This is a genomic window from Phormidium sp. CCY1219 (assembly GCF_055795085.1).
This window is the reverse complement of record NZ_JAYFEQ010000825.1, coordinates 1-57,671: the sequence shown is the minus strand read 5'-3', so window position 1 is coordinate 57,671 and position 57,671 is coordinate 1. Positions and strand designations below refer to the sequence as shown.

The window sequence follows — 57,671 nt, the reverse complement described above, 5'->3', positions numbered from 1 at the left end:
GCCAACTGATATTGGTTGTTTTCTGTCAGTTGCGGTAAAATATCTTCGCGTTCTTTTAAATAAGCGAGCGCTAGTCGCAGAGAAAACGAGTGCAGGGTAGCATTATCTTTGACATCAAACATTAGATTTCGGCGCACGATCCCATCAGCATCTGTGAGCAAATCGTTAAAGCCAATTTGTTCCGGGGGCAAATTCTTCGGTGGAGGAATGCTTTCGGCATCCGATGCGCCAATATAAGTAATGCCAAATACATTGGGTTGGTCAAATTGTTCGATTAATTCCTCATAGCCCGGTTGGTTGGGGACATCGCGAAAAATATCTAAGCCGATCGCGCTCGGTTGATGTTGCTGCAAATTCGCCAACGCCTGCGCCACCACGCGATCGCGAAGGGGCCACTGTCCCAGGGCGCGGATATCAGATTCCGTCACTGCAACCACCAGGATCCGAGGGTCTGCACCTTCATCGCCGCGCAGGCGCATCATCCCATCGAAAACCGCCAGTTCCAAGGGTTGCAACGTGCCCAACTCTCGCACCCCCAGCAGCACGCCAGTGACGGTAACGGTGGCGATCGCCATTGTAGAAAGGTCCGCAGAACCAATCCGCCGTGCCAGAGTGCGCCACGGCAGGGAAACTTTCGCGAGAACGTTAGAAATCAGAACGTTATTTTTGAGGGTTTCGATAATCACGGGATTAAAATTTAGCCACAATTTATTGCCATCGCGGGGGTTTCCCACCGCACTCACCCGCAAAATGCACCTGGAAATCAAAACGGGAGGAGACCCCGGCGCGAGCAGAGGGCGTTGGTTCTGCATCGCCTATTATTATTGTGCCTCAGTCAATGCCTCGGTGAAACCCCAATATCATAGCTCTGGCCGAGAAATGAGGGCGATCGTAAAGCGCAAAATGCGACGCGGGAGGGATAACGCTTTTGATGTCCTCACCCAACCTGCCACAGAATTGTGTTATATCCTGGATGGGGAAAAATCCTTTATTATTCACTTTCACAACAACGGGTTAGATAATGAGCAATTCTTGGATTTACATGGCCGGTCCTTTATTTACAAAAGCCGAGGTCAACTTTAACCAAAACCTGGCCGATACTTTAACCGAAAATGGCTATCGGATTTACCTCCCACAGCAGGAATGCGCCGGGGTTAAGGCACCAGAAGAACAATTCGCTATTTGCATTCGCGGTATCGATAAAGCCCGGATTATTCTCGCCATTTTAGACGGCACCGATGCCGATTCTGGCACTTGTTTTGAAATGGGATACGCCCATGCCAAAAATATCCCGATTGTCGGACTTCGCACCGACTTTCGTGGCAGTGGAGAACACCTGGGAATCAACCTGATGTTGAGCAACAGTTGCGCCCATTTGCTGTTAACCGCCCTGAATCCGCCTCCTTCCAGCGATCGCGTCACCTATCTGCAACCCGGTGAAGATTTTATCCCGCCATTGTTGCAGGTTTTACGCCGATATGCCGCATAATTTTTCCGAAGGTGGGCATTGCCCACCTGACGGTTATCGGCTTTTTTGAAATATTTTAATTTCCGGATTGATTTTATCAAAATTGGAATACACCCGCATTTTTTCTAACTTGCGATATTCCACTTCCTCGCGATTAAACAAATACCAATTTGGGGTAGACTTGTACTGAAACGCTAACTGATAGCCGAGGTTTTCCGCAAGCAGTTGCGACAAAAATTCATGTTCTGGGGTATTGGGCCGGAAGCGGCGGATATCGTAACCACTGCTGAGGATAATGTAGTCCGGATCCAGGGTGGGTAAATCGGCGAGGGTGGGTTTGCGGAGGGTTTGGGAATTAAACGCTTCTAACCGAGGGAAATATTTGTCGTCCCCGCTTCCGAGGATAAAAGCAGTGGGGGGAATATGCTGTTTCATCCAAGCTTCTACGGTGTAGCGCGAGTCTTGCACCATTAAAACGTTTAGGGTAAAAGAATACGCGAAGGTGTAAATTAAAATGGCACCGATGAAGATAAGTTTTGCTTTAAAAAACTTCTTCGCGGGGGTTAAAAAATTGGCGAGAAACTGCCCGCCGAAAAAGGACAAGACAATGGCAATGGGGATTAAATAGCGAATGTTGCTGTACCAGACGACGCAGATATAAAACAGGTAGTAGGAGAGAATGGGCACGAAAAAAGCGTTGAGCAAGGGCTTTTTTTGCGGGTGTCGCAAGTGGTTTGCCAATCCAATTAAACAGATGCCATATAAAGGCCATCCCATTGCAAATCTGAGATTGGTGAGACTATCGCGAAACATTTTAAGCTGACCCCAGAGGTTTTGCGAGTAGCGCGGATCGATGCTTCCTTTGCCCAAGGTAATCACTTGCACATGTTTGATAAATCCTTCTAGGTTAAACAACAAATTGTGCAGCAGGGCAAACACCGTCAGTCCGATAATTAAAGAGCCGATAATTTTGGGATGCAGGAGAGTGTTTTTGAGGGTGATGGTTTGATTTTGCTGTTTGAGAAGGCGGTGATGTTGCCAAATGAGAAACAGGGGAGTGAGGAGATAGAAACCATAAGCTTGGTCTTTGGTGCAGACGGCGATCGCCGCTACAATAGAAAACAGCCAATAATCTTGCAGGCGTTGAAATTTGAGGATTCTGAGATAAAACAGGAAAGAAAGCACCACCCAGAATAAATAAGGGGCTTCTAAGTTGGTGAGTTTGGCGTAATAGAAAAAGGTGCAGTTTAAAGCAGCGATCGCCGTAGCAAATAAAGCGGCTTTTTTGGAATAGAGTTCTTGTCCGCAGCGATAAATCAGAAACAGCAAACCCAGGGCAAAGATGAGGCTGAGAACCCTGCCGATGTAGAATAAAACCGTATAAGTTTCCAAGTGATTTACATCTACCAAGTTCACGGAATCGAGGAGCAAAATCGGCGAATACAATAACGCCAATAGATAAAAGTGAAACGGGGGATATTTATAATGCCATCCCTGGGAAAAGCGAGCGGCGATCGCTTCTAAGACTTTGGCGGGGACGATTTCATCCGCCGCCCATCCGTCAAAACTGGGCAAACCCCACCAAATCCCGTAAGTGTAGGCAAACAAACAGAGGATGAGAATCAAAACAAAAGCGCGATCGCAACTGTCGAGCTTTTTCCCGGGCATCCAATTAACTTTCCTTACCATTTTTGGGCGATAAATTCTCCCGATCGCGAACATTACTGACTGGCAATTTGGCCACCTGCAGACAATAATAAGCCAAGCTGAGCAGCAAGCCAACCGCAATCAATTTTAAACTATCTTCCAGGGCGTTGAGCCATTCATAAAGCACTGGACTGGTAATAATATCCGTGGTATGACTGAGGGCATCAAAAAAAATCATCGCCCCAGTTAAGGCAATGCCAGATTGGAATAAAGGCAAAAGTTGGCGATAACATTTTAATTCTTTCCGTCCCCAGTAAACGGCGAGGAAAAAAACAGCCAGATAAGCAACCAAGATTAAATCATCGAGCCGATCCGTCAAATCCGTGCGATCGATGTCTAGTTGATAGTGAATGGTGCGGTCTAATCCTTCGTGAATGCTAAACAGTTCGTCGCAGGCTAGAAATAAAAAACCCACCGACAACAGCACCCAGATAAAAGCGGGAGACCGCCAGAAGGATTTCGCGCGGTATTGTGCCTTGCGACGGGCAAAAATCATCCCACACAGCAGGGAAATGAACAGCAGTTCGGCGGTGGAAAGGAAGGTGAGGGGTTGTCCCTCGTCCATAAAATGTTTGGGATAGTATCCCAACAGTAAAGCGGCGACAATCGCAATGAAAATCGCCAGGATATTGATAGCATTAATCAGGAAAAAAGGCCATTTGGGTAAGGGGTTGGGCAAGAGGCGATTCAGCACGAGAATACAGGCTCCTGGGTGGCGATCGGGGTGGGAGGAGGTTGGCGCGATCGCGGAATTTTCCGGCAATTGAAATATTCCGCAAACCGTAGCTTCTCCTACTTTTCACAGTTGCACCAACCTAGTATAACTGCTTTTGGTCAGATTTGAAGGTGGTGTTGTCCTGCCGCGATCGCGCCCTAATTTGGGTTAGGAATCGGACGAGGCGTTGAGGATGCAGTCTGCTTTAAGAATCACAAATCCTTCATGTTCTAACGCCGAACAGGAATCCATAAAATTTGCGATCGCCGGAAGGGTACCGGTGGCGAGGGTGGCTTTCGCTTGTTCTGCGGCGGCAAATAGGGGTTGAGTTTCCGTATGGCGAAACTTTTCCAGCCAATAACTGTTCGCAATATAGACGGGAGTAAATGCCGATCGCTCTACTAGCAAAAAATCTACGCCATACTTTTGAATAAATTGCTGCAATTGATTCAAATCGGGACTGTAGTGAGCGGTAAATAAATCCACAGCGCGCTGGGTTAGCTCGAAGTAATAGGCTTTATGGTAGCCTAGCACATAGCTGGGACTGGCCACAATAGAACGGCGGGAAAAGTAAGGCAAATTATCCGTATCTTTGGTTATCGAAGCGATGAGCGTGTCTTTGGGTTGTTGGGCAAAAAACTCATACACGGGGGGAACTTTACCGACTTTATAATCCACATCGGGAAAGTCGCGGATGAGAACCGGATAAATTAGCATCAGGACGAAGAGGACAAAGGCAAAAGGGAAGAGAGTTCCGCCCCAGATGGGATGGCGATCGCGGCGGACTTTTTGCACTATTGCATCCACAATCAAGGTAAAGGCGATCGCGGCGACAATTGGCATTAAAACGCGCAGGCTGTGTTCGGTGTAGCGATTGGGCAGGTGCAGCTTAAATAACAGCAGGTGAGCGGCGAAAAACATCCCGGTAGAAACCAGCAGTAATTGTCCCAAAACCTGGATGCCCGGACGGATTTTTTCCGTTAGGGGAAAAGCGGAGCGAAAGAGCATCAAGATGGGAAAAGTGACGCCTAAAATGACTTGCGGTAAGGTAAAAGATAACTTACACCATTCACTGGGAAAAAAGCCGGTGCGCCGCCAACAGAGCCAATATTCCCAGGTGTTATCGATATAAAAACTCGGCCATAAGGTGCGCGCTTCTTCCGCTGTCATCACCGGACCGAATTCGGAAGATTTGAAAGCGTAAGGAAGCATAACGAAAAAGGCAACGGCTAGCCCAATCCCGCTAAAGCGATAAACCGCCGGATCTTGGGTGAAATGCAAGCGCCGATTTTCCCAGCGAAACAGTTGCAAGACTAAAATTCCGGAGGCGAGGAAAACGCATTGGGGATAAAACAGTCCGAGAAGGGCGATCGCGGCGGCGGTGAGGAGTAGTTTTCGCTGCAGTAAATAGTACAAAAATGCAAAAAACAGGGGATAGACAAATGCCACCGGGCTTCCCGAAGGCACATCATCTTGCATCCACAAGTTTTGATTGACCAGCAAACTGGCGACAAAGCCGGCAAAGGGAACGGGCAAGATTTGCAACGTCACCCCAAAACAATAAAGGGTGGTAATAATGACCAGAATTAGCGGCAAAATTTGGTTAAATGCAAAGGGGTCGATGCCGAGTTTTGCCACGATATCGTATAGTGTGGTATAGCCTGTGGGGGCGACGGATTGAAAGTAATCTGCCATCAAATCTTGCGGAAACATTTCCGCATCGAGCAATCGCTGCGTCCAAAAAACATGCTGTCGCGCATCGTCTTGTACCACGTAGGGATGTTTGAAGACTTGTTGCAGTCCTAAGCCAACAAACAGGATGGCAAATGTCAAGCTCAGGGTCAACCAAAATATCTGCGAAGAACGCGATGCTTTGGGCAAGGGAGTGGTGAAAAAGGTTTGCAGGTAGGAGGTTAGCATGAGTGGTTGAAGTCGATTAAACGGCGCTGCATTGCAGGGATTGAAAAGGGTGAGTGAGTCAGGGGGGTTCCTCGGGGGAATTAGCTGGGCGGATTTAAAATACAAGCAGAATCTAACACAAAAAATCCCTCGGTTTGAAAGACGGTACAGCGATCGCGCAGGGTTGCCAGTGCGGGGGTCATTCCTTGCTGCATTTGCGCGATCGCCTGCTTGGCATGAGGTTGATATTGCATCATCCAGCGATCGCGACTCACGTAGTTGGGCGTAAACGCACCCGCTTCGACTAACCAAAAGTCGATTTCATAGGTGGAAATAAACTCCCGCACGGCTGACAAATTTGGGCTGTAATGAGCATCAATTAAGTCTATCGTGCGCTGTCGAATTTCGCCATAATATCCTTTATGATAGGGAACCGGATATCCTTCGCCGCCCACCAATATCGAGCGCCGCGCGAAGGATGGTAGATTGTTGGCTTCTTCGGAAACTGAGGCAATCAAGATGTCTTTCGGTTGGGTGGCGAAAAATTCATAAAGGGTCGGCACTTCCCCCACGATGTAATCGGTTCTAGGAAAGCGTTTTAACCAGGTGGGTTCCAGGATAATGCCGGCGACAATTAACACCGCCAACATGCCGGCAATGATGGGTTTTCCCTTGTTTTCGCCCCAGGATAACAGGGCATCCACAATCACGGCGATCGCAATTCCAGCGGCGATCGCTGTCACCATTCTCAAGCTATGTTCCGTGTAGCGACTGGGCAAATGCAGGCGAAATAACAAGGCATGCGATATCAAAAACATCGCCAAAGATGCCACAATGATTTCCAGAAACAATCGGCCATTTTGCAAGCGCTTGAGTAACGGAAATACTCCGGGAACTTCATTGAACTCGGAACCGCTTTTTTCCCCTTGGCTTTTTTTACGATTGGCTATGATATCTAACCACAACAAAATCGGCAATAATCCCCCGGTAACGATGGGTAAAATTGTGCCAAATCGCGGCATAATGCCACTGCGCTGACCGCTAACCCAAAAATCCCCCACATCTTCGGTAAAAAATTCGCTTTTGCCATCAGATAAAAATTCCGGCAAGGTTTTTGCTTCTGTGGCACTAATTACCGGCCCGTAGTCATTGGATTTTACGGCATAAAATGCCATGACTGCCATTGCTACGGCAAGGGCAATCCCGGAAAACACATAATCCTGTGGGTGGCGAGAAAGAGAAGGACGCCATTGAGAAAGCTGGATTCGCTGCAATATTAAAATGCCGGCAGCGATTAAAACGCATTGCGGATAAAATAATCCCATCAGGGCGATGGTGATGCAAGTGGCGATGAGTTGGCGCTGCAATAAATAATACAGAAATGCCATAAAAATGGGATAGACAAATGCGGTTGCTGTTGCCGACACCACGTCATCGCGCATCCAAATATAATGATTGAGCAATAAAGCGCTGAGAAACCCCGCTAACGGGACGGGCAAGATTTGCAAGGTGACGGCAAAACAATAACCGGTGGTGATTAAACCCAGAATTGGCGGTAGGAGTTTGTGCAATAACATGGGGGAAATTCCCAGTTTTGCCACTATCCAATACAGTGCGGTATAGCCGGCGGGGGCGACGGTTTGAAAGTAATCGGCAATCCAATCGCCGGGAAACAATTCTGGGTCGATAAACCGCTGCATCCAAAACACATGTTGCCGCGCATCGTCTTGCACCACATATTCGGCGCTGAAGGCCACGTTTAAGACCATTAAACCATAAATTGTGGCAAAAGTTAAGGTGAATATCGGCCAAAATATTCGCGCCGTTTGCGGGCTTTTCTCCAGGGTTGCGGTGAGGAACCGATGCAATTTTGTTAGGCTCATAAGCAAGGGGGCAAATTATGCGATCGCATTGATTGGGGGGGGAGGCGGAGGGGTGGGATGTTCCCAGGCAGGAGCCTGGGAACGAGTTAAGCCTGGGAACGAGTTAAGTCCGCGCAGGCGAACTTTTTTTAACTGGTTCCCTGCTGGGGGGAACGCCCCTTCTGAGCTACCGCCTCCCCACAGGAATTCTGGAAAATAATGTGCATGTTTTGTTATTTTGTCACAATACAATCGGCGTCTAAAACCACAAAATCGCCGAGTTGGAAAGTGGTACAACGGTCGATCGCGGTGGCAACAATGGGGAGAGTACCCGAGTTCAACTGAGCGATCGCGCGTTGGGCTTCGGGTTGATACTGTTGCAACCAGCTATCTTGGGCAATGTATTCCGGGGTAAATGCCGATCGCTCGACTAACCAAAAATCAATCCCATAGCGATGGATAAATTGTTGCACCTGAGTCGGATCCGAACTATACTGAGCGCGCAGCAAGTCCGTGACTCGTTGGTTAAATTGACGATAGTATCCCAAATGAACGGGAATGGCATATTCCCTGGCGACTAAAACGGAACGGTGGGAAAAGGTGGGCAGATTATTGGCTTCGGAGGCTAAAGAAGCGATGAGAATATCTTGCGGTTGCTGTTGGAAAAATTCATATAATTGCGGCAATCTGCCGGGACGATAGTTGGTGCGCGGGAAGCTGCGATCGTAGAGGGGATAAAGCACTAATGCAATGGCAAGCAGCAGGCTAGAAGCGAGGGCGATCGCTTTTTTACCATTCGATTGTCTTGCTGCTGGGGTGACAATGTTTAAAGCCCAATCCAAAATCAAGGTGAGCAAAATTGCCGTGGCGATCGCTCCTCCGATGCGGGCGCTATGTTCGATGTAGCGACTGGGCAAATAGAGGCGAAACACCACCGCATGAGCGGCAAAAAATAGCGCCAGAGAAGTCAGCGCTAAATCGAGCAATACTTTCTGATTTTGTACCCTTCTAGCCAAGGGAAATATCTGCGGTTTTTGTAAGGCAAAGGGCAAGAAAAGTCCCAGCCAAATCAACGGGGGCAACAGGGGAGGAAGAATGCCCGATCGCTCGCCAATCAACCAAAAGTAAAGCGGATTGTCGCTAAAAAAAGATTGCCGTCCTTCCGGATGAAAAATTGGGTAGGCGATCGCTTCGCTTCTGGTTATCGTCGGACCAAATTCAGTGGAGTGCAAGGCATAGGGCAACATCATCACAAAAGCAACTAGAATTGCCAGGGCAGAAAACCAATAGTCGCGACGATTTTGGCAGAGCTTTATTCCGGGATTTTTCCACTTCACCAATCGCGCGACTAGCATCCCACAAGCAATCAAAACATAGGGAGGATAAGAGAGAGCCAAAAGAACGAGAGACAGACAGACGCCGAGTAAATTTTTTCGCAGGAGATAATACAAAAAACCTAAGAAGAAGGGATAGACAAAGGCGCGGGGAGTGGCGGACACCACGTCAAATTTCATCCACAAACTTTGCTGGAGCAAAAGGGTACTGATAAAGCCGGCGATCGGGACGGGGAACAGTTGCATCGTACAGCCAAAACAGTACAAAGCGCTGATGAGTGCTAGCACCGGGGGCAGTAATTTACTCAGCATTAATGGCTCGATGCCCAAGGTGGCGAAAAATTGGTAAAGTGTCGTATATCCTAAAGGGGCGACCGATTGAAAATAATCGGCAATTAAATCGTTGGGAAATAACTGGGAATTTACAAAGCGCTGCATCCAAAACACATGCTGCCTTGCGTCATCTTGCACCACATAGTTGCCGTTAAATGCTTCTGACAGCGCCATGTAGCTATAAATGAGGGTAAACGTCAGGCTTAAACTCAACCAAAAAATAATCTCCCGGCGGGAATTTTTCCGGGGAGGCGCAGTGAGAAATGTCTGTAATTTTTTCATTTGGGATGGGCGATCGCTCATAGTTCGGAGGAATCTAGGAGGTCGGGATTAAATGGGTTTGCGTTGTGATGTTAGCGCGGGGAAAGCGGGTATTTCAGGAAAAGGGAAAGGCGAAGCACCTCGTGGGTCTTTTCCGGGAAGAGAGGAAGGGTGCAGGGGTGCTGTCGGTATTTTCCATGACATCCGCCGAGAGAACAATTGGATAATTCTGCCATTCTCGAAAGGGGTAGCACTGGATTATAACCAAATTGTTTGAACCATTCATCTACTGATAGAATAAAACTATGCTCGGGCTTAAACTGACCAAAACATTCACCAGGGTGCTAAACCCGTCCGTGCAGGCTAACAAACCCGTAACCTACGAGATTCCCCACTCTGCAAGCTTTTCAGAGCGATCGCAAGCACCAGTCATGTCCGATTCCGTTGAATTACTGCGCCAATTTGTGGCTCAGACGCCCACCGCCATTGCCATGCTCGATCGCCAGATGCGCTACCTTCTGGTGAGCGATCGCTGGGCGATCGACCTAAAATTGGGCGATCGACCCCTGCAAGGGCGATCGCACCCTGAGATTTTCCCCGAAACGGGGGGTCAATTGCAAGAGATTTTCCAGCGGTGTTTAACCGGAGAAATCGAGGTCGGGAAACAGCGCACCCGGGAAAAAAACGGCCAGTGGGTGAAGTGGGAAATGCGTCCCTGGCGCAACAACCAAGGTGATATTGCCGGGGTGATGCTGTGGGCACAAATCGACCCGAAATCCGAGGCAGCCGAAAGCTGGACAAACCGCACGCCACTGCTGGAAACCCACAGCGATTCCCGGACCAACGGCATATTGGTGGTGGACGATCGCGCAGGAGTAATTTCCTATAATTCCCACTTTGTCCAACTGTGGCAAATTCCCGAATCGGTACTACAAACCCAAGGCGATCGGGTGTTGCGCGAGTGGATGTTGGCGGGGCTAAAAAATCCGCAAGAATTTCTGACAAAGGTAGAATATTTTGATGGGCATCCGTGGGAAATCAGCCACGATGAAATCGAACTGAAAGATGGGCGAATTTGCGATCGCTACACGGCTCCACTGATTTCCCTGGATGGAAATACCTATGGGCGGATTTGGGTTTTCCGCGATATTACGCAAGCCAAATCCAGCCAAAACAAACTGCGCCACAGCGAACAACTCTACCGCACCTTAGCCCAGAATTTTCCTCAAGGAGCGGTGATTTTGTTCGATCGTAACCTGCGCTACACGATCGCCGATGGCAAAGGATTAGCCGATGTGGGTATCGAGGCGAATCGCATCATCGGAAAAACCATTTGGGAAATCTTCGATCGCGCCACTTGTGAAGCCCTCGAACCGGTTTATCGCGCCGCACTGGCGGGAGAAACCCATCAATTTGAAATGCCTTATGAAGACCGGGTGTATGAAGTGCAAGTATTGCCGGTGAAAAACGATCGCGCAGAGATTTTTGCCGGGATGGTTGTCACCCACGAGATTACCGAACGCAAAAAAGCCGAATCCGCCTTACGGCAAGGGCGAGACAAGCTCGAAGAATTGGTTAAAGAACGCACTGCAAAACTAGAAGAAACCAACGAACGATTGAAGGGCGAAATCATCGAGCGAGTTCGCACCCAAGCCGAATTCGATCGCATCTTTAATCTCTCCTTAGATATGCTGATCGTAGCCGACACTGACGGCTACTTCAAACAGGTAAATCCCGCCGTGGAAAAAATCCTCGGCTACAGTCGAGAAGAAGTCCTCTCCATTCCGTTTATCGAGTTAATTCATCCCGACGATCGCGCCGCCACCGAAGCCGAATTTCGCCAGCAAATTGAACAAGGTTCTCCAGCGATTAAATTCGAGAATCGCTATCGCTGTAAAGATGGTTCCTATCGCTGGTTAGCCTGGAATTCCGTCCCGCTTGTTTCCGAAGGGTTACTCTATGGTGTAGCCCGCGATATTACCGAGAATAAAGCCGCCGAGGTAGCCCTGCGAAATTCCGAAGCGCGAGAACGAGAAAAAGCCGAGCGACTGGCACAAATCTTGCTCGAACTCAAGCAAACCCAAGCGCAACTGCTGCATAGCGAAAAACTCTCCAGTTTGGGGCAGATGGTGGCCGGCATCGCGCACGAAATTAATAACCCGGTGAATTTTATTTATGGCAATCTTTCTCATATCCGCGAATACATTCAAGATTTACTCGGTCTGCTCGAACTTTATTTAGAAGAATACCCTTCACCCGCCCCATCGATTCGCGAGGCAATGGAAGCGATGGATTTCGAGTTTATGATGGAGGACTTGCCGAACCTCTTAGAATCGATGAAAATGGGGAGCGATCGCATCCGCGAAATCGTCTTTAACTTACGGAATTTTTCCCGCATGGACGAAGCCGAAATGAAGCCCACGGATATTCATAAAGGCATCGAATCCACCCTGATGATTTTGCAAAATCGCCTGAAAGCAAGACCCGATAGTCCCGGAATTCAAGTGGTTAAAGAATTCGGCGAGTTGCCGATGGTAAGTTGCTATTCCGGACAGCTCAATCAGGTATTTATGAATATTCTGGCCAATGCGATCGATGCGCTAGATGAGTACAACCGCCATCGTTCTCGCGATGAAATCAACGCCAATCCCTCGATAATCAAGATTCGTACCACTGTCACCTGTTCCCGGTGGGAAAAAAGGGAAGCCCCGGGAGAAGTCAGTTTCCGGGACGAAGATCCGCACGAGTTTTATGCGGTGATTTCTATTGCGGATAATGGCCCGGGAATTGTGCCGGAAATTGGCGATAAACTATTCGAGCCATTCTTTACCACCAAACCGGTGGGGAAAGGCACCGGTTTGGGATTGGCCATTAGCTATAAAATTATTGTTGATAAACATGGCGGGCATTTGTGGTGCAAATCCGAACCGGGTAAAGGTGTGGAATTTTGCATCGAAATTCCCATTCGCCAATTGAATGAAAAGGGATGAAAAAGGGCCAAGCGGGAGGGAGTTTGCTGTGGGGACGCTTTATTTCCAACTGCGAATCGTGGCGAGGTATTTTTGGAGAAAAGGCAAGCCGGCGATCGCGGGAATTAAATATCGCGAAGTACAGAGCAATCCCAATGCGGCACCGGTTGCTTCGTTAAAATAGGGTTGATAAAATACAATCAAGGCCGCATCTCGGGTGCCAACCCCAGCAAAGGTTAAAGGCAGCAATCCGGCTAAAATGGCCAAGGGGGAAAGGGCTAAATTCGCCAGAAACGGAGTCCAAGCATTCAGGGCAAGGATAAAGAACCAAATTTGCAATAAATGACAAAACCAGAGAAAAATTGAGGTGAGGGTAATTTTGGCAAGCTGACGGCGATCGCTCCAGAAATATTGGTGCATTTCCCCCCAGGAAAAGCGCAATTTGTCAAGCTTGAGTTGTACTTTTTTCGGGGCGACCCGCGCGCCGGCGGCAAAAAATACCTTGGCAAACCGACGCGAACTCAGCAGCAGCACGCCAGCGATTAATCCCCCAGCCACGCCCGCCGTCATCAGCCAAAATAATACATCTTTTTCGGGGTATAATAGCAAGCCAAAGGCACACCACAACAGGAGAGAAAGCAAATCGCAGGCTTTTTCAAACACCACCAGAGACAGGGCTAAAGAACCGCTCAAATGCCCGCGATCGCGCATGAAATATGCTTTAGCAATATCGCCCATTTTCGACGGAAGCACCATATTTAACACGCTAGAGGCGAGAATCAATCGATTGGCCTCCGGAAAATCCAGGCGCGTGGTGGGCGGCGCGAGTTGTTGCAATCGCCAACTGGTGATAGCGATTAATGGGAAGACCATTGCGAGGCTAACGCTCATCCAGAGGCGATCGCAATTCTCGAAGACTTTTATCAGTCCGGAAAAGTCAATTTTCCAATAAATGGCCGCGAGAATCAGCAAGCTAACAGCTAAAGAAATCAGTCGTTTCATGGGTTAGGAATGTAGGCGTCAGATCCGGTCATGCACTCATCAATCCCCCAAGGGCACGGCAATACCTTGCCCCTAGCGATCGCGGGTCATGTCTACTATATCTCCAAACCCATCCCTATTCCCCCAATGTTGTCGTCTCGATAGCGCAAATCGCGTCAGCAGTGCCATCGATAGGCGCAGGAGGTGTCTGGGTACCTGAAAAATTACCGTGGAAAAAATAGCGATGGCGAGTATCCGGCGGGGCAAAAGTTAGGCACTTTTGAAAAAACGTATAATTTCGCGAACCTGTTCTAAAACTTGCGAGTCTTCGCTGAGTTGAGCGATCGCATTGCGGGCGTCTTTTGCCAGTTTATCGTGTTCGGCTTGATTGTGCGATCGCAACTCTTCCACCGAGGCAGCAAGACGGGTTAAATCATTGCGATTGGCAGAGAGTTGTCGCTGTACCATTGCCACCATAGAATCGGGATTGTTTTGGTCTAGGTTTTCTTGGATTGCCTCGAGTTGTGCTTCTAAATTGGCTACGCGATCGCGCAGTTCTACCACATCTTCGCGCGGGTAGGTAAATGCTTTGCGAATCATCATCAACCGGGCGGCAATATATTCATAAGCGCGCACCACGGGACGCAAGGCAGTTAACAATAATGCCGCCCCAGAACCGATATATCCTACCGCACTAATGCCGGTGATGGCTAAGGCATACAAAACGATGGCAGAAAGCAAATGCAGCCCTAGGGCAATGCCGAGCGATCGCTTCGCCACGCCTTGCACGTAATTCAGTTGTTTGTCATCGACTGGAATATTTTTTTCTCGGGATTGTTCTGCCTCGAGTACCACTTCTTTCGATTGAAAATAAATATTCCACGGCACGGTAACAATGACCAACAACCACCAAAAACTCGCCCCGCCGATTACCCAATCCAAAAAACTTCCCGTGGGAATGTTCAACCATTGTAAAATGCCAAATGCCAGGAGGAGAACCAGCACCCAAATGATGGTAAATCCACCAAAAAAGTTGATAGACATTGAAGTATTGCCAAATATTTGCTAAACTGTTGCTTCGATTATGGCGATCGCCCCTAGGAATGACCGGGAAATATTGTGACAGTTTTTGCAGTGGCATAGTTACGGGATGGGGGAGCGATCGCCGAAGGGTTGGAAAGATTGGAATTAAAACTGACGTTCTACTTTTAACGGTTGACCGTCTGAGAGGCTATTAATTTCATCGGTGAGGTCGAGCCAAGGCTGCAATTGACCGCGTTGAAACGTGCGACTCATTACCACATAAATCGAGGTTTGGTCGCCACCGATGCCCAAGGAACCGACTTTTTTCCAAGATTGCGCCACTAATTCATCATTAACCTGCCAATGTCCGTTTTCCCAACGCAGGCGGCGGATAAAATAAAACGGAGCACCTTGCTTGCCGGTAATTAGCATTTTTTGCAGGAGTTTGCGGATGAGGTTGGGGAAAAAACGGCCACCGGTGAGCATGACGACTCGCAGGATGAGTAAATTGAGGGGAGTCATTTGTTTTTGTTTTGCCCATCCGAGTTGTCCTTGGATGATAATTTCATCGTCATCGAGTTGGTAGTCATAGCGATCGATTAAATGACCCACGGCATTTTTGAGTTGATTTCCGACGAGGACTTGCAGGGAAAAGTGGGTATCCGAGACGACGAGTTTTCCGTTGCGAAACAGTTTGAAAACGCCGCCTTTGTTGAGGGCGAGATAGAGTTCGGTGGTGGCTTCTGGGGAGTAACCGTTGCTGGTTTCGGAACGGCGATCGATGAGCAATTGGGCGTTGGGGAGGAAAACGCGCCCGGGGGGGCGCGGTGCTTTTGCGGGGCGATCGCGAACGAAATCGCGCCATGCCAGCAAGTAATTCCAGGTATGATGTCCGATAATATGGTCGTCGGCGTAGCAGGGCACCAAACCATTTTCAATCCCTTGTAAAAATAAATCGTTGATGCGAAGGGCTTGCGGCATCCACTGGCCGACTAATTCAAAGCCATGCGGGAAAAAATTATAGGTATTGCGACTGGCATATTCGCCGCCAAAAGAGCCATCGGGGTGAATAAATTCCGCCGCCAATTCCACTGCTTTTTCTAATGCTTGTTTAATTCGTTCATCGGGGGAGAGGCGATAAATGCTGGCCAAACAAGAAATGGTGAGGGTATGATAGCCCGGATCGCAGCCTTCGTATTCCTGAAACCATCCTTCGGAATTTTGCCAAGATAAAACGCGATCGAGACGCTGAGCTTTAGCCCAGTCCCAGGTGGAGGTTTCTAACAGTTTCGAGAGGCGTTCCAAACACAGAACGATTAGGGCTTGGTGGTTGGTTAATTGTCCGCTTTCGTGGTGATGCGCCAACCAGTGGGCGCGGTGTTCGAAAAATTTTAGCGCTTCAAAGTTATTCAGGTTGAGGAGGGTGTAACTTTCGATGCAGGCCAGCAGGGAAAATGCGGCGGCACCTGCGGCGCGTTCGAAGGGGAAATAATCATCGCAAGAAGCGTCGGGATGGGCGCTGCGGGCGGCATAGAGGATACCGGCTTCTACCCAATCGCGAATGGCGCTTTGATGATAGAATGGATTATCCGGCAGGTCAGTTTCATGGGCCAAGGCAAGCGGCCATACAAACTCCTGCGCCATGCCACTGGGGAAGTCTACGATTTTGTAATGCCAGAAGTTACGGTCAAAGCAACCGTAAGTTGGGCTATGGGGGTTGCGATCGCATAAGGTCAAGATTTTCGGAATTTGCGCGATCGCCACAGAGGCAAACAGATTTCTACTCATCGCCTAAAATTATCGATTGATTGAGATAGGATAAAAATTCCCACTACTCGTTCCAGAGGTCAAGATGCAACAGCAAAACGTTCCCCACCGAGTTTTGGCAATTAAGCACGCTGAGTGCGAAAACCTCGGCCATTTTGAAACGGTTCTGCGCGACAGAAACATTCCCTATGAATACTTAGATATGGCAACCGAGGCGACGTTCCCGATGCCGGTAAACGAGTTTTACACCCACCTGATCGTGCTCGGTGGATTTATGAGCGTTTATCAACAAAAAGAATATCCTTGGTTACGTTACGAGTGCAAGTTAATCGAAGATGCTTTACATCGCGAAGTTCCGATTCTGGGGATTTGTTTGGGGGCGCAGCTGGTTGCCAAGGTATTGGGGGCTACGGTGTCGAAAGGCGATCGCGGTCCGGAATTGGGGTGGTACGATCTTTCTGTAACTGCAGCCGGTGAAAACGATCCGTTGTTCAAACACTTTCCCCGCAAGTTTAAGGCGTTGGAGTGGCATGGAGATTGCTTTGAAATGCCGCCAGATTGCGTTCGTCTGGCGGCTTCCCAACAGTACCCAAATCAAGCTTTTCGCTATGGCGATCGCGTTTGGGGGTTGCAATTTCATCTGGAAGCCACGGAAGAAATTGTCGAGAAATGGGTGCAAAATCACAACGAGAATAAACCGCCCGGGGAAAAACTGCCACCTACCCTGATCCGCCAAGCAAATCGCTTGTATTTTCCCAATTTCCAAGCCCTCAGCAGCACCTTCCTGCACCAGTTTTTTGACTATACCACAGGAATGGCTTCATAAACTCGAGTTTAAACCGATTCCTCCACTTTATGCTGAAGCAGAAAAATGTTGCCACGGGCGGTCTTTCTGAGTTATAATCTAGGAAAAAATCCGGGAGAGTCGGCCATATCCGGGGCGATCGCGCTGTGGTTAGGTTAGCCGACACCCCCCATCGTTCATCCTGGCGGTTTCCCTTCTGCCGCCAGGATGTGTTCTGAGTCGCAGACTGGGGATATAGATAAACGGATTCACCTCCTATCCTGTGGATTCGCTGTTTTTTTAAAGCTTAACCTTTCAATTATAGCTCGAAGCGAAAACAGTTTGTTGGATCGCGAGAGGGAAATATTTCGGAGAGTGTTTGCCGTGGGAATCTGTCTGAAGAGCGATGAATTTCCAGGGAATTTTCAGCTACTCTAGAAATAGAGTCTAAAAAATCAGCTAAACCCAAAAAATTACAAAAATGACTACACCGATGGCGCTCGTTTGTGGAACAGAAGCGAACGAGGGTAACTGCTATTGGTTCGCAGATGCCATTGATGTCAAAAAGGTTAAAGAAGCGCTTTCCTGATGCCAATCAAGGAATAATATATCTGCCTGAAACTCTAAGCGCAAGAGCAAGGGTTAATAATTTTCAGCAATTATGCAGTCTGGAGGATGACAAATATGCTATTTCGAGATCGAATGCACGCCGGTCAAGTGCTGGCCCGAAAACTTCGCCAATACGCCAATCGTTCCGACGTACTGGTGCTCGGATTGCCGCGCGGTGGGGTACCGGTGGCGTATGAAGTGGCTAGAGAAATCGATGCGCCACTCGATGTGTTTCTGGTGCGAAAATTAGGCGTACCCCATCATCGGGAATTGGCGATGGGGGCGATCGCCAGTGGTGGCGTCCGGGTTCTGAATGAAGATGTGGTCAACTCCTTGCGCGTCAAGCAGAAAGCCATCGATCGCGTCGCCGCCGAGGAAGACAAAGAGTTAAAACGCCGGGAACAAGCCTATCGCGGCAATCTTCCCCCCTTAGACCTGCGCGATCGCACGGTGATTCTCGTGGATGACGGATTAGCCACCGGCGCTTCCATGCATGTGGCAGCGATCGCCGCGCGACAGCAACACCCTGCCAAACTAATCGCGGCGGTTCCGGTTGGTGCGCCAGAAACCTGCGATCGATTCCGAATGGAAGTAGACGAAATTATCTGCGCCGAAACGCCCGATCCGTTCCTCGCCGTGGGGGTTTGGTATGACAACTTCTCCCAAACCACCGACGCAGAAGTGCGAAAACTGCTCGATCGCGCTTCGCATCAGCAACCGGCTACTTCCCGTCGGTAACTTTCAAAAAAATTAAAAATTTGGTATTGAGAATTGAGAATTTTATTAAGTAGTTCTCACCCCTGTGACTCGTTTGTTTTTCCCCTTTTGCCTTGATAAAAAGAGCGGTTTATAGGGATTTTTTCCGATAGTTTAATTCTTAATTCTTGATTCCTTGCCGAAGCCAAAAGAGGAAACAAGGAGGAAAACAACAATGGTCATTACCCGATTAAAGATTACCGATGCGATTCGCCAAGACGCCCACCGACTGACTGGTGAGACGAGGGACTACGATCCGTTAATGGATATGGTGGGTGACGCGCGCTTCGTCCTCATCGGCGAAGCGACTCACGGCACCCATGAATTTTATCAGCAACGAGCCGAAATTACCAAGCGACTGATTCGGGAAAAAGGCTTTAGGGCGATCGCGGTAGAGGCAGATTGGCCCGATGCCTATCGCATCAACCGCTATGTCCGCAATGTCAGCGACGATCGCGAGGCGATCGACTCGTTGGGGAACTTCGAGCGATTCCCCACCTGGATGTGGCGCAATACCGACGTGCTAGATTTTATCGGCTGGTTGCGCCAATTTAACGATCGCCTGCCCAGCAACGCGGTAAAAGTCGGGTTCTATGGGTTAGATCTCTACAGTTTATACAGCTCCATCGAAGCCGTACTGAAGTATCTCGACCTCATCGATCCGGAAGCGGCTGCCCGTGCCCGTCAGCGCTATGGCTGTTTTGAACATTTCGGCGAAAACGTGCAAGAATATGGCTATGCCACCAGCTTCGGGTTGAGCGAACCATGCGAAAATGAAGTTATCAATCAGCTTGTAGACATGCAGCGTCGTGCCGCAGACTACGCCGGACGCGACGGACGAGTGCCCGAGGACGAGTTCTTTTTTGCCGAACAGAATGCGCGGTTAGTGCGAAATGCGGAGGAATACTATCGCTCTATGTTCCGGGGGCGGATTTCTTCGTGGAACTTGCGCGATCGCCACATGACGGAAACCCTGGAGAATCTGGCTCAGCACTTGAGCGATCGCCAAGGTTCTCTGGCCAAAATCGTCGTCTGGGAGCACAACTCTCACCTTGGCGATGCCCGGGCCACAGACATGGGTGCTGCAGGAGAACTGAATGTGGGTCAACTGATGCGCCAGCGCTATAATGACGATGCGGTACTGGTGGGATTGACCACCAATACCGGCACCGTTACCGCCGCTTCCAGTTGGGGCGAAACCGCCGAACGCAAGCGCGTCCGTCCCGCCCTGCCAAACAGTTATGAAGGGCTGTTTCGCGATAGCGGACTGTCTCGTTTCTTGCTCGACCTGCGCCAAGATTCCGACGCCGTAAGCGAACTGCGCGCGCCGCGACTCGAACGGGCGATCGGGGTGATTTATCTTCCTCAAACCGAACGGGCAAGCCACTATTTTAACACAAAGTTACCGAATCAGTTCGATGCGGTTATCCACTTTGACGAGACCCGCGCCCTCGAACCCCTGGAGCGCACCCCTATCTGGGAGCGCGGCGAAGTCCCCGAAACTTTTCCCTATGGCGTCTAGTCTTCACACAAAACAACTATGCTGGTTCCCAGGCTCAGCCTGGGAACCTCCAATCGGCGGCTCTGCCGCCTTTTAACTCACATAAAGAAACGCAAAACGGATAAAAATGGTAAAAACACAGAATTTAGAAGAACGACTGGTACGCCTGCCCGTAGGTCCGGTCAATTTAGAAGGCAATCTCAGCATTCCCGTGAATGCCAAAGGGATTGTGTTGTTCGCGCATGGCAGCGGGAGCAGCCGCCACAGTCCGCGAAATCGTTACGTGGCGAGTGTCTTGCAGGATGCGGGACTGGCCACCTTACTCATGGATCTGCTGACCACCGAAGAAGAAATCGTGGATATGCGAACCCGTCACCTGCGCTTTGATATCGGCATGTTAGGCGATCGCGTTGTGGGTGCCACCGACTGGCTCACTCACAACCGGGACACTCGTCACCTGAAAATCGGTTACTTTGGAGCCAGTACCGGGGGCGGTGCTGCCTTAGTTGCGGCTTCCAAACGTCCCACACTGGTGGGTGCGGTGGTGTCTCGCGGAGGTCGCCCGGATCTGGCCGGTCCGGCGTTACCCTTAGTTCAAGCGCCAACCTTGCTGTTGGTGGGAGGTCGCGATCTTACCGTCATTGACATGAATCAAGAAGCAATGGCGCAAATGCAGGCCAAAACCAAACTGCAAATCATTACCGGTGCTACCCACCTGTTTGAAGAACCCGGAAAACTGGAAAAAGTCGCCCACCACGCCAGCGAGTGGTTCCGGCAGCACTTTGTCTAAATTTCCGTTATATCGCCAGATGAATCTCTGCCGCGATCGCCGATCCAGCGCGCGCTGGATCGGCGATCGGGGTTTGTGCAAATTTTATACCCGGATTTGAAAGCGAACCATGCAGCACCGATGCCTGGGTGGTAAAATTGCTTGGTGGGGAGGCAGAGCCTCTAGGGAGGTTGCCCAGGCAGAGCCTAAAAACGAGTCGAAGGAAGGATCGTTACAAAAAAAATTAGTCCGCGTCGGCGGACGCAAGAAAAGCTCAGACGCGATTTCAATCGCCCGCTTTTTATTCGATTCAACTCACCACCGGATGCCAGATTTCCAGAAATAAATCCCTCCCGGGATGGATGTTACAACACTTGATAAACCCTAAACTGATACCATTTTAATTTAGGTCTGCAACAGATAACTGATAAGAATCTCTGAGACCCCACGATGCGGCGAGGATTAAAATCCCCGCCCGTGGAGCTGAAGTCGGTTAAAAACCGACTAGGAAACTTACGGTAAAAGTATTTCAGTCGGTTTCAACCGACCCCACGCTATTATTAGCAGGGGTTTTAAAGCACCTGCGGGTGTTGCCACTGATGCAAGATATCAGTTCAAATCGATTTACGACACATTAACCACTGCATTTTTTTCCTCGGGAATTCCGTACATGCGAGAGCGATCCCAGACTAATTTACCCGTGAGCAATTCGGTCACATCAATCCCGTTGCCAATCACGCCGGGAACGCTGGGATAACCGGCACTCGCGCCGACAAAAAATAGATTCGGCAGTTCGGTTTGATATCCGATGCGATTCAATCCCACTTGATTGGGAATCAATTTTGCGCCGTAAATGTTGCCCTGCGGTTGACCTAAATAATGCTCGGTAGTGGTGGGGGTACCGGAGACTTTGAGCTGGATGTACTCGTCAATATCGGGGATGATATCGCGGACGCTTTCCATCAAATTCTCGTAAAATTCTTCCTTTTTGGCTTTATAGGCTTTTAAGTCGGTTTCGTGCAGTTTTTTGAACGGTTCGTAGGGACAAATGGTGCTAATTTCCAAGACGTGATGTCCTGGGGGAGCCATTCCCGGTGCGCCGGATTTCAGGGTGGGACAGGAGAGGAAAATCCAGGGGCGATCGAAAGAGCCTTCGAGTTGTTGTTGATAGGAGCGATTCAGGTTTCCGTGGGGATAATACCACAGATTCCAGTTACCGATTCCGTACTTTTGCGGATCGAATCGTTCGTCTACACCGAGGTAAATGTTAAAAGCGCTGCTGGAATATTCGTAATCGGTGAGGCGATCGCGTTCCGACTGACTTAATGCGCGATCGTCGTGCATCAGTGCCACGGTTAATTTCGGGTCTAAATCGCTGATATAGGCTTGGGTGGCTTGATAGGTTTCTCCCCCAGCTTTCACGGCTTCCACCGTGCCATTTTTCACCTGAATATGTTCCACGGGCGTGGAGTATTGCACTACCCCGCCGTGGGATTGAATCGCTTCTACAATCGTGTCCACGAAGTGCTTGAAGTGATGTTTGGGATAATATGCGCCGGCGGCATAATCTCGCACGAGAGAGGTATGAGGAAGCAGTGAAATTTGGTTGGGAGGCAATCCATAGTCACCACTTTGACCCGCCAAGAGGTCTTGCAACTTTGGCGATAAACCGACTTTATCGTAAAGGTCTTGCAAGGTCCAGTGGCGTTTGGAAAATACATCTAAGTATTTGGGCAATTTCAACCAATCGGACCACTTGCGATTGTACCAGTTGAAATCGCGCACTAAGCCCCGCATTTGTTTGTGCAGGTGCTTGATTTCGTCGCAATAGCGGTTAATGGCGGTGGATTCTTCGGGAAAGGTGGCGAGGAGGCGATCGCGAAAGGTTTCCCATCCCAAGGGAATGTTAAAATCCACGTCTGGGGTAATGACGCGATCGATGCAGTCGGGATCGAGTAAATTGAACTCTACGTCTCGTTCGATAAAGCTCAAAAACCGCCCGATGGTGCGATCGCGCGTGCATTGAGAAATGTAGTGAACGTCGGCACAAAAACTGTACTGTCCGATATCAAAGGTGTGACAGCAACCGCCCGGTAAATAATGCTTTTCTAACACCGCCACGCGATGTCCTTGCTTGCTCAAACAAGCGGCGGCAGAAAGTCCACCCAGTCCGGCTCCGAGTATCACATAATCAAAGCTTTTCATCGCATTTACCCCTCTTTAATTCTGCAAGTGTTGTGTTAAAATATATTGGAGAGATTGCTTCGAGTCTTTGTGGCAGCGGTATAGCAAAACGGGGGACTATGCCCCCGAATTACAGGCTCGGATTTCTCTGCGGGTACGGGTCATAGATGACTCGAACTCAGGGCAGCAAAACCGGGGTTAAGGCGATCGCTTACACCGGTTTTTTGCGCGGATCCACTGCAGCGATCAGATCGGCCAAGTCGCTGGCGTGGTCTTCTTCATCGGCGAGAAGTTGTTCGATTAAGCGCCGGGTGGTGGGGTCGGCATTGCCAAAATAGTTAACTAACTTGCGGTAAATTTCGATAACCACCCGTTCGGCGACTAAATCTTCTTTAATCAGTTCCACAAGTTCCACATTCGGACCGCTAGAACCGTATTCCGTGGAAGAACGCTGGACAATTGTTGCCGGATTGAAATCGGGATCGCCGCCGAGTTGATCGATGCGTTCGGCGAGGACCATCATGTGTTCGTGTTCGCTGGCGGCATGTTCGGCAAATTCCGCTGCCACTTGGGGATAATTAATCCCTTTGGCAATCACTTCGTGGTGGCGATAGCGCAAAACGCACAAAATTTCCGATGCCAGGGCTTCGTTGAGCAGCTTGTAGGTTTGCTCTAAGTCGAGGGGATAATCTTCCGTGATTGCCCCTTCTTCAATGGATTGACGCGCCTCTTGACGCACTTTTTCCACATCATAAAGTTCGGTTTTTTGCGGTTGTGTTGCAGTCATATTGTTCGTTCCTCTTCGCTTTTTCTTAACTGACAATTAATTTGCCGTTGGGGTATCTTATTTAAAGTCGCCTTTCAGTTCAACCGGAAACGAGCATTTTTTGTAAAACTCTCGGTTTCCCTTTTTATGGATCGGCTGGTTCTAGAGTGGCATACCCTAGGTTAGCCTACCTATTTCCCCCCCGAGATCGCTTCTATCTAAAGGCTGAATTTTCTGTGAATCTTGCTGGTGGCGATCGCCACCAGAGAGCATCCGAGGTGCGGTCAATTTGAAAAGCATTTTTGAGCCATTGCCATCTATCGCAAGGGAGATTTTTTCACCGGGATGGAAAGCGGGAACCCACTGCAAATTCGCCGATGCTTCGCCGCCACCGAATGGTAATGCAGGCAACAAATCTGGCAAACATTCGCCCCGGGTTGCAGTTTTCAGGCCGATAAATGCTGCTGATTGCCGCTCGATGTGGTATAATGAAGTGTTAGCAAAATCGGGGGGCGATCGCCAATCTGATTTAAAGACTACAATATATTTAGGAGCACTTAACGGAAACCAATACCATGAACGAACCAACCGACCCACCTACCAATGCATTTAACTCTCACGAACCCCCACCCCCCCACACCCAAGAGTTAGAAATTCCCGAGCAATCACCGGGAAGTCCGCACGAACAAGCGGAAGATGTGCCAAACGCTCACCCGTCTCAAACGCGCAAAGCGTTTAAGCAGCTCTACATCATTTTAGTGGCGATCGGCGCAATTATCGGCATATTTGCCGCAATCGGGGTGGTGAAACTACTCGGGGAATGGGGACTCACCGATCCCCCGGTGCGGGTGGAGGAACGGCAAAATGAAGTGCCCTAGGCGCGATCGCGGCTAACGGCTTAACGTCATCAGCCGTTAGTGATGTTGTCACCCCCCGAAAATGGTCGGGTAGAAACCGAAATATAACCCGGTTTCCACCCGACCATACAAATGTCAGGTTTTGGCTAGGTACAATCCGATGATTAAGCGTTGACCCTGCACCCTTGGGGGTAATAGCTAGAGATCGTCCATCATTGATTGTAACTGTTGCAATTCAGCTAGGCGGGATTTTAAATCCTGGATTTCGGGGTTTTCCGGTTTGTTGTGTTCCCACATGTTTAGCCAATATTGTGCGGCTTCAACCTCTTCTTTGTAAAAAGCGAGATAGACTTGCGAGCGACAAAACAACCCATATTCTGTAAAGTATAAGTGCTTTTGTGACAACAGGGGTTTGAGCAATTCTTCAGCGCGAGGGATTTTATGTTCCTCTAACATTCGGAAGGCGAGGGAGATACGAGCTATACTATAATCCGGAAATCGCTCGTGAATTTCTTTGATGAGGGCATAGGCTTTTTCCTCCTGCCCTTGTTGGTTGTAAGCTACTGCTAGATTATTTAACAAATCCGGGGCGTCGGGTTCGATTTCCAGCGCTTGAAGGAAAGCCAGCGAACCCGCACCGACTGTAGGTGTAAGCGAGAGTGCAACGGTTTGATTCTCACCTAAACTGGGATTGTCGCTGGAAAATTCGCGGCGATCGCCCCCTCAAAGAAAGATTGACGGCTGCTTTTCTTTCTAGGGACAGAGCCAATTGCTCATCCTTAAGAGTGATGCGTATTGCCTCGGGATTCGCCTATGATAATGATTATAAGGGTCAACCGATTTTCACAAAATTATAATTCAGCTAACGGGTAAAAATGCCCATCCAAAGGGAAGTAGACCAATAAAAAATGGCAAAATAAAAGCAAACTAATCCCCGGAAATAATCGCTTAGCAGAGAAAAATATGAGGAAAGAAAGATGAAAAAAATACCTAGATTTATTTTCACTGCCGTGGTGCTGTTTGCGGCAGCGGGTTGCCAAGTGGCGAAAACGAGCGCCAGCGCTCCAAATACCACGCAAATCGATAGCAAACCCCCGGATGCGGACACCGCTTGGGAAACCTATAACGATGGCACTCGATCCCTGCGAAGACGACAAGCAAATGCAGACATTCGTGCCAGGGAGCAGCGGAATAATTGGTGGGGCAATCCCGAACGACGCGCCGATCGCGATCTCGAAAGCGAAGTTAGAAGTAAATTAGAGGTAAATTTACCGGCGAGTTTGCTCACCGTTGATGCAGAAGCGGGAGTGGTGACAATCGCCGGCACAGTTCCCACATCAGAGCAATTCGAGCGCATCGAACCCTTAGCCAAGGAGATTAAAGGGGTAAAACGGGTAAAAGTCAACGCGATTGTCGCGCCGGCAGTTTCCGAACAGAACTCGTGAAGCCAAGGGTGTGAAAGCGGCAAGCTGAAGGAGTCGCGATCGCGTAAATTTCCCTCCCAAGACAGAGGAATTTCCCGAGCAAAAGGGATAAGCTAAAGAGGAGTGCAGGAGAGCCTACCTTGGCAAAACCTGCGCCATATATTTGATGATAAACGGGAGGAAAAATGGCTTTTTTAAAAGATAAACGAGCCGTGGGTGTCTTTTCTCGCTACGAAGACGCCGAAGCCGCGTTCAATGAACTGCGACGGGCTGGATTTAGTATCGACAATATTTCGATAATTGCCCCAGATATTCACCGACGGGAGAATGTGACGGGAGTAGACGTGAATCATCATCGCACGATGGGAGATGCTGCCTCTGCCCCTGCCACGCGCACCTATACGGAACCCGCCGGCGATCGCGCAGGGGAAGGTGCGGCCACTGGTGCGATCGCCGGGGGCACCGTGGGCGGTTTTATCGGCTTGCTGGAAGGCTTGACCGCACTGACCATTCCCGGTATCGGTCCGGTGCTGTTTGGTGGCGCGATCGCCAATATCCTGGCCAATACTTTGGCAGGAGGCGCGATCGGTGCGGCAGCCGGCGGTTTAGTCGGAGCGTTGGTCGGATTGGGCATTCCGGAAGAGCGCGCCCGCGTGTATAACGAGCGGGTGTCCAGAGGCGACTACTTGTTAATCGTGGAAGGCACGGAAGACGAAATCCGTCGCGCCGAACGAATTCTCAGCCGCCTCGGCATTGAAGAGTGGGGCATCTATGACATTCCCGGCGAGAGTCGCCACAGTCCCTCTGCCTCTATGAGTGAGACGACCCCCAACTCGGCACGTCCGGTGAGGATGGAACAACACCAACGCGCGGTGGGTCTGTTTTCCACTTCTAGAGCGGCGGAAGAAGCGCTGCAAGAACTGAGGGACGAAGGGTTTCCGATGGAAAAGGTGTCAGTAATCGCCCGCGATCGCGACCGTCAGGGGAACTTAGCGAGCATTGAGGTGGAACCTGCCGGGGGTAACAAAGCCGATGAAGGTGCGGCAGCCGGTGCGATTACAGGCGGTGCCGTCGGTGGCTTGACCGGCTTGCTCGTCGGACTCGGTGCCTTGGCAGTTCCCGGCGTTGGACCGTTGCTGCTCGTCGGTGCGGAAGCCACTGCCCTCGCCAGTACCGTGGCAGGAGGCGCGATCGGTGCAGCTGCAGGCGGTTTAGTCGGCGCACTCATCGGGCTGGGCATTCCGGAAGAACGCGCCAAACTATACAGCGATCGCGTCGCACAGGGCGATTATTTGGTCCTCGTGACCGCCACTGAAGGAGAAATTCGCTTCGCTGACTCGATTCTCAATGCCCGAGGCATTCGCGAATGGGGCATCTACGAGCTTCCCGGGGAACCCTTTCCCGAAAGCAGCACTCCCTATCGCGATCGCTCTCACCATTATACTCAACCCCGCGCGGGAACGTCTAATTATCATCCCACCGGACGAGTATAATCCCGTTGCGAAATGAGAAGATCTCTCTCGTAGAGGCCCGAGCGATCGGGTCTCTCCCCTAACGCAATTTCCTCCCTTTTTCACTGAATTTCAAACAGTTTTATAGAAACCAATTGACTCGCTATGCTACTATTAACTCACCCCAGAAAACTTAAAAAATTTATTCCGATGTTACTCACCAGTGCGATTGTATTGGGTGCAGGTGCTTGCAGCGTAGACCGCACCAGCGCCGACGCTCCCAATAGCGTTTACGCCCCCGGTGAAGTGCCCGATATTGAAGACGTGCAAGAAACGGTAGAAGACGCGAAAAGTGACCTGCGTCAAGCGCAAATTGCCTCGGACGAACGGGCAAGGGAACAACGAGCAGCCACATTCGGCGACCCGTTAGAAATCGACGAAGACAACATCGAAAGTCTGGTTCGCAATCGCTTAGAAACGCAATTGCCGGCCAGTATTCTTGCAGTTGATGCCGATGAAAATGGATTGGTGACCATATCCGGAACGGTGCAAACCATCAACGAACTAAATGCGATCGCCCCGGTGGCAATGGAGATTCCCGGGGTACAGGTGGTAGAATTAAATGTCCAAGTCGCGCCCGCTATTCCGGAAGAAATTGAGTAACCGTTGGCCGAGGGAACCGATTTCTCTGAAGTAGGGTGGTTTAATCCACCCTACTTTTATTTTTCCCCTCCGACTCCCTTGTAAATTGCTTGGCAATGGGGTAAACTATTCTACATCAGTCAAACTCATGGCTAAATTATCCTCTAATTCCCCCGTTCCCCATGCGAATCATTCATACTGCCGACTGGCATCTCGGACGACGATTAAAAGGCGTCGATCGCACCCGCGAAATTGCAGGCGCGTTGGAGCAAATTCTCCACCATGCCAAAGAATTGGACGTGGATGCGATGCTAATTGCCGGGGATATTTTCGACATTCCCAACCCGCCCGCCTACGCCGAAAAAGTGGCCTATCAATTTTTTTATCAGTTACAAGAAGCGGGCATTCCCGCTGTGGCGATCGCGGGAAATCACGACTCCGCTACCCGCATCGATGGACTGGCGCACCTGCTCTCTCTGGCGGGAGTTCGTGCCTTGGGAAAACCCCGTTTGGCGGATGACGGAGGCGCGGTCATTCTGAATACGAAAAGCGGCAAACTCTGCGTTGGTGCCTTACCCTTTGCGTCGGAACGGCGGATGTTGAACGCTCATGCATTGTGGCATCAAAATGACGAACAGCAACGGCAAAGTTATCGGGAAGTAGTTGGCGAAGTTTTTGCCGATTTAACGAGCTGGTTTAAAGAAAAGCAAGTCAATATTTTGATGGGTCATATGGCAATGGATGGCGCAAAATTGGCGCAATCGGAAGTCGCTTACTACACCCGCGACACCTACGCCATTTCTCGCCAAACTTTACCCCCAGAAGCGCAATATATCGCCCTCGGGCATATCCACGTTCCTCAGCAAATTCGCACCAGTCCGCCCACCTATTATTCCGGTTCGTTAATTCAAATTGATTTTGGAGAAGCGGAACAAGAAAAAGGCTTTTATTTGATTGAAGTCGAACCGGGAGAACCGGCCCAGGTGGAATTTATTCCGTTAATCTGTCAGCGCCCGTTAAAAGTAATTCGCTGTACGGGGGACAGTTTAGATGAAACCTTAGAAGCGCAACAGTATTATCCGGGGTTTTTGAAGGTTATTGTCGAATTAGACAGTCCGGTTCTCGGATTGGCCGATCGCGTGCGGCAAATTTGTCCTCAAGCCCTGCAAATTCAACCCTTTTATCCCGACTCCTTTTTTCAGCGCCCCCAACCCACGCGCAGTTCCGCCGAACTCGACCCGGTGCAGGAATTTCGCAATTACTATCAAGAACGACTCGGCTACTCCCCGGATCCGGCGGTGGAGCGAGAATTTAAAAATCTTTATAAAAAATTAAGAGAAAAGAAGCCGGTGGGATAACATGAAAGGATAAACTAGATAGCTAATCCGAAAGCACGCCGAGGCGATCGGCGTGCTAAACTTAACCCAAAAACCGCTCGTTCTCAACTACTTGATTGCAATATGCGACCCCTCGAACTTTCTCTAGCCGGATTTACCAGCTTTCGCCGCGAACAAACCCTGAATTTTTCAGAGTTAGATTTGTTCGCCATCACCGGGGCCACGGGGGCGGGGAAGTCCTCGTTACTCGATGCCATCACCTATGCCTTATATGGAACCACTGCCCGCACCTCCCAAGTAAGCGAATTAGTGAGCCAAGGGGCGAGTGAGTTAAAAGTGCAATTTCGGTTTTCCGTGTCTCGCGGAGAGTTTCGGGTGACGCGGCGCTGGCGATATCGCCCCAGTAGCCCAGTAACGCAGGTATTGTTAGAACAAGCCCTGAGCGATCGCAGTTGGGAAACCCTGGAAACGAAGGAACGGGAAACGAAAAAAGCGATCGCGGAGATTCTGGGAATGGACTTTCATACCTTTACCCGGGTTATCCTGCTCCCGCAAGGTCAATTTGACGAGTTTTTAAAAGGAAATACCAGCAAGCGGCGAGAAATCCTGCGACAGCTCGCCGGATTCGAGATATTCGAGCGGATGCGGAAGGAAACCAACGATTTGGCGCGGATGCTCAAGCAAGAAGTGGCCACCATCGAGCGGCAAATCGCCGATCTCGCCGTACCAGACGAGGTAGAAGTGCGAGAGACGCGATCGCAACTCACCGAGTTAGAAGCAGGCTTAAACGCGCTCAATGCCGAAGTATTCAACGCGCAGAAATTGCTCGATGAGGAGGAACGGTTATTCCAGCAGATAACCCGCCTGAGCCAGTTGCAGCAACAATTGCAGGAGTTAAACCGCCAATCTGGCGAAATCGAAAGCCTGCAAACCCGGTTGGCGCAGTCGCAACGGGCCGATCGCTTGCAAGCCGAGTGGGCATTTGTGCGAGAGGCGCGAGAGCAAGCCCACCTCACGGAAACTGCGGCCCGGGAAGCCAGCGCCCGTCTCGCGCAAGCCGCCAGCCAACGGGCGGCGGCGGAAGAAAACTTGGCAAAAGTGAGAGCGGAAGCGGAGGCGATCGCGCCGCAAATTGCCGCCCGGGAAGCCGCCTTAGCCACGGCGAAAGTTTACGAAGCCCAACGGCAACAATTAGAGCGGGAAGTGGCGATCGCTACGAGCAGTTTGCAGCAAAAACAGCGTCAGCAACAAGCCGCCAAACATCAACTCACGCAAGCTTCCGCCAAGCTCAAATTTGCCACCATGCAACTGCAAAGCGCCACCGACGCCCTGCAGCGACATCAACCGGGAGGGGAACGGTTAGACCGTCTCACTACCGTTGCGCCGCTACTGGGGGAATGGGCGATGGTGGAAAAGCAACTGAAACAGCAGGGCAAGGCACTTGACAGCGCCGTGCGGGAAAAGTATAATCAAGAAGAAGAGTATCGGGCGGCGATTTTAAACCGGGAACGAGCCGAAACGGCGATCGCGGCGATTCGGCAACAACTCGAAGCCGCAGAAAACGCCAACGCGGAAGCGGCGCGCGCCAACCATGCTGCCGCATTGCGGATGACCTTGCAACCGGGGGATACTTGCCCGGTGTGTGGCGGCTTGCACCCGGAAACCGAAGCAGAATTGCCCTCTTTAGCGGCATTTGATATTATCGATACCGTCCCCCTGCGGCAAGAAGAAGCCCGGGCAGCGCAAGCATTGCAAAGGGCGCAACTGAGCGCAACCAAGGCAGAAGCGGCTTTAGAGAATATCGCACAAAAAGAATCCGAGACGCGGGCACAACTCGAAAGCACCCAGCAGCAACAGGATCGGTTGCGCCAACAGATTGCGGCGGCGTTACAGTTACCCGCATCAGCCGCTATCGACGCGATCGCCCTACAGCAGGAACGGGAAGCGCTGCAACACAGCGATCGCCAGTATCGCGCCGCTGCCGACGCCCAGAAACAAGCTGTATCACAATTAGAGAGCGCGCAACAGGCCCAGGAGTTTGCCACCCAAACCCATACCGCCGCCGTCACCGAGTCGGAAGCCGCCACGGCGGAACTGGCACGACGACAGCACAACCTGCAAGCCGCAAGGGACAAACTGCATGAGATAACCGAGGGTCAGTCTTACGAGGCACTCGCACAAGCGCTCAGCCGACAAAAACAAACCCTCCGCGATCGCGCAGAAGCCGCCGAAAACGCCGCGCGATCGGTGCAGACGAACGAGATACAACTGCGGGAACAGACCCACCAAGCCACCACCGCCGCAGATACAGCACGAGACAAAAAAGAGCAATTAAATGCCCGGTGGAAAGAGACCCTAAAAGGTGCCGATTTTACCGAAGAAAGCTTTCTCGAAGCAATCGTTTCTCCCGCACAACAAAGCCAATGGCAAACCGCGATCGCCCAGTACAGAGAAACGAAAGTCGAGCTATCCACGCGGGTGAATGATTTACAAGAAATTATCGGCGATCGAACCACCGATTTAACCCAACTTAACCAGCGGCGCAGCGCCCAAAAAATCGCCGAAGGCAAATTAAAAGCGGCGCAAGATAAGCGTGTGGAACTCTCCACCTGGATTCAAGCAGCCGAACAAAAACAAGCACAGGGGAAAAAACTGCTCGCCGAATGCGAAACCGTCACTCAAAATTATGAAATTTATCGGACTTTGGCGCAAAATCTAAAAGCCAATGAATTTCAGGCTTATATTTTAGAGCATTTAGAAGCCGAATTAGTTGCCCGCGCCACTCTGTTGTTAAAAGAACTCACCGACGCGCGCTATGCGCTGCAAATGCAAGGGGGAGAATATTGGGTTGAAGATAACTGGAATGGCGGCGAACTGCGACGGGTACGAACCCTTTCCGGTGGGGAAACCTTTGCTGCCTCTTTATCGATGGCGATCGCCCTTTCAGAAAAGCTCTCGATGGGCGCAGAATTAGGCAGTTTATTTTTAGATGAAGGCTTCGGCACGTTAGATGCAGAAACCCTAGAAAGCGTCACGCAAATTTTAGACTCCCTGCGCCAACAAAACCGCCTCATCGGGGTTATTACCCACGTAAAAGCCCTGGGAGAACGATTGCCAAATCAGGTAAAAGTGTTTAAATCTCCTCAAGGCTCTCGCCTGGAAGTGGAAATGCTTTGATGAGGTTATAATATTAAGTCCGCTCGATTGGTCTGAAAAAGCCCAGCACCCCAGAAGGGTAGGGCTAAATGCAACATTGCCCGCCTACGCGGGCTATTTTTATTGGCAATAAAACGCACACTATATTAACCTGGTTTTTTTCTCAACCACTGTCCTAATTAGCAAAAAATAGGAGTGCAACAATCGGTGTTTAGTTTCCTCTATTTATACTCAACTGACGGTAAAGCATTCCGGCATAAAGATTAACCATTTTGCCGCAAATGCTTCCCCGATTTACCCGGGGATAAACTTGTTGAGTTTTTCTACCAAAACATACACCGTGGTTAATGGATTGCCACCTGCTGGGTTTGGTGGATCGTATTCTTGCAAAAGCCGTCGTGCGTTTTTAATAGCAGTGGGTTGTTTGCTTTCCAGTTCCTCTGTAATGATTCTTCGTTGAGTGTTGTATTTTCTACTTTGATATCGTGAATTACAACATCTAACTCTTTGACGAATTTAATAATTTCCATTCTATAGCCATCTTTTTCAAAATAGTCCAGTGTATGCTGCCTGGGACTCATATTCTGTAGACCTGATATAACCTGTAGGTTATGGCGAAATCACAATAATATTTTTTGTGAAATTTCTCCATTAAATTGCGCCACTACAGAAATAAATAAGGCATTACTTCTGGTTTTATTGTTTAGTTTTTTTCCTTCTTTGAAGGATTGTCTAATGCTAAAATTTTCTTTTTTTCTTTCAAAAAGCATTCGTTATTGTTGCTTTGGCACCTGGGCTAACCACTCAGAAACTACCTCCATTTTGTCTACTTAAAATCCATATCTATATTGTTTTGCTTTTAATCTGAAAACAATTTCAAAAAAAGAGGGGTGGCCGAGAGTTTCGGTACTCAGCCTGAAGGTTTCCACATTTATTTCTTCCGCAATCTGGGTTTCTTTCGATGAATTGAGGACAAACCAACGCATGAAAGCGATCGCCTGAGCAAGATTGCTCTTGCCACTGGCATTGGCTCCATAGATAGCTGCACTTTTGAGTAAGCTGAGTTCGTTATCAACTTGAAAGACGTTATTTGTATCAATATTTTTATCCGAAGAAGTAATGTCTGCCGTCACCATGCTGAATGTGACAGTTTCTTTGAAGGAGCGGTAGTTGCCGACGCTGAACTCAATTAACATAACAAACATCTACTCAAAGGAATTCGGGTAATTAGCTAAAGTTTTACATAGTTTCCTACTATAACACAGAACGGGCGAGTCGGGAAGCGATCTCCAGGTTCAAGTGGCCACTTTCCCAGTCTTTGCATTGCAGAGGGTCAATCGGTGGCGCAAGTCCCACCCTATAGAATATGGGATATCCACCGCATTTTCGGCCATATGGGGGGATTTTATACAGTGAAGTTTGCCCCTGCGATGCCATTTAACCGAAGAGGCGATCGCCTCCCTTATTTCCTCAAAAATTGGCGGCAATTATTTGCCCGCTCTACCCCTTTGCCATTATAATAGAAAAGCGTCCCACACAGATAAGGAGCAGACCTTGTTTACTCAGGTCATTGTAGCAAATTCTCACCGAGGCGATGTGACACAAACAGAATTAGAGGCGATCGTTCCCACTGAAGCGATCGCCCTCGCCAAGCGCAATGTGCAAAAGGCAATTCCGGCAATTGCCAAAAACCTCAACTTAACCCGCTCGATTGAAGCAATTGTGCAGCAATTACCCACCCGTCATCAGCTCAATATCGGGGATGGTCGATGTTTGGAAACCCTCCCCGATAAAAGCGTTCATTTCGTGGTGACTTCTCCGCCCTATTGGACGCTGAAATCCTACCCCAACCGGGAAGGACAACTGGGAACAATTGACGATTATGAGGAATTTTTAAGCGAACTGGATCGGGTGTGGAAACAGGTTTTTCGCCTGTTGGTTCCCGGTGGAAGATTGGCGATTGTGGTGGGGGATGTCTGTGTGCCCAGACGGCGGTTTGGTCGTCATGTAGTATTTCCGTTACATGCCAGCATTCAAGAACGATGTCGTCAAATTGGTTTTGATAATTTAGCGCCAATTATTTGGCATAAAATTGCGAATTCCAAATGTGAATCTAATCGAAAATCGAAGTTTTTAGGAAAGCCTTACGAACCGAATGCAGTGATTAAAAATGACATTGAATACATCCTGTTTCAGAGAAAATCTGGGGGCTATCGTCAGCCGAATTTAGCGACGCGAATTTTATCGGTAATTCCGGAAGCAACTCATCGGGAGTATTTCCAACAAATTTGGACGATTGGCGGGGCTTCAACGAAATCGCATCCCGCCCCCTATCCAATCGCGATCGCCGAACGTCTGATCCGGATGTTTTCGTTTGTAGGCGATACCGTTCTCGATCCGTTTATGGGAACCGGCAGTACGAATTTAGCCGCCAGTCGATGGGGCCGTCACAGTATTGGGATTGAAATTGAACCGCAGTATTTTGAATTCGCCCACTTGCGAATGAAGGAAGAGGAAAAATACGGCACATTCGCTTGAAAGTTATAAATTATTATAACATATTTATTCCCGAAATGGCAATAATTTTTCCTAGGGTAAAATCAAGGTTACAACCCAACTTTTTCCCTTAACTGGCGAACTTTTCCTCACCTTGGCTCCTTTTTTCCGAACAAATGGCGCAGGATTTCGTCCCAGATTGGGTATCCTGCAATGGAGGAGATGGCATCGCCCGGGTAGATTAGTGTAGTGTGAGTAGGGAAGGTTATGGGGGCGAATTTGCCGGGATACCGTTTACCCCCAGGCGCGATCGCCGCTTCTTCCAATGATTATCCATTAGCAAGGGAACAATCAAAATGGTTTTGACACTCTCCGATGTATTTAACCCCAACTATTATCGGTCGATTTATCCGGATATCGCTCAATTCAGCGACCCAGAAGCATTACAACATTTCCGACAATTTGGCCTTGCTGAAGGGCGGCAATTTTCCCCAGTGGTCGATTTAGATTACTATCAATCTTTGCATCCCGACCTTCAGGGACTAAATCGAGAAACGCTTTTGCAGCATTTGCTTGCTTTTGGCATCAGTGAAGGGCGCAGTTTTTCCCCAGCAGTTGACCTCAATTACTATCAAACCATTCATCCGGACTTAAGTCAATTCATCCGGGAAGAAGCCTTGCAGCATTTAATCGAATTTGGTTTGAGTGAAGGGCGCAGTTTCTTTCCGCCGAGTTCCGAACCCGAGAATAACGAATCGGGGATGTCGGTTGAGGAGGAACCTGCCCCAATGCCCACAGATGGGGATTCGATCGCCGCTAGCGATAACAGCGTTTTAAACGGCAGTAATGCAAACGATACCCTGTTGGCATTAGGCGAAAACAGCACGTTAGTCGGCAGTCAAGGCAACGATTCTCTATTTGCGGCCAATGGCGCGGGAAGCAATTTATTACAAGCAAAAGCGGGCAATAACGTTCTGGTTGCTGGGGCGAATACCGATACTTTGGTCAGCGGTTCTGGGAATGATTTTTTAGTGGGAAGTGCGGGAAACGATACCTTAGAAAGCGGGGCGGGAAATGATAGCTTGTCAGGAGGATTAGGGGCAGATAGTCTGGTTGCCAGTGCGGGAATTTCCCAGGGTTTTGTGTATCAAACGCCCACGGCGACAGAAGGCAACGATACGGTGACGGTATTTGAAAGCGGTACGGATCGATTTTATTTGAAACGCGGCGTAAATCACTTCGATTTTGCGGAAGATGCGATCGGGGGACTGCGAACTCAGGTGGATTTTTTCGCCGTTACCTCGAGAAGCGAATCTTATTCGGGAACCTTTGCATTGCCGGGAGGAACGCAACTGGAATTGGCTTCGATTGTGTTTGACGCTCAACCCGGGGAAGGCGGGATTTTGTACTACGACCCCAGTGGTGGAGTGGCAGCAACGGCGGCGAATTCGACGGGGGATTTGGTGCAAATTGCGGTGATTGAAAGTGGGGAAGTGATGGCGAACGATATTATTATTTTTTAAGGTGGATTGGGTTGAAAGTGAGACAAGGCGATCGCCCATCAATTCTTCCCGATCGCCTTTCCTTAAATTAAGGCAACTGCTGCAAGGCGATCGCCAGTTCTTCTATCCGGCGTTCTATTTCCGGTAGGGCGGTTTCCGCCGGGGTTTTATCCACATCGCACACATTCCAATAGGCGATCGCCTCCGCCCATTGGGGAAAGCGTTGTGCTATCATAGGACGATGTTCCGTTTCATCTAAGGCGATAATGCGATCGGCGGTGGCAAAATCTGCCGACTCTGCCGATCGGGGAAATCGTTCGCGATCGCCAATCTCAATCCCGAGTTCTGCCAATCGTCGCACAGTGTACTTGGAAATCGGCCCTACATTGTTGACGCCCAGTTCCAGGGCCAATCCCCGGGAATCCGCTTGCCAATCCAGTTGGTGTTTTGCTGCTAAGGCATTAAACAGATGTTCCGCAAACCGACTGCGGTAGTAATTGCCCGTACAGAGAAATAGCACTTTTTTCATGGATTTTTTCCTCTCCCTACGAGTGATATTGTGGATTTTAGTTTAAGCGATCGCCGATGTTTGACGGGCACCTATCGCTAGTATATAGTTGCTAAATTTAGCAATTGCATTGACTGCCAAGTTCGATAAATCGCTCATTTTTTATCCCTCTATTTCCCGGTTTCATGCCGATTTCTGTTCCTCAAAGGTGGTGATAAATTCCTTTGGAATCGGTTTGGGTTTCATGGTAGCGGCATCTACCCACACCCACAAAACTTCTGCAGTGACCACCAAATTTTCCTCTCCTTTTTTGCGAATTTCATACTGGCGAATAGCCCGAGTGCCCCGTACTTTTGACAACCAGGTAGTAATCTCCAAAATATCCCCGGCGACGGCGGGACGCAGGTAGTCGATTTCCACGCGGCGCATGACGAAATAACCGCCGAGTTCTCGATAGCGATCGAGGGAAAAACCGAGATGTTCGGAGTGTTGAATTCCCACATCTTCCAGGTAATGCTGATAGCTGGCGTTGTTGACGTGACCGAGAGCATCCATTTCATAGTGACGCACGCGGATATGGGTAATAAATTTTTGCATGGCGATCGCGCTTTGCAGAATTGACCTTTTTGGTTATATCATAAAATTGGCGGTTAATCTGCAGAAAGGGGAGAAAATTGGCGCAGGAGAGAGGAATTAATCCCCCGTTTTTCCTTGCCGATCGCGCTTGAGGGCAAAATCCACCGCTAGGGCGATCGCCAATCCCACGCCATAGGCGACAAAATCCCAGAGTTCAAATTGCGAACCGAAGACAATTGTACTGACAAACGAGCCATTTTTCGGGGTCAGTTCCCATAACTGCGCCAGTTCGATGGCGGTGGCGATCGCGCCAATCGCTGCAGCGCGCCAATACGCCGCAGCTTTCCAAAACAAACTGAGGAGAAAATAGAGAAATGCCACCGCCACTACATCTCCGACATAAAAGCGAAAAAACTGCCAACCGGGACCTTTATAAAATAGGATGGCAACGCCTGCGAAAAATGAGAGAATAGAGGGGAGGAGAAAGCGGGTTTGCCAGGAGCGATCGGGGTTAACCTGCATCAGATAATTCCGGGTAGATTCGGTTTAGACGTTAAGTGAGATAATGGGAACGGGCAGCGACTTCCACCTCACTTGCACCGATCGCGCGATCGAGGGTGGCTTCCATCACGGCGGTGGTTTGCCCGGATACGGAAAACACCAAAGCTTCGCGATAGACCCGTTGGGCGGGATGATGGCTGAGATTCGCCGCACCACTGGAAACCGTGACGGCGGCGTGAGCGCAGCGATTGGCCAGGGCAATCGCCCAGGCTCGCAATTGTAGCGACGTTAGCGGGGAGGGGTTGGCCTGCCGATCGCCGGTGGACTCGGCGGGATTCTGGGTGGAGCGTTGGTATATCGCACTTCGACAGGTGTTTAATTCGCGATCGAGGGCGGCCCAAGCTGCGGCAATGGCGGGCAGTTGTTTCTTCTTGCGGGCGGATTCTACAATGTCCAATCCCGCCCGGGCGCAACCCAAGGCAAAAAAACTGTGATGCAATACATTGTGGCGATCGCTTTCATGTATCCATCCCGCCGGTTTGACAAACACCACCCGCGCTGCGGGTAAAAACCAGCGTTCGAGCTGACCGATAACGGTTTGGGTGGATTGCATGGCGGCAAGCTGCATTGGCTCACTAAAGGTAACACTGCCGCCATTGTCCTGGGTATCGGCAAAGGGAACCACGCCATAAAGTGCCCGCCCATCGGGCAATTCGGCACCGACGATAAATTCCGAAAACGACCCCCATCCGGTTACCCAAGGCACTTGACCGTCGATCGCAAATCCACCCGCCACGGGTCGCGCTTTCACCATCGGGGTACCGCGCCGCCGCAATTGGGAGAACCCCACCCCTAACAAGCGATCGCCGCTTGCCAGATGGGGCAAATACGCCTGTTTCAGCGCCTCGTTGTCGCTGCGAGCCAGCATTCCGCTCGCACTTTGGTGCTGTGTCTGCAAAAAGGCTAAGGCACCGGAATATCGCGCTACCATTTCCTGAAACTGGCGGGCGGTTTCCGGATCCGCACCGCCCCACGCTTCGGGAACTTTCAGGGCTAATAATCGGCGATCGCCCAATCCGGCGAGGGCCTGGCGCAGCACCTCCGGATCGCGATCGAGCGCTGTGGCATTCGGTGCCACGGTTTCTCGCAAGTAAGACTCGGCAACTGCTAGCCGTTGTTGCTGGGATTTCATGGGAGTTTTCAATCGAATTGCCATCAAGTCAAGGTGAATGAGGTTTATTCTATCACAAAATGTTGTTCCCGGACAACCCCCGTGGCGATCGCCTGCTTTTTAGGGTAGAAACTTAAAAGGATATAAAATTTATCTGCAAGCCACAACGGCAGTGGTACAATTGGAGAAAATCCGCAAAGCGTTGCAGTATTATGCCAGCAAATTCAGAAACCCAAGCCTTGTTAGCGGAAATCGCCCAGTGGGAATTTCCGCCGATTTCCAAACTCAACCCGACCAAAGTGCGGGAAGTGAACGAAATCTTTCTCCGGTTTTCCCACGCGCGCGAAGCGATCGCCCAGGTGGAAAACCGCTCAATTCCCGGTCCGGCAGGGGAAATTCCGCTGCGAATCTATACCCCAGCGGGGCAAGCGCCGTTTCCGGTGTTGGTGTACTTTCACGGGGGCGGATGGGTCATCGGCAATCTGGAGATGGAAGAGAGTATCTGTCGCACGTTGGCGAATCGCGCCGATTGTGTGGTGGTGTCGGTGGATTATCGCTTGGCACCGGAACATTTGTTCCCCGCCGCTGCCGAAGATGCCTATGCGGCGACCCTGTGGGTGGCGAATCATGCCGCAGAACTCAACGCCGATCGCGATCGCCTTGCCGTCGGGGGAGAAAGTGCGGGGGGCAATTTGGCGGCAGTGGTGGCACAGATGGCGCGCGATCGGCAAAGCCTTTCTCTCGTTTATCAACTGTTATTTTATCCGGTAATTCAATACCGATTCGATACCCCATCTTATCGGCAAAATAGCAAATATTATCTATTAACTAAACCCTTGATGAAATGGTTCTGGGATTGCTATCTTACCAGTGCGGCTGACGGGAAAAATCCCTATGCTTCGCCGATGTTTGCTAAAACTCTGCACAATCTACCTCCCGCCTTGATAATTACTGCGGAATTAGACATCCTGCGCGACGAAGCGGAACTCTACGGCGATCGCCTGCAAGCCGCAGGAGTTCCCGTCAAAATCAGTCGCTATAATGGCACGATTCACGGTTTTGTCAATTTGGCGAAAAAGTTACCGCAAGGATTGTCCGCCCTCGAAGAAGCATCAACCGCTTTAAGTGCCGCATTTAAGGCTTAATCTACTGCAAGGCACAAGTCGGCTGGCAGGCGACGCTTATGTGGAAAACCGAGGGAGTTTTGAATTATAATAATTAAGGAAACTTGACCGAGGGAGGGCAATACCCGAAAGGTAAATCGGCGCGATCGCGGTTCATTTATCGTCCACTTCTAAAAACGGAAGCGAATTCGGTGAGAACGGATACGATTTTTTATCAACTGTTTCAAACCTTTCCCGGTTTGGTGTTTGAACTCCTCGGGCAATCCAGCGATCGCGCCCGAGGCTATGAATTCACCTCGCGGGAAATCAAAGAACTGGCACGTCGGTTCGATGGGGTGTTGTTACCTCCGGAGAACGAACTCGACTTGCTTATCTATTTTTTGGAGGTACAATTTCAGAAAAAAGAGGATTTCTACTGGCGATTTTTGAGTGAAATCTTCGTTTATCTGGGTCAATATCAACCCCAGCAAGATTTTCAAGCCGTCGCCCTCTTTTCCTCGCGCAGTTGCGATCCGGGGGTACCGCGCCAATATCGGCGGTTTCTGCAAGGCGATCGCCCGGAGGAAACCCCCCTGTTAATCCGCGTCTATTTAGATGAACTCTCAGAACCATCCACCCTTTCTCTGGGATTGGGAATGGTGAATTTGGTGGTCAAGGATCGTCAAACCGCGATCGACCGAGCACCGCAATTAATCCAGCAAGCGCAGGAGCAACTTGCCGATGAAGCATTGAAGCAAAAAGTTGTAGGATTGATAGAGACCATCATGGTCTATAAATTACCGTATTTATCGCGACAGGAGATAGAAGCGATGTTTGGATTGCCCGAGTTAAAACAAACCCGGTACTTTCAAGAAGTCGCCGCCGAAGCTGAGGAAAAAGGCAAGCGAGAAGGCAAGCTAGAGGGTAAGCTGGAATCCGTCCCTCGGTTATTGGCGCTGGGATTGAGCGTGGAACAGGTGGCGGCGGCTTTAGAGTTGGATGTGGAGCGGGTTCTCGAAGCCGCACAAGCTTCCTCTAATCCCGATAATTCTGAATAAAATAGCCGGGAAATCGCGATCGCGCGCATTTTTATATCGGGCGATCGCCAGTCAAAGTGTGCCGCTAAAATGTGGGTACACTCAAGGGCAAGTTAGCCGATAAAACCGGATGGGGTAAGAATATTCTGGTGTCGAATAACAAACAATTGTCGCCTCGCTGAGCGAAACGGTTGACAAGTAAATTGAAAGCGGTTAAGCTAGGTCTGTAAAACCCAGCTATTTGAGGAGGCTGCAACACTATGAACGAATACACGGGGATTGCCGATTACTACGATCTGTTGATGACCAGTGGCTATTATAACCACGAAAAAATTGCCAAGCAAATCGCGGATATAGTATCCCCAGAGCAAAGCATCATTGAAATTGGCGTGGGAACGGGTTTACTGTTGGAGAAACTGTTAGAACTCGAGCCGAATTACAAATTAACCGGCATGGATCACACCGCAGCTATGTTGGAAATTGCTCAAAAGCGATTGGGCGATCGCGCCAAACTGTTTGAAGCGGATATTCTTTCGATGTCGATTTCCGATCGCTTTGATGTTGCCATTTCTAACGGCGGGTTGGGTGCTTTTGTCGATTCGGGCAACGAGTTAGACTTTTATACACATTTAACTGACGATGAAAGTAACATAAAAGCGCTGCAAAATATTGCCAACTGCCTCAACAAGGGGGGGATGTTTATTATCAACATTCAAGGCGTTCACGATAATTATGACAAACCTTTAGCGGAAGGGATTGTCTACTCTCAGGACATTGTGGAATCTACCACAAAACCAGACTGTATTGAGAAAACCTTTTACTTTAAAAAAGGCGATCGCATCTTAGCAACGCAGCAACTTATTTACCGGATTTTCCAGGGAGAGGCGATTGCAGCGCTTTTCAATAAAGCCGGGTTTAAATTGTCAGGCAAAGATAAAAGCGGGCAGTTTTTCATTGCTTCTAAAATGTAAAAACCAAGGAAATGGCTCTTAGGGCGGCGATCCGGGGTTCTGTTGGTTTTGGCGAACTGCAAAAACCCAATAAATTGCGTAAACCAGCGTAGGAGCTATCATCGCCGGAAGTGTTTCGATAACATTGTTAGACCAGTTGAGTCCAAATCGCCAGATTAAGGTAGTAGCGATCGCGACGACCATCATCGCGATCGCTACTATCGGATTGAGAGGCAACCGAAAAACCCGCACCAGCAGAAGCGGCCCAAAAGTAGACCCCAGGGTAGACCAACCCAACAGGGCTAACATAAAGACATTTTGATTGCCCGCTAAGGCGATCGCCAAAATTACGGCAGTTGCCGTCACGGTTCCGATTTTCGCCATTTTATACGAATGCGCGGCTTTGGGAAACAAATCTTGTGTCAACGCCGCCGAACAGGAGAGGATCTGGGAGTCTGTGGTGGAAATGACTGCCGCAAACAGTCCCGCTAAAATCACGCCCACCAACACGGCGGGTAACAGTTCTACTGACAGTAGAGGTAGTGCCAGTTCCGGATCTCTGCCTGCAACCATCAGTTGGGGCATCAACACCCGTGCCGTCAGCCCCACCCCGATCGCGGCTGCGGAAAAAAGCGTATAAGAGATTAAGTAGAGATTCCGAGACAATCCTATATTTTCGGCGGAGTCGATCGCCATTGCCCGGACGAGGATATGAGGTTGACCTAATACTGCCAACCCCGATGCCACCCAGCCCAAGACAAAGAAAAGCGTGCCAAACTCGAGATTGGAGGGAGAGGGATTCACGAGAAGCGGATCGATGCTTTCCAGTTGGCTCCACAGTTCCCCCACTCCGCCGCAAGCGGCAATAGAGAGAACTAACAGCCCCATCATGGCGAACATCATCACTCCCGATTGTGCCGCATCAGTCCAGATAGAGGCGCGAATGCCCCCGGAGAAACAATAGGCCACCACGATCGCCGCACCGAGAATAATCCCCCAAGAATAGTCCCAGCCGAACAGAACGTGCAGTGCTTTACTACCCGCCACCAGTTGCGCCGCAGAGTAGGTGCCGAGAAACGCCAGGGTCACGAATGCGGAGATAATAGCGATCGCCCGGTTGCCCTTTTGGTCGCCCGCGAGAAACCCACCCACAGTTTCGCAGGCGCTTTCCTCCGAGGCGACGCGCAATCGCTTGTAAACAAAGATCCAAGCCAGGGCATCTCCCAGCACCCATCCGATGGGCAACCAAGCTGCGGAAATGCCCACTTGGTAAGTATAACCAATTATGGCCGTGAACATGGCACCGCTGTGGGCTGTGGCGAAAGCGGAGAGAGCCGTCAGCCAGAAATTGACCGTGCGACTGGCAAGCAGATAATCCGCCGTCGTATTTGTCTTGCGGGTTGCCGAGTAAATACCGACTCCCGTAAACAGCAACAGAAACACAATGAAACTAATCGCAATCCAGATTCGATCCAGCACGGGTGTCCTCGTAAATTGTTGTACCTGCCTACCCAAACCTGCGGCAAGGAGACCCAAAAGCCTCAACCCCTGCCGAAGACGCGAGGGTGATTCTCGACTGAGCTTAACCGAGATTTCCTTAACTGTCAATCACACACAGTTGGCTGTGAAAATTACCCGCGCTGCTTGGATAACTTTTGCTTTAGAGCTAAAATTTTCTTCTCTCCCGAATGTTTTGTAAACCATGAAAATAAACAACTCATTTCATTGCAGGAGTAAGGTAAAATAGGAATTGGACAATATTTTTAGCCGTTCGGGATTTGGACAATGACCCTCAATAACCTCAAGCGATTTGGGCTGCTCTTGTGTTCGGGCCTGATGGTACTCGCCGGATTTTCCTCAGCGCCAGCTTTCGGGAGCGATTCCTCTCGCATTTCACAATTAGAAGCGGAAATTTTTACCCTGCGCTCGCAACTGAATCGACTGGAAAACGAAGTGTCGCGACTGCGCCGACAACGGCAGTTTACCCCCCAGATTTCGGCTTCCGAACCCACACCAGAACCCGCCACCACTCCCCGACCCAGACGCCCGCAAGACCTTACCCTGGAGGAGCAATTTGATAACCTTGCCATTTTAGCGATCGAACTGAAAGAACGGCTCACCGAGGTGGAAAATCGTCTGGATGAATTAGAAACGCAAATTGCCCCTTAAACCCCCCCGGGGACGGACCACTGCCTGGGATCCAGGGAAAATTCCTCGGCGATCGCTTTGCTCAAATTCCCCATTAATGGCATAATACCCACAGAGCTGCAAAACAGTTTATCGTTCGTTTTTGTAGAGGTTGGCAAAACATGCTCTCACCCTGGACGAGTTTAGTCACCGTTTCCGCCCTGATTCTGTATTTGGTCGTCACCATTAATGTGGGCGGAGCTAGAGCAAAATACAAAGTACCCCCGCCGCAAATGACCGGGGATCCGGACTTCGAGCGGGTGTTGCGCGTGCAGCAAAATACCCTGGAACAACTGGTGATTTTCCTGCCGGCTTTATGGCTGTTTTCTGTGTTCGTCAGTCCAGTTTGGGCGGCGGGCATTGGGGCGGCTTGGGTTGTGGGACGCGCGGTGTATGCTTGGGGATATTATCAAGCTGCCGAAAAGCGCACCATTGGCTTTGGAATTGGCTCGATTACCAGTCTAGTTTTGCTGCTTGGTTCTCTAATCGGCATCGTCTGGAATCTGATTAAAACCGGCAATATCCTGTAGAATTTGGCCGCTTGGGACTCGGGGAGTTGGCTACAGAAACGTCAAACTTTTTACCTCGCGTCCTACGGATTTTTATTGCTTTTTTATCCGGATAGTTTTATGTTGCAATGTCCCGTCTGCGATACTGAATACATGGAGGGAGAAACCCAGCGCTGTTCGGTGTGCGGGTGGGACTTGATTCCCCCACCGGACAGCAAATACAGCAAAGTGGGAAAAGCTTTCCTAGAAAAACAAAAAGTTCAGCTCGACTGGGCGAGAAAAATGTGGGTACGCTATCAAGCGATCGCGCAAGAAATGCAACACTCCAACTCAATGCCACCCCGGGGCGATCGCGCAGATTTATCTGAATTAAACTGGCGCTTTGACCAGCTCAAAGCCGAATTGGACCAAGCGAAAGAAGAACGACGCTATCTCCAGTCTCAATTAGATTGGGTAATGGCTCGCCTCGACCCCATCGACTTCGAGCAAATGCAACAGGTTCTCTGGCAATTATCCGCCCAGTTTAACCCTGACGCAACACCAGACTATTCTACCACAACTGACCCTTATTCTGCCACATCGGAAACCTATTATCCCACCTCCGAGGTAGGAATAGACTACAATAATTTGATGAAATTATTGTCAAAAGGGAAATGGAAAAAAGCCGATGAAGAAACCTGGGCGCTGATGCTTAAAGCCAGCGATCGCGAAGAAGAAGGGTGGCTGAGTGTAGAGGATATCCACGCTTTTCCCCCCACGGATTTAATTGCTATCGATTGGGTGTGGGAAGAATATAGTTATGGTCAATTTGGCTTCAATATTCAGCAGCAGATTTGGGAGAGTGTAGAAGGGGATTACACGGCATTTTGCGATCGCGTGGGATGGCGGGTGCAAGGAAACTGGTTGTATTATGACGAACTGAGGTTTTCTCTGGATGCGCCGGCGGGACATTTGCCCGCGATCGGGTGGCGAAAACGCCCTTGTTACGGTGTAGGAAAAGTCACCGCACAGGAAAGTGTCACCGGTTTATTGCAATTATTTAACGCCCTTCGTTCATAACCTTTAATCCCGTTCCCAGCCCGAAGCTGGGAACGGTTTTGTGGGAAACAGTTACCCAGCTATGGGGTTAAGCTAGCCGCTTTTTGAACTTCACCCAAATTGAACAAAAATGGAACGCCAGGAGAGTCGCCTCCTAACACCAAAACGTTGGGCATTTGGGCACCGCCCTCGCGCCACGCTTCGATCGCTTCTTTTTGCAGTACCAATTGGCCCCCTTGGGCTTTCAGGGTTTCGGCTAACAGGCGCTGCGCTTCCGCCTTCCCTTGGGCGCGATTGATTTCTGCTTGCGCTTCTTGTTCCGCTTCCCGGGCAATATAAACCGCTCTTTGTGCCCGTTGTTCGGCAATTTGCTTGTCTTCAACCGCGTTTGCAAACTCGGTAGAAAAATTCAAATCGATCACACTGGTATCGAGTACGATTACCGCATATTTTTTCAAGCGCTCGCTCAACGCCATATCGAAATCTTGCTTCAATTCATTCCGTTTCGTGATCGATTCTTCTGCAGTTCTTCTGGCTGCCGCTATTTTAAAAGATTCCTGGGTTTGTGGCGCGATAATTTTCGACACCAGATTTTCCAGGGTTCCTTGAGTTCTGCGAACATTCACCACCTGGGTCGGATCCAGGCGAAAGTTAATCGCAAATCGCGCCGTGAGATCTTGTAAATCTCGGGTGGCACTCTGCGCGGGCACCTCAAACTTTTGCACCGTCACATCATAAACATCCACTTTGGAAATCAAAGGCGGCTTGATGTGGATACCTTCGAGTAACGCGCCATCCCGGGCTTTCCCCAGGATGCTGATTACGCCGGCTTCCCCGGGGTTGATAATCACAAACGAACTCGAGGCGACGAGGATCAGTACCGCCAGTACAATCCCGCCCAAAATCGCTTGCCAACTCTGCCCGTACTTACTCTTCAAGCTGTAATCTCCTTTGCGTGTTTACTTTGGCTGCTCCTTCTAGACTAGCAGAGTATCTCCTCGGAAGGCACTGCCCATCTGCACCCCTGGATATTCTAGCATTCGAAATTTTAAATCACTCTCCCCATCGGCGATCGCATTTTATTATTTTTTAGGGCATAAGCGATTAGCCATTGAATTGGGTGACAGCTTACGCTTATTAGAATACCGATTCCTGGGGAACTCGCCGCCAAAGTTTGATTCATTTTTTCTTGCTTTTCGCACCGTTTGTCTTGTTATCTGTGGCGATTTCTAGTTACGGTATCCCGTCACAAGATACCCATCCCATTCCCGGGTTACTGGGGTGAGTTTTCCTGTCTGTGGGCGTTCCTTTTTTCGGGGTCTCACCAGTGCGCCACTGGTGCAAAAATAGTGGGGTAACAGGGGAGTTTCCCCATAGCCATCATCCCTCGCTCTTAAGTAAAATTGTTTTTTAAATAACATCATTGCCCCGGGAGACCACTGCAGCGCCCCGGAAAGGCGATCGCCAGTCTGTGTCCCCACCCGCCGCTTTCCCGGGGACAGGTGAGGCAAACCGCCCTAACCGCCATTGCGAAATATTTGTTAACACTAAAAGCAGAACAGACAAGTGCGTAGATAACCATGACCGAAAAAAATCAGGCCAAATGGGATGCAGGCAGGTTCTTCAAAACCCTGTCTTATTTCGGGATTATTCCCTTTCTCGGAAACATTCGCTGGTTGCAAAAACTGCTAACTGGCGGTAAAAATACAGTCAGCACCCCGGAAACCCCGGGGGTGATTCTGGTGGCGGGTGCCACTGGTGGCGTGGGTAAGCGCGTGGTGCGAAAACTCCAACAACGGGGCTATCAAGTGCGATCGCTGGTCAGAGATGCGCGGCGCGGGCGGGAAATCCTCGGCGATCGGGTGGATTTGGTGGAAGCAGATATCACCCTCCCCGAAACCCTGAGCGATCGCCTCCTCAAAGATGTGAAAGCGGTGATTTCTTGCATCGGAACCCGCGTGCAACCGGTGGAAGGCGATACCCCCACTCGGGAAAAATACTATCAAGGCATCAAGTTTTATCTCCCCGAAGTGGTGGATACTCCGGAAATGGTAGAATACCACGGCATTCAAAACCTCTTAGATGCCACTCGCTCTCAACTCTCCCGCTTCGGCAATCCAGATGAAAAAATTATCTTTGACTTTAGAAAACCCACCCAAGATTTAAAAGAAACTTGGGGTGCGTTAGATGATATCGTCATGGGTGGCGCAAGCGAAAGTACCGTGCGATTGGTGGATGAAACCGCCTTTTTCTCCGGGTATGTTTCCACTGCCAATTCCGGCGGGTTTGCCTCGGTTCGCACCCGCAATTTCGAGCCACCATTGGATTTATCCGACTACGAAGGCATCGATTTGCGCGTGAAAGGTGATGGCAAGCGCTATAAATTTATCCTTCGCACGGATCCGAAATGGGATAGCGTTTCTTACTGCTATTCTTTCGATACGGTTCCCAATATTTGGTTTACGGTTCGCATTCCTTTTTCGGAATTTATCCCGGTCTTTCGGGCAAAAACCTTACAAGATGCCGGCCCGTTAGACTCCTCTCAAATTCGCTCGGTGCAAATCATGCTGAGTAAGTTTGAATACGATGGGGAACTCAATCAGAATTTTAAACCGGGCGTGTTTCAATTGCAAATCGAATCGATGAAAGCCTATGGCGGGCAAAAATTACCTCGGTTCGTTCACGTGAGTTCGGCGGGGGTGACTCGTCCGGGTCGTCCGGGACTGAATTTAGAAGAAGAACCGCCAGCGGTGAGAATGAATGACCAATTAGGCGGGATTTTAACCTGGAAATTGCGCGGGGAAGAGGCGATTCGCTCGAGTGGGATTCCCTACACGATCGTCCGCCCTTGTGCCCTGACGGAAGAACCGGGCACTCAGCGGTTAACCTTCGAGCGAGGGGATACGATTAAGGGGAAAGTGAATCGCGAAGATATCGCCGAATTGTGCGTGCAAGCGTTAGACATTCCCGCTGCTTGCAATGTGACCTTTGAGGTGAAAGAAGGCGATAGCGGTCATCCGCCGGGGGATTGGACGGGTCTATTTTCCGACCTGCAACGCGATCGCGAGTTGGTCTCTTAGCCATTAAGCGAACGATTTTACCTCACTTGCGGGACAGTATCGCAAGTGAGGTAACTGCTTTTTGCCTCCCTCGCACTTCTCCGGGCGCGGGATTTGGGTCATTTTCCTTTGGGGACTCTGGAGGCGGAGCCTCCGAGGGGGCGTTCCCAGGCTGAGCCTGGGAACGAGTTTAACGAGTTTATATATGAGGGGGGTTCCCAGGCGGTCGCCTGACCTGGAGGCGGAGCCTCCGAGGGGGCGTTCCCAGGCTGAGCCTGGGAACGAGTTTAACGAGTTTATATATCAGTTTAATTTTATACATATAGGCGGTTTCTCACAGTAAGGCTGCCAAGCCACAAAAGTAGCATTTGTAACATCCCAAGCGCGATCGCGGTGGGTGCAAAATTCCTGCAAGCCCGATCGCTTTTCCCGCGATCGAGACTAGCATCGCAACATTTGTTTACACGCTGGCCTAGAGTAAATCCGCCTGCGGGGGGATGTTTTTCCGGCAAAATCGAACAATCCTAACTAAAGGAGGAGCAGAACTCGCGCCGAGACTTCTGCTATTCCCGCTTCGGTTTTTCCCGTGGCGCTTTTTCCATAGATTGATAACGAGCGAGGTAGCTACGATGTTACAAAATGCACAAAGCCTGCTGGAACTGGAGGTGGGGTCATTTTTGGCCCAAGTTCCAGTGGAGGTGGTACCGGAAACCCCAGAAAAAACCTCGGTCTTATTTGAAGGGCCGCAATTTTTTGTGGCCTTAATTGCCGGGGTTGTTTTGGCGTTTGGGTTTCAACTGTTGCTGACGAATCTTTCCGTCGCCACTGGGATTTCTGCCCTTGGGGGCAACTCCAAGTCAAATCAGCAATCAAATAACCAAAATCAGTCCAATAACCCGAATCAATCCAACCAAACCATTGGCGGGACGATTCGCAAAATCGAGACCGCCGTGGGGGCGTGGACCCTAATCACCGTCACCATCGCCTTATTTTGCGCCGCATTACTAGCCGTCAAACTCAGCTTGATCGTCAGTATCGGGTTGGGTGCGATTGTGGGTTTGGTGATTTGGGGGACATACTTTTCCCTGCTGGTGTGGGTGAGTTCCACCACAGTGGGGTCGTTAGTGGGTTCGGTGGTGAATACCGCCACCTCGGGCTTTCAAGCGATTGTGGGCACCGCAACCGGGGCGATCGGTGCCAAAGCCGCATCCCATCAAATGGTCGCCACGGCGGAAGCGGCTGCATCGGCGGTTCGTCGGGAAATCGGTTCGGCGATCGATCCGGCGGAAATTCGCGAAAACCTGGAAGATTACATTGCCAGTTTAAAACCCGCCGCCCTCGACGTGGGAAACATCCGCCAAGAATTTGAAAGCTTGCTCAACGAACCGGAATTTAAGCAAATTGCCACAGAAGGGAAACTCCCGGAACTCGATCGCCAAACCTTTGTAAATGTGGTGAGTTCCCGCAGCGATTTATCGAAACGGGATGTGAATCGGATCGCCGACCAATTGGAGAACACCTGGCATAAAGCAAAGCGCCAATTGCAGCCGCGAGATTGGATGGGAGAACTGATCGAGTATATTAAAGAAGCCTCACCGTCGGATTTAATTTCCGACAAACTCGAAGAAAAAATCGATCGCGTCATTTACGAAATGCGGGCGCGCCGCAAAGCGCAACAGCCGGGAATGATGCAGCAAGGCATGCAATTGGCATTTCACAGTGTGCTAGCTGTGGCGATGGGTCGCCAGGACCTCTCGGATTTAGATGTAGAAAAAATCACTGACAAACTGAAGGACGCGAGAGCTCGCGTCAGCGACCAAACCGATAAGGTATCGCGTCAGATTCAGGGGGAAGCAAAAGAACCCTATAGCATTTTGCGCGCCGATATCGAAAATTACGTGCTAAATAAATACTCTTGGCAAATGACGCCGGAAACGGTAAACCGGGAGTTTCGAGAAGTGCTCTACGACCCAGAAGCTTCGCCGGGATTGATTCGCGCGGAATTAGAGCGCATTCGCCGAGGAGATTTCGTTGAAATGCTGGCCTCGCGCGGGGTATTTACCCAAGCCAGAATCCAAGAAATTGCCAGCATCCTGGAAGCGGTGCGCGTGGAGGTATTATACACCGTTGCCGCTGCAGACGAGCGCATCAAAGCCGAAGAACTGCGATTTGAGGTGGAACAATACCTGCGCTACAGTCCCAAGGAAACCCTCAAACCGTCGGATATCGAGCGGGATTTCAAACATTTGCTCGAAGATCCGGATGCGGACTATCGGGAAATGCGCGATCGCTTGGCGCAGTTAGATCGCCCATTGTTTATCGATATCTTCCGCGATCGCAAAGATTTGACCCGCGATGAAGCCGCAGAAATGCTCGCCGCCCTCGATCGCACTCGCGACTTGGTATTGGAAGAGTCGAAAGGAACCCAAGAAGCGGCGCAAGCCAATATCGACATGCAGTGGAACAAGGTAGAGGATTACCTGCGCTCTACCGGAAAGGAACAACTCAGTCCCGAAGGCATCAAGCGCGATTTGCAAACCATGCTGGATAACCCGCAGGCGGGACTGTGGGCGCTCAGAGCGCGTCTGTCGCGCTTCGATCGCGATACGCTGGTGAAGCTGCTCTCGCAACGCCCGGAGTTGAGCGAAGACCAGGTGAACGAAATTGCCGATACGGTGGAACATTCTTGGTTCCGCGTGGCTCACGCACCGCAAATGTTGGCCGGGAAAGCCAAGGAGCGCTACGATCGCGCAGGCGAAGCGATCGCCGATTATCTGCGATCGACCGGGAAAGCAGAACTCAATCCGGACGGGATTCAGCGCGATTTGCAAAAACTCATGCAAGACCCGCAAGCGGGTGCTTCTGCTATTCGCGATCGCCTCGCACAGATGGATCGCGATACCTTGGTACAACTGCTCTCTCAACGGGATGACTTGAGCGAGTCGGAAGTCAATGACGCGATCGACCAAGTGCAATCTTCGATTCGTCAGGTTATCAAGGCACCTCGCCGCGTCGCGACTCGGGTGCAGCAACAAACGATGGATTTCGAGCAGGCGCTGGAAGATTACCTGCGCAACACGGGCAAAGTGGAACTCAACCCGGAAGGCATCAAGCGCGATGTGCAGTTGTTGATTGCCGATCCGCGTCTGGGGGCGAGCAATTTAGGCGATCGCCTCTCTCATATGGATCGCACCACCCTGGAAGCGTTGTTGGCGCAGCGCGATGATATCTCCGAGGCGGAAGCGAAGGAAATCGTGGATCGGATTATGGCCGTGCGCGATAAATTCGTGGCACAATTGCAGAAGGTGCAGAATCGCATTCAGTCTGCGATCGATGCTATTTTGGCTCGCATCCGCAATTATCTCAATTCTCTGGAGCGCCCGGAACTCAACTATGAGGGAATCAAGCGCGATGTTCGCACTTTGTTTGACGATCCGGAAGCGGGATTTGATGCCCTGCGCGATCGTCTCAGTCAGTTCGATCGCGATACCCTGGTGGCGATTATGAGCTCTCGCGACGATATCTCCGAAGCTGACGCCAACCGCGCGATCGACCAAATCGAAAAGGCCCGCAACAGCGTGCTGCGTCGCGCCGAACGCTTCCAAATGGAAACCCAACGCCGCCTCGAAGACCTGAAGCGAGAAGCCGAACATCAAGCGGAAGAAACCCGCAAATCCGCATCTGTTGCCGCTTGGTGGCTGTTCTTCACCGCTTTGGTTTCCGCCGCCGCCTCCGCCGGTGCCGGCGCGATCGCTGTGGCGATTTAACGTTTCCTTCTCTCTTTTCTCTTTTTCTTCCCTTATCTATCTCACCCCTCTGCAGCTACAGAGGGGTTTTTTCTTCCCGGCAAACATTGTTCTATTCTCCCCCTGATGCAAAACCCGATGCTGGCTTTTGTCAGCCGGGTTATGTATAGTTCTGCCGTCACTGCACCGTCGAAACATGAGATTGCATGACGCGCCCCCCCTCATCTAACTTTTCTGCAAGGGAGGGTTGACAGTTGAAATGCTTTCGGTGTAGACTTAAATATCGCCCTCGACCATCGATGGCGGCTAAATCGAGATCGATCCATTCTTAATGCTTTTCAGGAGTAGAAAATATGTCTGAGCTTGTCCGAATCGATTCCCAAAATTCTTTACATCCATCCAGCAAGGAACAGCCAGAGGGTCGGCTTGAATGATGAGTTTATCCGGAAATAAAACCGTACTTCCTCGGTGTTCCTTGCTCTTAACCAGCAATACACTTCGAGGAAACATCGGCAATGAACCTAAAGCAATTAGGTTGGAATTCTTTTTTTGAGGAAAATTTTGCCAGCTATCAACGGGAAGGATATCTGGCGGGGCGAGTGGCGATCGCCTATAAAAATACCTACTTTCTCTACACCGAAACGGGAGAGTTATTGGCAGAAATCGCCGGTAAGCTGCGCTATGGCGCGACGCAAAGCGAGGATTTTCCCGCCGTGGGGGATTGGGTAGCAATTCGCCCATCGCCAGGAGGGAAAAACGCGATTATCCACCATATTTTGCCGCGCCAAAGCAAATTTTCCCGCAAAGTTGCCGGGGGGAAAACGAAAGAGCAAATCGTGGCGAGTAATATCGACCGGGTGTTTATCGTGTCGGGATTGGATCGCGATTTCAATCTGCGACGGATCGAACGCTATTTGATTTTAGCCTGGGAAAGTGGTGCTAATCCGGCGATCGTGTTGAATAAAGCGGATTTGTGCGTCAGCATCGGGGAACGAATTGCGGAGGTGGAAGCGATCGCGCCGGGGGTACCGATTGTGGTCGTTAGTGCCCTGTCGGGCAGCGCCGTGGAACAATTGCACCCCTATCTGCAACCCGGAGATACTGTCGCCTTACTCGGTTCCTCGGGGGTGGGCAAGTCTACCCTCGCCAATCAGTTACTCGGAACTTTGGCGCAAAACGTGCAAGCGGTGCGCGAAAGTGACGGGAAAGGACGACATACTACCACCCATCGCGAATTGATGCGTTTACCCACAGGTGGAATGCTCATCGATACGCCGGGAATGCGCGAAATCCAAATGTGGTCGAGCGATCGCGGATTGCAAGAAACCTTTGAGGATATCGAACTTCTCGCGCAACAGTGTCGTTTTCGCGATTGCCAACACGATCGCGAACCCGGTTGTGCATTACGAGCGGCGATCGAAAACGGTACCCTAGATGAGCAGCGGTTCCTCAGCTATCAAAAGCTGCAAAAGGAACTGCACTACCTGTCTGCCAAGCAAAACCAAAATGCCTCTCTTGTCGAGAAAAAACGCTGGAAACAAATCCACAAACAGAGAAGAAAGATGGGCAAAAAGCGGTGATTTATACGTAGTTCGGCTGAGAGTGGCGAATTAAAATCGCGCCGAGGCAAAAGCTTGTGTCTGCCTAAGCGGACTAATTCTACCGAACCGACGCTCTAGGGCACCCCCCGAGGTTTGGGGGGTGCTTTTGGCAGTGGGGAAAGTAGAGGGCGCGCCTCACTTATTTCGTATCTTCCTCTTCGGCATACTCCTCAACATAGTCTTCGTCGTACTCGGCATCTCCATTGTCATCATGGGTGTGTCCCACGGAGTTGGCGGACACCACCGCACCGAGTTCCAGTTGTTCGCGCACCTTTTGCTCGATTTCTTTTGCGATTTCTGGATTGTCTTCGAGATACTGTAGGGAGTTGTCGCGCCCTTGGCCGATATTATCGCCATTGTAGCTATACCAAGCCCCCTTGCGGATAATCACGCCGGTTTCTTCCGCTAAGTCCATCACGCAACCCATATTGGAAATGCCTTTGCCGAAGAGAATGTCAAACTCGGCAATTCTAAAGGGGGGCGCGATTTTATTTTTGGCGACTTTCACTTTGGCGCGGATCCCGAATTCTGAGGATGCTTTTTTCAGGGTTTGAATCCGCCGAATGTCGAGGCGAACTGAGGCATAGAACTTCAGGGCGTTACCCCCGGTGGTGGTTTCGGGGTTGCCGTAACCGCCAATTTTTTGCCGCAACTGGTTGAGGAAAATCACGGTACAGGAAGATTTGCCGATGTTTCCGGTAATTTTCCGCAAGGCGTGACTCATCAAGCGCGCTTGCAAGCCAATCGTGGGATCCCCCATTTGTCCTTCGATTTCCGCGCGCGGTACCAGGGCCGCTACCGAGTCGATCACCACTAGATCTACTGCAGAAGAACGGACTAACTGATCGGCGATTTCCAGGGCCATTTCGCCAGTGTCGGGTTGCGAGACGAGCAGGTTTTCGATATCCACGCCTACACTGGAGGCATAGGTGGGGTCGAGGGCGTGTTCTGCGTCTACGAAAGCGGCAACGCCGCCAGATTTTTGTACTTCGGCGAGGGCGTGCAATGCTAAAGTAGTTTTACCTGCACTCTCGGGTCCGTAAATCTCGATCACCCGACCTTTGGGCAAACCCCCACCTAGGGCTAAGTCGAGGGTGAGCGCCCCGGAGGGGATCGTCTCCACTTTCATTTTGGTGGCATCTCCGAGGCGCATGATCGCCCCTTTGCCAAAGTTGCGCTCGATTTGGGAAAGCACTACTTTTAGGGCTTTTTCTCTGTCGGAGTTTACCGAGGTTTGTGTAGCCATTCTCTTAGTTGGGATTCATCTGGACTGGGCATGTTGATTATCTATTCTACATGACCGGCTCGGGGTTGGGGGGGATCTGGGACGGATAAATGTTAATTAAATCTTAAATCCGCTTGATTGGTCTGGTTTTGCGGGATAATCCGAAATGGCTAGAAGCTTGCCGGGGCAGAGGGTGTGGTAAGTTGGACGGAAGGTTCAATTGTTGAATTTAAACTGTAAAAGAGTGGCTGATGATGGATGCGATCGCCGATAACCTGATGCTGGATAATGCGTTGTCTGTGGCAGGGTTGAGTGCCTACATTAAAGATTTATTGGAACTGGACAAGCAATTGCGGCAGGTGTGGGTGATGGGGGAAGTCTCTAGCGCGCGATCGCATCGCAGTGGGTTGTTTTTTACGTTGCAAGAACCGGATGGTAGTGCGGCAATCCGCTGTGTGGTGTGGGGTTCTCAGTTGCAAAAATTGGTGCAGGTGCCGGAAATTGGGGAACAGGTGTTGGTGTTGGCTAGCATTCGCCTGTATCCGAAGCGGGGAGATTATCAGCTTAATGTGTGGCAGGCGTTTCCGGCGGGGGAAGGGTTGCAGGCCCTGCGCTATCGGCAACTGCGATCGCGTCTGGAGGCGGAGGGATTATTCCACCCGGACCGCAAGCGCCCCCTCCCGCCGCACCCGCAAACCTTGGCGGTGGTCACCTCCCCGCAAGCGGCTGCCTGGGGGGATATACAACGTACCTTGCGGCAACGGTATCCGGGGTTGCGGGTGCTGCTGTCGCCGGCGACGGTGCAAGGAGAACAAGCGCCGGCATCCATCGCCCGGGCGATCGCGCGGGTAGAAGGGGACGATCGCGCTGAGCTGTTGATTTTGGCGCGGGGTGGGGGTGCCTCTGAGGATTTGGCTTGTTTTAATGATGAAGGCGTGGTGAGAGCGATCGCCTGTTGTTCCATTCCCGTGATTACCGGCATCGGTCACCAACGGGATGAATCTTTGGCGGATTTAGTGGCCGACGTTTGTGCCCACACGCCCACAGCGGCGGCTGAAATGGCGGTGCCGGAATTAGCGAGTTTGTCCGCACAACATCAGCAACGAGTGGTTGCTTTAAAAGCGGCAGGATTGGCAAGGTTCGAGCGCGAAGCAGAGGCACTCCACATGCTGCGATCGCGCTTGGGGCGTTTACCGTTGTCCCAACACCTGCAGCAACATCGTCAAGCCCTGCACTGGCAGGAAAAACGCTTGGTGCAGGTGACTTCCGAGCAATTGCGGAACGCGCGCATGCACTGCCAAATGCTGCGGCATACACTCCACAACCTCGACCCGCAGAGGGTGCTACAACGAGGCTACGCGGTGGTGAGAACCGAATCGGGGGCGATCGCCCGCAGCAGCGCCCAGCTAGCACCCGGAGAAGCCCTCTCGCTCCAACTTGGGGAGGGTCGGGTTAAGGTGCAAATTACTGAGATTCTGGAATAAGGGCGATCGCAAACCCCCCTGCATCCCTGGTTTACTTTTTGTAATTCTTAGGGGTTGACAAAAGTAAGGCAATGTGGTAATAGGCGGAAAGAAAATCGCGATCGCCTGTGTGGAGCAAAAGCGGCGATCGGCACTGTCCTATGACTCAGAACCCAGTTCGCGCACTCGTTGTACGGATAAACCCGTGACGCCAGCAATCTGTTCGAGTGACATCCCACTCCGAACTAAATTCAGTGCCACTTGCTCTATCCCCTCCTGAAGACCCTCCTGAAGACCCTCCTGGCGACCCTCCCGGCGACCCTCCTGAAGACCCTCCTGGCGACCGAGTTCTTGACCTCTCTCTATCCCTTCGCGCAGACCCGCTTCGCGACCTTCAGCTAAAATCTCTTGATACATGGATGATTCCCGCATGATGTCCCTCCT

49 protein-coding genes and 1 pseudogene (1 of these 50 running past the window's edge) are annotated in these 57,671 nt (G+C 50.5%); 24 read left to right on the top strand and 26 right to left on the bottom strand.

Going from position 1 to position 57,671, the window contains the following annotated elements:
- Nucleotides 1-812: the 5' portion of a CHASE2 domain-containing protein gene (locus AC0QH1_RS26085; RefSeq protein WP_324634375.1), read on the bottom strand. Its footprint begins 1,282 nt before the window's first position; the window shows 812 of its 2,094 coding nt (coding positions 1-812); its start codon is at nucleotides 810-812; its stop codon lies beyond the left edge, outside the window.
- Between the two features lie 209 nt (nucleotides 813-1,021).
- Between AC0QH1_RS26085 and AC0QH1_RS26080 the strand changes: the two genes are divergently transcribed.
- Entirely contained in the window at nucleotides 1,022-1,489 is a 468-nt protein-coding gene (locus AC0QH1_RS26080; RefSeq protein ID WP_324634374.1) for a nucleoside 2-deoxyribosyltransferase, read from the top strand.
- 33 nt (nucleotides 1,490-1,522) lie between these two features.
- Here AC0QH1_RS26080 and AC0QH1_RS26075 read toward each other — a convergent pair whose 3' ends face one another.
- From AC0QH1_RS26075 to AC0QH1_RS26055, 5 genes are all read right to left on the bottom strand, one after another.
- A complete protein-coding gene (locus tag AC0QH1_RS26075; protein ID WP_324634373.1) occupies nucleotides 1,523-3,157 on the bottom strand; it encodes an ArnT family glycosyltransferase in 1,635 nt (544 codons plus the stop codon).
- Complete coding sequence (locus AC0QH1_RS26070; protein ID WP_324634372.1) at nucleotides 3,141-3,938, bottom strand: hypothetical protein; 798 nt, start codon at nucleotides 3,936-3,938, stop codon at nucleotides 3,141-3,143. The genes AC0QH1_RS26075 and AC0QH1_RS26070 overlap by 17 nt, the downstream gene beginning before the upstream one ends.
- 120 nt (nucleotides 3,939-4,058) lie before the next feature.
- Complete coding sequence (locus AC0QH1_RS26065) at nucleotides 4,059-5,810, bottom strand: hypothetical protein (RefSeq protein WP_324634371.1); 1,752 nt, start codon at nucleotides 5,808-5,810, stop codon at nucleotides 4,059-4,061.
- Between the two features lie 80 nt (nucleotides 5,811-5,890).
- Nucleotides 5,891-7,672, bottom strand: a complete 1,782-nt coding sequence (locus AC0QH1_RS26060; RefSeq protein ID WP_324634370.1) for a hypothetical protein — start codon at nucleotides 7,670-7,672, stop codon at nucleotides 5,891-5,893.
- Between the two features lie 212 nt (nucleotides 7,673-7,884).
- Nucleotides 7,885-9,621, bottom strand: coding sequence for a hypothetical protein (locus tag AC0QH1_RS26055; RefSeq protein WP_324634368.1), 1,737 nt, complete (start codon nucleotides 9,619-9,621; stop codon nucleotides 7,885-7,887).
- A gap of 299 nt (nucleotides 9,622-9,920) precedes the next feature.
- On the opposite strand from AC0QH1_RS26055, the gene AC0QH1_RS26050 reads away from it, so the two are divergent.
- Nucleotides 9,921-12,569, top strand: a complete 2,649-nt coding sequence (locus AC0QH1_RS26050; RefSeq protein WP_324634367.1) for a PAS domain S-box protein — start codon at nucleotides 9,921-9,923, stop codon at nucleotides 12,567-12,569.
- Between the two features lie 39 nt (nucleotides 12,570-12,608).
- Here AC0QH1_RS26050 and AC0QH1_RS26045 read toward each other — a convergent pair whose 3' ends face one another.
- The 3 genes from AC0QH1_RS26045 to AC0QH1_RS26035 form a co-directional block, all read right to left on the bottom strand.
- Entirely contained in the window at nucleotides 12,609-13,550 is a 942-nt protein-coding gene (locus AC0QH1_RS26045; RefSeq protein WP_324634365.1) for a lysylphosphatidylglycerol synthase transmembrane domain-containing protein, read from the bottom strand.
- 249 nt (nucleotides 13,551-13,799) lie between these two features.
- A complete protein-coding gene (locus AC0QH1_RS26040; RefSeq protein ID WP_324634364.1) occupies nucleotides 13,800-14,573 on the bottom strand; it encodes a hypothetical protein in 774 nt (257 codons plus the stop codon).
- 144 nt (nucleotides 14,574-14,717) lie between these two features.
- Nucleotides 14,718-16,340 (bottom strand): hypothetical protein, encoded by a 1,623-nt coding sequence (locus AC0QH1_RS26035; protein ID WP_324634363.1) that lies wholly within the window; start codon nucleotides 16,338-16,340, stop codon nucleotides 14,718-14,720.
- A 64-nt stretch (nucleotides 16,341-16,404) separates the two neighbouring features.
- Here AC0QH1_RS26035 and AC0QH1_RS26030 point away from each other — a divergent pair, with 64 nt between their 5' ends.
- The 4 genes from AC0QH1_RS26030 to AC0QH1_RS26015 all read left to right on the top strand — a co-directional run bounded on the left by AC0QH1_RS26030 (nucleotide 16,405) and on the right by AC0QH1_RS26015 (nucleotide 20,759).
- Nucleotides 16,405-17,145 carry a type 1 glutamine amidotransferase gene (locus AC0QH1_RS26030; RefSeq protein WP_324634362.1) on the top strand — a complete coding sequence of 247 codons (741 nt, stop codon included), beginning with the start codon at nucleotides 16,405-16,407 and terminating at the stop codon, nucleotides 17,143-17,145.
- 642 nt (nucleotides 17,146-17,787) lie between these two features.
- On the top strand, nucleotides 17,788-18,450 hold the full coding sequence (locus tag AC0QH1_RS26025) for a phosphoribosyltransferase (RefSeq protein WP_324634361.1): 663 nt from the start codon (nucleotides 17,788-17,790) through the stop codon (nucleotides 18,448-18,450).
- Nucleotides 18,451-18,643: 193 nt separating this feature from the next.
- Nucleotides 18,644-19,990, top strand: a complete 1,347-nt coding sequence (locus tag AC0QH1_RS26020; protein ID WP_324634360.1) for an erythromycin esterase family protein — start codon at nucleotides 18,644-18,646, stop codon at nucleotides 19,988-19,990.
- Between the two features lie 106 nt (nucleotides 19,991-20,096).
- Nucleotides 20,097-20,759: a dienelactone hydrolase family protein gene (locus AC0QH1_RS26015; RefSeq protein WP_324634359.1), complete on the top strand. Its 663-nt coding sequence runs from the start codon at nucleotides 20,097-20,099 to the stop codon at nucleotides 20,757-20,759.
- Nucleotides 20,760-21,362: 603 nt separating this feature from the next.
- On the opposite strand, the gene AC0QH1_RS26010 is transcribed toward AC0QH1_RS26015, so the two are convergent.
- From AC0QH1_RS26010 to AC0QH1_RS26000, 3 genes are all read right to left on the bottom strand, one after another.
- Entirely contained in the window at nucleotides 21,363-22,943 is a 1,581-nt protein-coding gene (locus AC0QH1_RS26010; RefSeq protein ID WP_324634358.1) for a phytoene desaturase family protein, read from the bottom strand.
- Nucleotides 22,944-23,133: 190 nt separating this feature from the next.
- Nucleotides 23,134-23,709, bottom strand: a complete 576-nt coding sequence (locus tag AC0QH1_RS26005) for a ferritin-like domain-containing protein (RefSeq protein WP_324634357.1) — start codon at nucleotides 23,707-23,709, stop codon at nucleotides 23,134-23,136.
- Nucleotides 23,710-23,865: 156 nt separating this feature from the next.
- Nucleotides 23,866-24,276: a hypothetical protein gene (locus AC0QH1_RS26000; RefSeq protein ID WP_324634356.1), complete on the bottom strand. Its 411-nt coding sequence runs from the start codon at nucleotides 24,274-24,276 to the stop codon at nucleotides 23,866-23,868.
- Between AC0QH1_RS26000 and AC0QH1_RS25995 the strand changes: the two genes are divergently transcribed.
- A complete protein-coding gene (locus AC0QH1_RS25995) occupies nucleotides 24,264-24,566 on the top strand; it encodes a hypothetical protein (RefSeq protein ID WP_324634355.1) in 303 nt (100 codons plus the stop codon). The two genes, AC0QH1_RS26000 and AC0QH1_RS25995, sit on opposite strands and share 13 nt — an antisense overlap.
- Before the next feature lie 177 nt (nucleotides 24,567-24,743).
- Here AC0QH1_RS25995 and AC0QH1_RS25990 read toward each other — a convergent pair whose 3' ends face one another.
- Nucleotides 24,744-25,172 (bottom strand): tetratricopeptide repeat protein, encoded by a 429-nt coding sequence (locus AC0QH1_RS25990; RefSeq protein ID WP_324634381.1) that lies wholly within the window; start codon nucleotides 25,170-25,172, stop codon nucleotides 24,744-24,746.
- A gap of 350 nt (nucleotides 25,173-25,522) precedes the next feature.
- On the opposite strand from AC0QH1_RS25990, the gene AC0QH1_RS25985 reads away from it, so the two are divergent.
- The 5 genes from AC0QH1_RS25985 (at nucleotide 25,523) to AC0QH1_RS25965 (ending at nucleotide 32,576) form a co-directional block, all read left to right on the top strand.
- A complete protein-coding gene (locus tag AC0QH1_RS25985) occupies nucleotides 25,523-25,990 on the top strand; it encodes a BON domain-containing protein (protein ID WP_324634354.1) in 468 nt (155 codons plus the stop codon).
- Between the two features lie 164 nt (nucleotides 25,991-26,154).
- Nucleotides 26,155-27,462 carry a general stress protein gene (locus AC0QH1_RS25980; protein ID WP_324634353.1) on the top strand — a complete coding sequence of 436 codons (1,308 nt, stop codon included), beginning with the start codon at nucleotides 26,155-26,157 and terminating at the stop codon, nucleotides 27,460-27,462.
- 123 nt (nucleotides 27,463-27,585) lie between these two features.
- Nucleotides 27,586-28,083, top strand: a complete 498-nt coding sequence (locus AC0QH1_RS25975; protein ID WP_324634352.1) for a BON domain-containing protein — start codon at nucleotides 27,586-27,588, stop codon at nucleotides 28,081-28,083.
- Nucleotides 28,084-28,244: 161 nt separating this feature from the next.
- Nucleotides 28,245-29,420, top strand: coding sequence for an exonuclease SbcCD subunit D (locus AC0QH1_RS25970; protein WP_324634350.1), 1,176 nt, complete (start codon nucleotides 28,245-28,247; stop codon nucleotides 29,418-29,420).
- 102 nt (nucleotides 29,421-29,522) lie between these two features.
- Nucleotides 29,523-32,576 carry an SMC family ATPase gene (locus AC0QH1_RS25965; protein WP_324634349.1) on the top strand — a complete coding sequence of 1,018 codons (3,054 nt, stop codon included), beginning with the start codon at nucleotides 29,523-29,525 and terminating at the stop codon, nucleotides 32,574-32,576.
- A gap of 323 nt (nucleotides 32,577-32,899) precedes the next feature.
- On the opposite strand, the gene AC0QH1_RS25960 is transcribed toward AC0QH1_RS25965, so the two are convergent.
- The 3 genes from AC0QH1_RS25960 to AC0QH1_RS25950 are packed head-to-tail and all read right to left on the bottom strand — an operon-like array spanning nucleotide 32,900 to nucleotide 33,751.
- Complete coding sequence (locus AC0QH1_RS25960) at nucleotides 32,900-33,136, bottom strand: hypothetical protein (protein ID WP_324634348.1); 237 nt, start codon at nucleotides 33,134-33,136, stop codon at nucleotides 32,900-32,902.
- Nucleotides 33,137-33,175: 39 nt separating this feature from the next.
- Entirely contained in the window at nucleotides 33,176-33,325 is a 150-nt protein-coding gene (locus AC0QH1_RS25955) for a hypothetical protein (RefSeq protein ID WP_324634347.1), read from the bottom strand.
- Between the two features lie 60 nt (nucleotides 33,326-33,385).
- Complete coding sequence (locus AC0QH1_RS25950) at nucleotides 33,386-33,751, bottom strand: AAA family ATPase (RefSeq protein WP_324634346.1); 366 nt, start codon at nucleotides 33,749-33,751, stop codon at nucleotides 33,386-33,388.
- A gap of 358 nt (nucleotides 33,752-34,109) precedes the next feature.
- Between AC0QH1_RS25950 and AC0QH1_RS25945 the strand changes: the two genes are divergently transcribed.
- Both AC0QH1_RS25945 and AC0QH1_RS25940 read left to right on the top strand, forming a co-directional pair.
- Nucleotides 34,110-35,093, top strand: coding sequence for a DNA-methyltransferase (locus AC0QH1_RS25945; protein WP_324634345.1), 984 nt, complete (start codon nucleotides 34,110-34,112; stop codon nucleotides 35,091-35,093).
- A gap of 314 nt (nucleotides 35,094-35,407) precedes the next feature.
- A complete protein-coding gene (locus AC0QH1_RS25940; protein WP_324634343.1) occupies nucleotides 35,408-36,574 on the top strand; it encodes a calcium-binding protein in 1,167 nt (388 codons plus the stop codon).
- Between the two features lie 67 nt (nucleotides 36,575-36,641).
- On the opposite strand, the gene AC0QH1_RS25935 is transcribed toward AC0QH1_RS25940, so the two are convergent.
- The 4 genes from AC0QH1_RS25935 to AC0QH1_RS25920 form a co-directional block, all read right to left on the bottom strand.
- Entirely contained in the window at nucleotides 36,642-37,082 is a 441-nt protein-coding gene (locus AC0QH1_RS25935) for an arsenate-mycothiol transferase ArsC (protein WP_324634341.1), read from the bottom strand.
- Nucleotides 37,083-37,244: 162 nt separating this feature from the next.
- Nucleotides 37,245-37,658, bottom strand: a complete 414-nt coding sequence (locus AC0QH1_RS25930; RefSeq protein WP_324634339.1) for an acyl-CoA thioesterase — start codon at nucleotides 37,656-37,658, stop codon at nucleotides 37,245-37,247.
- Between the two features lie 96 nt (nucleotides 37,659-37,754).
- The gene (locus AC0QH1_RS25925; protein ID WP_324634338.1) at nucleotides 37,755-38,159 is read right to left on the bottom strand and encodes a DUF2809 domain-containing protein; all 405 of its coding nucleotides are present in this window, start codon (nucleotides 38,157-38,159) and stop codon (nucleotides 37,755-37,757) included.
- A gap of 31 nt (nucleotides 38,160-38,190) precedes the next feature.
- Nucleotides 38,191-39,354, bottom strand: coding sequence for an acyl-CoA dehydrogenase family protein (locus tag AC0QH1_RS25920; protein ID WP_324634336.1), 1,164 nt, complete (start codon nucleotides 39,352-39,354; stop codon nucleotides 38,191-38,193).
- Nucleotides 39,355-39,521: 167 nt separating this feature from the next.
- Between AC0QH1_RS25920 and AC0QH1_RS25915 the strand changes: the two genes are divergently transcribed.
- The 3 genes from AC0QH1_RS25915 (at nucleotide 39,522) to AC0QH1_RS25905 (ending at nucleotide 42,420) form a co-directional block, all read left to right on the top strand.
- Nucleotides 39,522-40,454: an alpha/beta hydrolase gene (locus AC0QH1_RS25915; RefSeq protein WP_324634335.1), complete on the top strand. Its 933-nt coding sequence runs from the start codon at nucleotides 39,522-39,524 to the stop codon at nucleotides 40,452-40,454.
- 83 nt (nucleotides 40,455-40,537) lie between these two features.
- Entirely contained in the window at nucleotides 40,538-41,470 is a 933-nt protein-coding gene (locus tag AC0QH1_RS25910) for an Rpn family recombination-promoting nuclease/putative transposase (RefSeq protein WP_324634334.1), read from the top strand.
- Nucleotides 41,471-41,709: 239 nt separating this feature from the next.
- On the top strand, nucleotides 41,710-42,420 hold the full coding sequence (locus AC0QH1_RS25905; RefSeq protein WP_324634333.1) for a class I SAM-dependent methyltransferase: 711 nt from the start codon (nucleotides 41,710-41,712) through the stop codon (nucleotides 42,418-42,420).
- 18 nt (nucleotides 42,421-42,438) lie between these two features.
- Here AC0QH1_RS25905 and AC0QH1_RS25900 read toward each other — a convergent pair whose 3' ends face one another.
- Nucleotides 42,439-43,878 (bottom strand): sodium/proline symporter, encoded by a 1,440-nt coding sequence (locus AC0QH1_RS25900; RefSeq protein ID WP_324634332.1) that lies wholly within the window; start codon nucleotides 43,876-43,878, stop codon nucleotides 42,439-42,441.
- A 306-nt stretch (nucleotides 43,879-44,184) separates the two neighbouring features.
- Here AC0QH1_RS25900 and AC0QH1_RS25895 point away from each other — a divergent pair, with 306 nt between their 5' ends.
- A complete protein-coding gene (locus AC0QH1_RS25895; protein WP_324634331.1) occupies nucleotides 44,185-44,568 on the top strand; it encodes a hypothetical protein in 384 nt (127 codons plus the stop codon).
- Here the strand turns inward: AC0QH1_RS25895 and AC0QH1_RS25890 are convergent.
- Nucleotides 44,565-44,705, bottom strand: coding sequence for a hypothetical protein (locus AC0QH1_RS25890; protein ID WP_324634329.1), 141 nt, complete (start codon nucleotides 44,703-44,705; stop codon nucleotides 44,565-44,567). The two genes, AC0QH1_RS25895 and AC0QH1_RS25890, sit on opposite strands and share 4 nt — an antisense overlap.
- Before the next feature lie 3 nt (nucleotides 44,706-44,708).
- Between AC0QH1_RS25890 and AC0QH1_RS25885 the strand changes: the two genes are divergently transcribed.
- Both AC0QH1_RS25885 and AC0QH1_RS25880 read left to right on the top strand, forming a co-directional pair.
- On the top strand, nucleotides 44,709-45,116 hold the full coding sequence (locus AC0QH1_RS25885; protein ID WP_324634327.1) for an MAPEG family protein: 408 nt from the start codon (nucleotides 44,709-44,711) through the stop codon (nucleotides 45,114-45,116).
- Between the two features lie 99 nt (nucleotides 45,117-45,215).
- Nucleotides 45,216-46,154: a GUN4 domain-containing protein gene (locus AC0QH1_RS25880; protein ID WP_324634326.1), complete on the top strand. Its 939-nt coding sequence runs from the start codon at nucleotides 45,216-45,218 to the stop codon at nucleotides 46,152-46,154.
- A gap of 59 nt (nucleotides 46,155-46,213) precedes the next feature.
- Here AC0QH1_RS25880 and AC0QH1_RS25875 read toward each other — a convergent pair whose 3' ends face one another.
- The gene (locus AC0QH1_RS25875; protein WP_324634325.1) at nucleotides 46,214-47,071 is read right to left on the bottom strand and encodes a prohibitin family protein; all 858 of its coding nucleotides are present in this window, start codon (nucleotides 47,069-47,071) and stop codon (nucleotides 46,214-46,216) included.
- A gap of 291 nt (nucleotides 47,072-47,362) precedes the next feature.
- Nucleotides 47,363-47,614 (bottom strand): hypothetical protein, encoded by a 252-nt coding sequence (locus tag AC0QH1_RS25870; protein WP_324634324.1) that lies wholly within the window; start codon nucleotides 47,612-47,614, stop codon nucleotides 47,363-47,365.
- A 99-nt stretch (nucleotides 47,615-47,713) separates the two neighbouring features.
- Here AC0QH1_RS25870 and AC0QH1_RS25865 point away from each other — a divergent pair, with 99 nt between their 5' ends.
- From AC0QH1_RS25865 to rsgA, 3 genes are all read left to right on the top strand, one after another.
- Complete coding sequence (locus tag AC0QH1_RS25865; protein WP_324634323.1) at nucleotides 47,714-49,213, top strand: CIA30 family protein; 1,500 nt, start codon at nucleotides 47,714-47,716, stop codon at nucleotides 49,211-49,213.
- 608 nt (nucleotides 49,214-49,821) lie between these two features.
- Nucleotides 49,822-52,959: an MFS transporter gene (locus tag AC0QH1_RS25860; protein ID WP_324634321.1), complete on the top strand. Its 3,138-nt coding sequence runs from the start codon at nucleotides 49,822-49,824 to the stop codon at nucleotides 52,957-52,959.
- A gap of 494 nt (nucleotides 52,960-53,453) precedes the next feature.
- Nucleotides 53,454-54,518 (top strand): ribosome small subunit-dependent GTPase A, encoded by a 1,065-nt coding sequence (rsgA, locus tag AC0QH1_RS25855; protein WP_324634320.1) that lies wholly within the window; start codon nucleotides 53,454-53,456, stop codon nucleotides 54,516-54,518.
- A 160-nt stretch (nucleotides 54,519-54,678) separates the two neighbouring features.
- Here rsgA and recA read toward each other — a convergent pair whose 3' ends face one another.
- Nucleotides 54,679-55,785 (bottom strand): recombinase RecA, encoded by a 1,107-nt coding sequence (gene recA, locus AC0QH1_RS25850; protein ID WP_324634318.1) that lies wholly within the window; start codon nucleotides 55,783-55,785, stop codon nucleotides 54,679-54,681.
- A 230-nt stretch (nucleotides 55,786-56,015) separates the two neighbouring features.
- On the opposite strand from recA, the gene xseA reads away from it, so the two are divergent.
- On the top strand, nucleotides 56,016-57,248 hold the full coding sequence (gene xseA / locus AC0QH1_RS25845) for an exodeoxyribonuclease VII large subunit (protein ID WP_324634317.1): 1,233 nt from the start codon (nucleotides 56,016-56,018) through the stop codon (nucleotides 57,246-57,248).
- A gap of 138 nt (nucleotides 57,249-57,386) precedes the next feature.
- On the opposite strand, the pseudogene AC0QH1_RS25840 reads toward xseA, so the two are convergent.
- Nucleotides 57,387-57,671: pseudogene (locus tag AC0QH1_RS25840) on the bottom strand (hypothetical protein); the annotation flags it as partial.

Coding starts and splice junctions, on each gene's coding strand:
- AC0QH1_RS25970 (WP_324634350.1), top strand. CDS start 28,245: ATGCGAATCATTCATACTGCCGACTGGCATCTCGGACGACGATTAAAA.
- AC0QH1_RS25880 (WP_324634326.1), top strand. CDS start 45,216: ATGTTGCAATGTCCCGTCTGCGATACTGAATACATGGAGGGAGAAACC.
- AC0QH1_RS26030 (WP_324634362.1), top strand. CDS start 16,405: ATGCAACAGCAAAACGTTCCCCACCGAGTTTTGGCAATTAAGCACGCT.
- AC0QH1_RS26075 (WP_324634373.1), bottom strand. CDS start 3,157: ATGGTAAGGAAAGTTAATTGGATGCCCGGGAAAAAGCTCGACAGTTGC.
- rsgA (WP_324634320.1), top strand. CDS start 53,454: ATGAACCTAAAGCAATTAGGTTGGAATTCTTTTTTTGAGGAAAATTTT.
- AC0QH1_RS25895 (WP_324634331.1), top strand. CDS start 44,185: ATGACCCTCAATAACCTCAAGCGATTTGGGCTGCTCTTGTGTTCGGGC.
- AC0QH1_RS25905 (WP_324634333.1), top strand. CDS start 41,710: ATGAACGAATACACGGGGATTGCCGATTACTACGATCTGTTGATGACC.
- AC0QH1_RS26025 (WP_324634361.1), top strand. CDS start 17,788: ATGCTATTTCGAGATCGAATGCACGCCGGTCAAGTGCTGGCCCGAAAA.
- AC0QH1_RS25860 (WP_324634321.1), top strand. CDS start 49,822: ATGTTACAAAATGCACAAAGCCTGCTGGAACTGGAGGTGGGGTCATTT.
- AC0QH1_RS25885 (WP_324634327.1), top strand. CDS start 44,709: ATGCTCTCACCCTGGACGAGTTTAGTCACCGTTTCCGCCCTGATTCTG.
- AC0QH1_RS26065 (WP_324634371.1), bottom strand. CDS start 5,810: ATGCTAACCTCCTACCTGCAAACCTTTTTCACCACTCCCTTGCCCAAA.
- AC0QH1_RS25915 (WP_324634335.1), top strand. CDS start 39,522: ATGCCAGCAAATTCAGAAACCCAAGCCTTGTTAGCGGAAATCGCCCAG.
- AC0QH1_RS25985 (WP_324634354.1), top strand. CDS start 25,523: ATGAAAAAAATACCTAGATTTATTTTCACTGCCGTGGTGCTGTTTGCG.
- AC0QH1_RS25920 (WP_324634336.1), bottom strand. CDS start 39,354: ATGGCAATTCGATTGAAAACTCCCATGAAATCCCAGCAACAACGGCTA.
- AC0QH1_RS26010 (WP_324634358.1), bottom strand. CDS start 22,943: ATGAAAAGCTTTGATTATGTGATACTCGGAGCCGGACTGGGTGGACTT.
- AC0QH1_RS25935 (WP_324634341.1), bottom strand. CDS start 37,082: ATGAAAAAAGTGCTATTTCTCTGTACGGGCAATTACTACCGCAGTCGG.
- AC0QH1_RS25925 (WP_324634338.1), bottom strand. CDS start 38,159: ATGCAGGTTAACCCCGATCGCTCCTGGCAAACCCGCTTTCTCCTCCCC.
- AC0QH1_RS26060 (WP_324634370.1), bottom strand. CDS start 7,672: ATGAGCCTAACAAAATTGCATCGGTTCCTCACCGCAACCCTGGAGAAA.
- AC0QH1_RS25940 (WP_324634343.1), top strand. CDS start 35,408: ATGGTTTTGACACTCTCCGATGTATTTAACCCCAACTATTATCGGTCG.
- AC0QH1_RS26080 (WP_324634374.1), top strand. CDS start 1,022: ATGAGCAATTCTTGGATTTACATGGCCGGTCCTTTATTTACAAAAGCC.
- AC0QH1_RS26005 (WP_324634357.1), bottom strand. CDS start 23,709: ATGACTGCAACACAACCGCAAAAAACCGAACTTTATGATGTGGAAAAA.
- AC0QH1_RS25950 (WP_324634346.1), bottom strand. CDS start 33,751: ATGTTAATTGAGTTCAGCGTCGGCAACTACCGCTCCTTCAAAGAAACT.
- AC0QH1_RS26015 (WP_324634359.1), top strand. CDS start 20,097: ATGGTAAAAACACAGAATTTAGAAGAACGACTGGTACGCCTGCCCGTA.
- AC0QH1_RS26045 (WP_324634365.1), bottom strand. CDS start 13,550: ATGAAACGACTGATTTCTTTAGCTGTTAGCTTGCTGATTCTCGCGGCC.
- AC0QH1_RS25960 (WP_324634348.1), bottom strand. CDS start 33,136: ATGAGTCCCAGGCAGCATACACTGGACTATTTTGAAAAAGATGGCTAT.
- AC0QH1_RS25955 (WP_324634347.1), bottom strand. CDS start 33,325: ATGCTTTTTGAAAGAAAAAAAGAAAATTTTAGCATTAGACAATCCTTC.
- AC0QH1_RS26055 (WP_324634368.1), bottom strand. CDS start 9,621: ATGAGCGATCGCCCATCCCAAATGAAAAAATTACAGACATTTCTCACT.
- AC0QH1_RS25980 (WP_324634353.1), top strand. CDS start 26,155: ATGGCTTTTTTAAAAGATAAACGAGCCGTGGGTGTCTTTTCTCGCTAC.
- AC0QH1_RS26035 (WP_324634363.1), bottom strand. CDS start 16,340: ATGAGTAGAAATCTGTTTGCCTCTGTGGCGATCGCGCAAATTCCGAAA.
- AC0QH1_RS25965 (WP_324634349.1), top strand. CDS start 29,523: ATGCGACCCCTCGAACTTTCTCTAGCCGGATTTACCAGCTTTCGCCGC.
- AC0QH1_RS25995 (WP_324634355.1), top strand. CDS start 24,264: ATGAACGAACCAACCGACCCACCTACCAATGCATTTAACTCTCACGAA.
- AC0QH1_RS25930 (WP_324634339.1), bottom strand. CDS start 37,658: ATGCAAAAATTTATTACCCATATCCGCGTGCGTCACTATGAAATGGAT.
- AC0QH1_RS25865 (WP_324634323.1), top strand. CDS start 47,714: ATGACCGAAAAAAATCAGGCCAAATGGGATGCAGGCAGGTTCTTCAAA.
- xseA (WP_324634317.1), top strand. CDS start 56,016: ATGATGGATGCGATCGCCGATAACCTGATGCTGGATAATGCGTTGTCT.
- recA (WP_324634318.1), bottom strand. CDS start 55,785: ATGGCTACACAAACCTCGGTAAACTCCGACAGAGAAAAAGCCCTAAAA.
- AC0QH1_RS25975 (WP_324634352.1), top strand. CDS start 27,586: ATGCTACTATTAACTCACCCCAGAAAACTTAAAAAATTTATTCCGATG.
- AC0QH1_RS26020 (WP_324634360.1), top strand. CDS start 18,644: ATGGTCATTACCCGATTAAAGATTACCGATGCGATTCGCCAAGACGCC.
- AC0QH1_RS26040 (WP_324634364.1), bottom strand. CDS start 14,573: ATGTCTATCAACTTTTTTGGTGGATTTACCATCATTTGGGTGCTGGTT.